We start from the raw sequence: 57445 nt of genomic DNA on the forward strand, positions 1-57445 counted from the left end.
AGCAAATCAATTAGATAAAAATAAGGAAGTAATCGTTATTTGTCAGAGCGGGATGAGAAGTAAGCAAGCAGCAAAGGTATTAAAGAAATTAGGATTTCAGCACGTTATCAATGTTTCAGGCGGTATGAATGGTTTGTGAGGAGGAACTTTAAAATGAAAGAAATGACAGTAAAAGAATTAGAAGAAAAATTGTTACGTAAAGAAGCAGTCAATATCGTAGACGTACGTGAAGTAGAAGAAGTTGCCGAGGGGAAAATCCCAGAAGCATGTAATATTCCACTAGGGCTATTAGAGTTTCGTATGCATGAGTTGGATAAAAAGAAAGAATATATTATCGTTTGTCGTTCTGGCGGAAGAAGTGCACGAGCAGTTCAGTTTTTAGAAGGTTACGGTTTTCGAGTGGTTAATATGGTAGGTGGTATGTTAGCTTGGGAAGGTAAAGTAGAATAGAGCGAACATAAACGATTTTTTGTAAATTTTAAAATACCCCTATAGGTAATTCGGAGGAGAAAAAACATGGAACAGAAGAAAACAACAATCGTTTTATTTAGCGGAGATTATGATAAAGCAATGGCTGCTTATATTATTGCAAATGGTGCAGCGGCGTATGATCAAGAGGTAACTATTTTTCATACTTTTTGGGGATTAAATGCTTTAAGGAAAGATGAGCATGTGAAGGTAAAGAAAACTTTCATCGAAAAAGTATTTGGAAAGATGATGCCACGCGGTGCGGATAAGATGGGATTATCAAAAATGAATTTTGCAGGTATGGGACCAAAGATGATTAAAGGTATTATGAAAAAACATAATGCGATGCCTTTACCAGATTTAATCGATTTGGCGAAAGAACAGGGGATTAAACTTGTCGCTTGTCAAATGACAGTAGATTTATTAGGGTTAAAAGAGGAAGAGATTATGGAAGGGGTAGAGTTTGCAGGAGTAGGAGCTTATTTAGCAGATGCTTCGGATGGAAATGTAAACTTATTCATTTAATTCATCTTCTTTCTAGAAGGGAGGGGATGTAAGATGAGCTTAGTCGTATTACTTTTTATAATTGGATTTATAGGATCGTTTATATCAGGAATGGTTGGAATTGGCGGTGCGATTATTAATTATCCGATGATCTTATACATTCCGGTATTGCTAGGATTTTCCGGCTATACATCACATGAAGTGAGCGGTATTACAGCGGTGCAAGTATTCTTTGCAACTTTTGCAGGGGCATGGGCCTATCGGAAAAGTAATGATATGGATAAAACGCTAGTTGTATATATGGGAGCTAGTATATTAATAGGAAGTTTCATAGGAAGTTTTGGTGCTAACGTATTAGCGGAACATACGGTCAATGTTGTTTATGCAGCTTTAGCCACAATTGCTGCTATTATGATGTTTGTACCGAAGAAAAATAATAGCGGAGCAGTTCATTATAATAAATGGTTAGCAAGTTTGTTAGCATTTATTGTAGGAGGTGTTTCCGGTATTATTGGGGCTGGCGGTGCATTTCTTTTAGTTCCTATTATGCTAGTTATTTTAAAATTGCCGTTACGTACAACAATAGCAACATCTATCGCTATTACGTTTATTTCCTCAATAGGGATTACGACTGGAAAAGTGATAACTGGGCAAGTAGTTGTAATTCCAGCTCTTATTATTGCGATTGCAAGTATCTTTGCTGCGCCGCTTGGAGCGCGAGTTGGGAAGAAAATCAATCAAAAAGCGCTGCAATATATGTTATCGATTTTGATTGTAGGTACAGCTATTAAGATGTGGATTGATATGATATCGAAGTAAAAGGATGGCGCTGCTTGCAGCCCATCCTTTTATTTACGCCCAAATCACTTTCATTAAGTTTTTATATTCGTCATTCGCTAATTTATATAGCATTCTCGTATGTTCAAAGACAAGTGCTGGATTAAAGTTTGGTTCTGAGAATGCAAGAGATGTTGAAATATCAATTGCATTTTGCTTATTTAATGTGAATTTTGCAAAGCGATAAGATGTATTTAATTCATTAATGAGATGTAAAATATCATTTGTTGATGTTGCATCAGGCACGTGAGCAACATTGAAGCAGTATATATCCACCGTAGGATGTTCGTTTTGGAAAGCAGCGATAAGTTGAATTTTTGCGCCAGCTTCTGTCTCTAATCCTACTGAAAAATGAACAGAGCCATCATTTTCATCTATATTTTCTTCCATGTATATATCGTTGGATTTTAAGTAGTCTTTAAAATCTGAGATGTTATGTTTTACTGCAGCTTTCATATGTATGAGCCCCCTGATAATTGGAATAGATTGCTACTATTTATTATAATTTAAAAATATTGAAAAAGATAGTTAGAAAGTTCTGATTTTTGATTCTGACGAAATAAAAAGAAGCAGTACTCTACCTCCATAGAGTACTGCTTCTTTACTATTCATTGTCGTTAGACGATGTTTCTGTATCTTCACTGCTATTTTTGTTCTTATTTTTCACTTCATTGTTACTTGATTCGCGCTCACTTGAATTTTCAGACTTAGATTCTTTTGTCTTTTTCGAATCAGAGTCTGAGCCAGACTTTGTATATGCAGGTAGCCCAAGATGAGTACGAAGTTCATTTGTAACATTAGCTAATTCTTTTTTATCTGGATTGTAGTAGTAAGTTCGACCACCACCAGCAGATTTGCTACAAGTATCGTCACCTTTTGCCATATAGCAATCATCACCTTGGATTTGTAATTTCTCAATTTCCGAATCCGATCCATATTTATAGAATGAAAGCATATCATCAAATGTTAAGTTTGTAACGAATTGTCCGTTAATATCATCAATGATGTTACCAACTTTTGTTACAGAACCAACACTTGTTAGTTTCTTTAAAATAGCCTCGATAACGAGTTGTTGACGTTGTCCACGCATGGCATCACTATCGATGTGTCTTGTTCTAGCAAGAGCAAGAGCTTCTTCGCCATTTAGCTTTTGAACACCTTTTTCTAGGTGAATAGCCTCAGCATTATCATTGCTATCTTGCTCAGTAAATTCAACTGGTACATCAACTTCAACACCGCCCAAGTCATCGACGATTTTTATAAATGATTTAAAGTTGAATTTTACAAAATAATCGACAGGAACATTCATTAATTTTTCAACTGCATCAATGCTTGCTTGTGGTCCACCATTTTTTCCGTTTTTAGCAGAACCGAATGCATGAGCGTGTGTAATTTTATCTTTTTTCTTTTCTATTGGAATATAAGTATATGTGTCACGTGGGATACTTAATAGTTTAACAGTTTTGCTATCTTTATTAAATGTTGCAAGCAAAAGGGCGTCTGTTCTTATAGCTTCACCATATTCTTTTCCTCGGACATCGCTTTCATCAACACCCATTATTAAAACAGAGACGTTATTTGTAATAGGTTTTACAGCTTTATCTCGTAAATCAGATTTATCACCGCGTGCTAAATCGTGTGCGGCATTGCGAACAGCAGAAGATGCTTTATTTACTAAAAACCAAGTATAACCGCCGCCTATTAATAAAACGAATAGTATAGCGCTTATAATAATTTTTATTTTTTTCTTATTTTTTTTCGGTTTATTGCGTGTATTTTCTTGCAAAGATGGGTTTTGCTCCATTTCCTGTACTCCTTCATTTGGATTGAAATACGACACTCATATCCACTTATTATAATGAAATTTAGCGAAAAAAAACATTACAAAACATTTACATTTCGTAAAAATTCAATATATTTATAAAAAGTCAGATTTTCTATATATTATTTTTCAGATGTAGAATAAGTATAAGGGCTTTTAGTAGAAATGAAAATATATATTATGAGAAAGTGATAGGGAAGTAAGATTTGTTGAAATATAGCCAAGAAGAAACGAGTAGGTTTACTAAGTTTTTTTATATAATAAAGAAGAACTTTACGGATAAAGGAGAGAGCATAATGAATCATACATCATTCCGAGCAATTGTTGTGAACGAAACAAAAAGTAAGCAGTTTGTAAGAAACGTTGTAGCGAGAGAAGTAAGTAGTTTACCTGAAGGAGACGTGTTAATACAGGTTCATTATTCTTCATTAAATTATAAAGATGCTCTTTCAGCTACTGGTAATAAAGGTGTTACGAGAACATATCCTCATACGCCAGGAATTGATGCTGCAGGAGAAGTTGTGAGTAGTGAAGATAACTCTTTTAAGGCAGGAGATCAAGTTATTGTAACGGGATATGACTTAGGTATGAATACCTCTGGTGGTTTCGGAGAATATATTCGCGTGCCATCATCTTGGGTCGTGCCTTTACCAGAAGGAATGTCATTAAAGGAAAGTATGATGTATGGGACAGCAGGTTTTACTGCGGCTTTGTCGGTATATAAGCTTATTGGAGCAGGAATCAAGCCTAATATGGGAGATGTTTTAGTAACGGGTGCTACAGGCGGCGTAGGGAGTGTAGCTGTTAGTATATTAAGTAAGTTAGGGTTTAACGTAGTAGGAGCGACAGGGAAAATGGAAGAGGAAGATATGCTACTACGTCTAGGAGCGAAAAAAGTGATTCATCGCGCGGAATTGAATGATGGATCAGGAAGACCGATGTTAAAAGGGATATACGCCGGAGTTATTGATACTGTAGGTGGACGTATGTTAGAAACAGCTTTAAAAACAGTAAAGTATGGTGGTTGTGTAACGACATGCGGTAATGTGGCAGGCCAGGAATTACAAACAACGGTATATCCGTTTATTTTACGAGGCATAAGCCTTTTAGGGATAGATTCTGTGCAATGTCCAGCAGATGTGAGAAGTGATGTGTGGACGCTCTTAGCAAATGAATGGAGTAATAAAGAGTTAAGATCTTATACAGGAGAATGTACATTAGAAGAATTAGAGGAGAAGTTTACACTTATATTGCAAGGAAAGTTAAAAGGAAGAACAGTTGTTAAAATATAATAAGAAAGAGACGCTTACGTTAGCGTCTCTTTCTTATTATAATGATTGTTTTAAATTGATTTTTCCTTGTTCACCTAAAACACCGTCAGCGATATTTACAGCGTGATCGCCAATGCGCTCTAAGTTACTTACCATATCGACGAAGATGATACTTGCATCACCTGAACAGCTGCGTTCGTTTAGACGTAATACGTGACGTTTACGAAGAACACGTTCCATTTGGTCGATTTTGCGTTCTTTAGCAATAACAGTTTGAGCTAGTTCAGTATCGAAGTTTGTTAAAGCTTCAACTGAGTCTTGTAGTGTTGAAATCGTTAATTCCAGCATTTCATTTAATTCAGCTAATGCTTCGTCTGATAGTGAAACACGGTTTGAAATTTGGAAATCTACAAGTTCTACAAGGTTTTCTACATGATCACCGACACGTTCAATATCTCCAACAACACCTGCTAAAACGGAATGTTTTTCAGAATCCGTAGGCGAAAGCGGCTTTTCTGATAGTAAAACTAAATACTCGGTAATTTTTTTATCTAAATTGTTAATAGCTCCTTCTAATTGAGTAGCCATGTCAGCGTGTTTTTTGTCTTGTGTATTTAAAAATTGGTTTGCTTCTTTTAATCCATGTAATGAAAACTCAGCCATACGGATAATTTCTTTTTGAGCTTCTGTTAAAGCGATAGCTGGAGATTGCTCAATAAAAATTGGGTTTAAATGCTGCGGTTTGAAATCAATAGCAGAATCTTCGCCGCGAATAAGTTTTGTTACAATCCATGCTAATACAGCGATGAATGGGAATTGAATAACTGCATTTGTTATGTTAAATGTTCCGTGTGCAAATGCAATTGTCATTTCTGGATTTAAGTTTAATGATTTTTGGAAATATTGAATTAAGCTTGTAAATGGTACTAATAAAATCGTAAATATAATTGTACCGACGATATTAAAGATAACGTGAACTAATGCTGCACGTCTTGCGGCAATAGAAGTACCGATTGCTGCTAATACAGCTGTAATTGTTGTACCGATGTTATCACCAAATAATACAGGAAGGGCAGCTTGTAAATCGATTGCACCTTGACCGAATAGTTCTTGTAAAATGCCGATAGTTGCACTTGAACTTTGTACAATTAAAGTAAAGACTGTACCGACAACAACTCCTAAAATTGGGTTATCACTCATACTAACCGTTAATTCTTGGAATGATTCTAAAGAGCGAAGAGGTTTCATACCTGTACTCATTAATTCCAAACCGAAGAATAACATACCAAAGCCGAATATAACTTGACCTAAAGAATGTACTTTTTTATTTTTAAAGAAGAATAATAAGATAGCTCCAACTGCCATAATTGGGAGAGCGTATTCTCCGATTTTAATTCCGATAATAAATGCAGTAACTGTCGTACCGATGTTTGCACCCATAATAACACCGATTGCTTGTCTTAATGTCATAAATCCTGCACTTACAAGTCCGACTGTTAAAGCGGTTGTTCCTGAACTGGATTGGATTAATACCGTAACTAACATACCTGCTAGTACACCCATGAGTGGGTTTGTTGTAAAACGATCTAGAATATCACGAAGACGATCTCCAGCTGCTTGTTGCAGTCCATCGCCCATGTATTTAATCCCGAATAAGAAAATACCTAATCCACCAATGAACTGGAAGATCATATCTTGAACATTATATTCCACGCATTCCACTCCTTAAATTTCATGTACGATGTAATTATTAACTGAACCTTGAGTCACTGTAAACGGTTTGCTAGTAAAATTTACACTAAATTTACAAAGGGTAGAAAAGTTTACAATACCTTAAAGAAACAGCTGTATTTTATTGGTTTTCATCTTGTATAAATCTTAATTTTGTAAATAAATCACACTCTTTAGAATAGTATTTTTCATTTGAATATCAAGGAAAGCGTCTGCGAGTTCATCGTATATTTTTTGATGAAAGTTAAAAAAATATGTAGGAAAATGCATGTAGTTTTATAACAGTAACATGAGGGGAAACAATTCTTTTAACACGATAAAAAAGCCACTGAATTATCCAGCAGCTTTTTCCTTGTTTTTACCGCTACGCTTTTGTTTTCTTATGCTTGTAATGTAAATGAAGAGAAAAGCAATAAGTAATAGAGAGGAGTAACGATATACAGTTGCATAGTTTGTAAAGTGAGCAATAAATCCAAAAATAATCGCTCCAGCGCCGATTCCAAGGTCAAATGCGGAGAAGAATGTAGCAGTTGCTACACCGCGTCGATGCGGTGCTACGCGGTCAATCATCCATGCTTGTAGTGCAGGTTGGATCGCTCCAAAACCACTTCCGTAACATGCTGCAGCAATAATTAAGCTCGGGATTGTCGTCGTATACGACAATAAAATAATGCCTGTAAACGTTATAATAACTCCCGGAATGATGACGAATGTATGGCCTTTCGCATCATATAGCTTTCCAGAGAATGGACGAGTCACAGCGATTGCTAATGCGTTACATAAAAAGAAGAGACTAATATCAGCTATGCCGACTTCTGTAGCAAATAGTGTGATAAAACTTCCGATTCCTCCGTACATTAATGTAATACATAATATTAATAATGAAGGAAGTAAAGCTTTACGCTCAATAAATCCATCGAGAAAAGTACTAGATGATTGTTGTGGAGGCTGTTTCGATTTTTGGATTTGAAGTAGTTTCGTTAATATTAATGAAACAATTGTGCACGATAATGCACATAAAAAAAGAATTGTGAAGTTATATGTTTGCATAAGCCATAGTCCGATAAGTGGTCCGAGGGCCATTGCAATTGTTCCAGAAAGGCCAAAATATCCCATGCCTTCTCCGCGGCGAGCTGAGGGAATTAAATCAGAAACGACAGTTCCATATGTAGTCGTTGTAATACCGAAACCAGCTCCGTGTAAAATACGAACAGCAAGCAAGAGAAAGATAGTTGAGGCGAAAAGGTAACTGCCCATAGCGAGTAAACAGATAGCAGTACCGATCATTAAAATGATTTTTTTATTGAATTTTTGCAAGGCGTTCCCAGTTAGCGGTCTAACAAAAAGTGCCGCAACGGTAAACATGCCGACAACAAATCCGATATTGGAACTTGTGCCACCAATTTCTTTCACATAAACAGGTAAGGTTGGAATTAACATTTGAAACCCTAAAAACATACATAAGTTTGCAAAAATTAAAGCAACAAACTCTTTTGTCCATAACGGTTCTCGTTTTACGAGTATTGCTTCTCCCATATATTCATCCCCTATATAAAGTTTTCTCTTTTCTTTCGAGTATATGTATTGGCCAATGCAACAGTCAAGGAAGGTGTCTTGAAAACGGATAACAATTTTTAAGATGAAAAACTGACAAATTTGTGTAAAAGCTACACAACTATGAAAAAAAGATGTAAAGTATAGATGTATAGACTTGTAGGTGTTAAGAATGATAGAAATTGTTTTTTCTTTAAAGAAAGCGGATTTAAAAGAGTAGTGAACAAGAAGGGGATATATACTTTTTCACTACATATATTTGAAAGGGTTTACAATATGATGAAGAAAGAGGCGTGTACATATGAGACGATTAGGTATTTCTATTTATCCAGAACATTCAACAGTAGAGAAAGATAAGGAGTATTTAACATTAGCAAGTAAATATGGATTTACACGTGTGTTCACATGTTTATTATCTGTGGATGGAGAAAAAGAGAAAATTATAGAAGAATTTAAAGAAACGATCTCTCATGCGAATGCATTAGGGTTCCAAGTATTAGTTGATATTAGTCCATCTGTTTTTGAACAATTAGGTATTTCGTATAATGATTTATCATTCTTCCATGAATTAGGTGCGTACGGTATTCGTTTAGATGTCGGCTTCTCAGGATTAGAAGAATCAATTATGACTTATAATCCGTATGGTTTGAAAATTGAGATTAATATGAGCAATGGTACGAAGTATGTAGATAACATTATGAGTCATAGACCAAATCGTGAAAATTTAATTGGTTGTCATAATTTTTATCCGCATCGTTATTCAGGGTTATCATACGATCATTTCATTAAATGCTCGAAACAATTTAAAGATTACGGTATGAGAACGGCAGCTTTTATTTCATCATTTGATGCAACATACGGACCTTGGCCAGTAACAGAAGGGTTATGTACATTAGAGCAGCATCGTGAATTACCGATGACAACACAGGCGAAGCATTTATTTGCGACTGAATTAATTGATGATGTTATTATTGCAAACGCATATGCGTCAGAAGAAGAATTACAAGCACTAGGTGCATTAAATAAAGAGAAGCAAACATTTGATATAGAACTATATGATACAACGACAAAACTAGAAAGAATTATCGTATTAGACGAACCACATTTTTATCGCGGAGATGTATCTGAATATATGATTCGTTCTACACAAAGTCGTGTGAAATATAAAAAAGAAGAATTTAAACCTCATAATACGCGCGAAATTAAGCGTGGAGATTTATTAATTGATAATGAACAATATGGCCAGTATAAAGGTGAATTACAAATTGCATTAAAAGATATGGTGAATACAGGAAAAACAAATGTAGTTGGTCGAATTGTAGAAGAAGAGATTTTCTTACTAGACTATTTACAAGCATGGGATAAATTCGGATTCACATTAAAGAAATAGAGAGAATATAAAGGGGAAAAACTACTGATTTCAGCAGCTTTTCCCCCTTTATATATAAAGAGCGAGAGGAAGAGCTATGACAAAGGTGCATCAGCGATTAATTTCTATTTTAGAGGAATTTTTAGAAGAGAAATCGATGTTAAATCGAGCTTTTTTAGCGGGTCGTTTACATGTATCAACGAAGACGATTCAAAAAGATATAAAATTATTAAATGATATATTGGAAGAAAACGGAGCGAAAATCGAATCGCAAAGAGGGAATGGGTACGAATTAGAAATTATACAAAAGAAGAGATTTGAAGACTTTTGTGTGAGTCTATTTCAAAAACAGATGGAAAAGATCCCAACTTCTTATGAAGAAAGAATAGCGTACATTCTGCAGCGTGTTTTAATGATAGAGGGATATGTGAAGCTTTCAGAATTAGCGGAAGAGATGTATGTGAGCAAATCAACGGTCAATTTAATTATGAAAGATGTTACAGATATATGTGGTTGCTATGAATTACAAATTGAGAAGAGACCGTATTATGGTATACGTATTGTTGGAGAGGAATTTAATATTCGTTCTTGTTTATCACAATATGGTTTACCGCGTTATGACCATACTCCGTTTCATGAGCAATTTGAGCAGACGGAGACATATTTATCGCTACCTCATATATCACTCATTCGTTCAATTATATTAAAGTATATTGAAGGCGGAACAATATATTTATCTGATATAGAAATTGATAATTTAGTCATTCATATTGCAATCGCATTAAAGCGTTGTCAAAGTCAACATTATATAAAAGGACTGCATGCGGAGCAATCAGAACTTATACTAAAGAAAGAATATACAATTGCGAAGCAGATTTTAGGAGATTTAGAGAAAGAGTTGAAATTTTCATTTCCAGAAGAAGAAGTATTATATGTGACGATGCATTTATTAAGTACTGCTGTTACAACGAGAGATCGCTATGAAAATGTAGAAGAGCTATTAGGGAAAGATATATATGCATTTATGCAACATATTCTTTTTAAAGTAGCGGAAGAACGGAATCTTATTTTTTATTATGATGAAGAATTATTATTTGGATTTGGTATTCATTTAAAAACGTTATTAAATCGTTTGAAGTATAAGCTAAATACGAGAAATCCTCTTTTGGCAGAAGTGAAAAAGAATTATCCGTATGCTTTTGAAATTGCTGTTCTCGTTGGAGATATCATTGGTGAATATACGGGTGAATCGATCCCTGAAAGTGAAATTGGTTATATTGCAATTCACTTCGGCGGAGCGATGAGCCGTTTGCAGGAGCAAAATCAAAAGAAAAGATGCTTATTAGTTTGTGCGACTGGTCAAGGAAGTGCACAACTATTAAAATATAAAATTTTATCACAGTTCCGAGATAAATTAGAGATTGTAGGTATTACAGGCTATTATCAATTGAAAGTAGAAGATCTTTATAAAGAAAAAATAGATTGTATTATTAGTACGATTCATATACCGAGTGGCTTGCCTGTTCCAGTTATAAAAGTGAATTCAATATTTGATGATAAAGAGATTAAATCGATTGGTCAGCGATTGTTTACGCATGTGAATACTAGTGTGCAGCCTTATATTAAGGAAGATTTAATCTTTTTAAATCATAATGCTTCTACGAAAGAGGATGTTATTCAGTTTTTATGTGAAAAAGCTGCTGAGAAACGCTATGTACCAAAAAACTTTTATGCTTCTGTTATGGAGAGAGAAAATACGTCTCCGACAGCGGTTGGGAATTCAGTTGCGATTCCGCATCCGATGCAGTTATTAAGTGAGGAAACTTTTTTGATGTTTTGCACACTTGAAAAGGCTGTTGATTGGGGAGATAAAAAAGTACAAGTAATTATTTTATTTAGTGTAAAGCGCAATAATAATGAAGATTTGCAAAGGCTTTATGATTTTTTATATGATATTATGTCTAGTCAAACTACGATAGAGAAACTTACTCAGACTGAGGTAATTGAAGATTTTCAAGAAATTTTATTATCATTTTGAAAAAGTATATAAAAACTTCCGTTACATAACGGAAGTTTTTTATGTTTAATTGTATGCGTTTTCATAATAAGATAAAAATATAGAAAACATATAGCTTGGGGGAATTTAAAATGGCTGATATGCAAACTCCATTTGCGTTAATTTTACATGGTGGTAATGCGAGAAGCGCGGCGCTTGAAGCAATTGCTTTTGCAAGACAAGGAGATTTCGGGAATGCCGGTGAAAAGATGAAACTTGCTAGTGAAGAGATTTCAGCAGCTCATCGCATTCAAACAGACTTAATTCAAGAAGAAGCAAGAGGAAATCATGCAGAAATCAGTTTACTGTTAGTGCATGCACAAGATCATTTAATGAATGCAATTACAGTGAAAGAACTTGCTGAAGAATTTATTACTCTTCATAAACGAGTAGAAGAGAAAGTGACAGTATAAGATGTACATTTTATTATGTTGTGCAGCAGGCATGTCAACGAGTATGGTTGTAAGAAAAATGCAAGAAGAGGCAAAGAAACAAGGGAAGGATTATAAAATTAAAGCGGTTGATTCAGAACTTGTGAAACTGGAAATAAAAAATGCTGATGTTGTTTTAATCGGACCACAAGTGAAGTATTTGTTTCCAGCGGTACAGTTTCTTGCGAAGTCATACGATATACCGGTTGCAATAATAGAACAAAGAGATTATGGCATGTGTGACGGTTTAAAAGTACTGAAACAAGCAGAACAATTAGTTTTAGCATAATTATATTTTTTTAAATATAAACATTATAATGTTATAACTTTTTATTCTTACGTAGTAAAGAGAAAGAGGAGGGGTATTGATGAATGGTTTTATGAGTTTTATGGAACAAAAGATTATGCCAACAACGCAAAAGATTGCAGGACAACGACATTTATTAGCAATTCGAAACGGAGTTATTTCTACATTGCCGTTAACGATTGTCGGATCATTTTTCGTTATCTTTTTAAATTTACCAATTGATGCATATATGGAATGGATTGCACCATTTCGCCATATTTTAGATATTCCATTCCGGTTTACAGTAGGTTTAATGGCGTTATACGCAGCATTTGGGGTAGGAGCTTCACTCGCAAACTTTTATCAGCTCAATCAGTTAAGTGCAGGGTTATTATCTGTACTCGCCTTTTTACTAGCATCAGTTGAACCAATTCAAATTACGAAAGCTGTACCAGGTGTTATTGATGCAGGTAGATATATTTCAGTAGGAACATTAAGTGCAACGTCTTTATTTGGCGCAATTGTTACAGCATTAATTGCAGTAGAAATTTATCATTTTATGATTAAGCATAATATCTCGATTAAATTACCAGATAGTGTACCACCAGCAGTTTCAAATTCGTTTGCAGCATTAATTCCAACATTAGCAGTTATTCTTTTATTCTGGGGCATTCGCTACGGTTTGAAATTTGATGTGAATACAACGATCACATATTTAATCGCACCATTAAAATCAGTATTAGTAGGAAATAATTTATTCGGTGGTTTATTAACAGTATTCTTAATCGTGTTTTTCTGGTCATTCGGTATACATGGACCAGCGATTTTAGGACCAATTATTCGTCCGATGTGGGATTCAGCAATTCTTGAAAATATGGAAGTATTCACGGCTACAGGAAATGCACATCAGTTACCAAACTTATTTACAGAGCAGTTCATTCAATGGTTCGTATGGATTGGTGGATCAGGATCAACGTTAGCTTTAGTTATTATGTTTATGTTCTCTAAATCTAAGTTCTTAAAAGAGTTAGGTAGATTATCATTCGTGCCAGGCTTATTCAATATTAACGAACCAATTATTTTCGGTGCACCAATTGTAATGAACCCAATCTTAATTATTCCATTCGTTATTACACCGTTAGTGACAACGACGGTATCATATTTCGCAGTTGTTTCAGGTATGATTCCACTTATGATGGCGAAACTGCCATTTACGATGTTAGCACCAATTGCAGCGGTGATTAGTACGGACTGGACAATTATGGCTGGTGTACTTGTACTTGTTAACTTTGTTATCTCGTTCGTTATTTACTATCCATTCTTCAAAATGTATGAGAAACAACAATTAGCAGGAGAGGAGAAAACAGAATGCTCGGAGCAATTATCATCTTAATTACATTCGTGGTCGGACAGTGTATTGCTCATTATTCGAAATGGGTACAAAGTAAATCTTTATTAGTGTTACTACTAGTATCAGTTTTATTTATCGGTTGTTCAATGGGTGCATATGTAATGTTAGGATTGCAATCACCGTACGTAATTATTGTACCGACAATTTTATGTGCAACGTGTTTATCTGCAAAATATAGATTTACGAGCATGGCATTAATACAACGTGTGAAGGAGATGCAAAAGCATGGAGCGTAAATTAGGAATTTCACTTTACCCAGAACATTCAACGAAAGAAAAAGATATGGCTTATATTTCCGCAGCGGCACGACACGGTTTTTCAAGAATATTTACTTGTTTGTTATCTGTGAATCGTCCGAAAGAAGAAATTGTAGCTGAATTTAAAGAGATTATCAATCACGCAAAAGATAACAATATGGAAGTTATTTTAGATGTAGCTCCGGCTGTGTTTGATCAGCTTGGTATTAGTTATAGCGATTTATCATTCTTCGCGGAGTTAGGCGCAGACGGTATTCGTTTAGATGTAGGCTTCGACGGGTTAACTGAAGCGAAAATGACGAATAATCCGTACGGTTTAAACATTGAGTTAAATGTAAGTAACGATATTGCGTACTTAGAAAATATTCTTTCGCATCAAGCGAATAAATCAGCTTTAATTGGTTGCCATAATTTTTATCCGCAAAAATTCACTGGTCTTCCGTACGATTATTTCATTCGCTGCAGTGAACGCTTTAAAAAGCATGGTATTCGCAGTGCAGCTTTTATTACATCACATGCTGCAAACATCGGTCCATGGGATATTAACGACGGATTATGTACGTTAGAAGAGCATCGTAATTTACCAATTGAAGTACAAGCGAAGCATTTATGGGCAACAGGGCTAATCGATGATGTCATTATCGGAAATGCTTATGCGAGTGAGGAAGAGTTAGAAAAACTAGGAAACTTAAATCGCTACATGTTACAGCTAAAAGTGCACTTTGTAGACGAAGCGACTGAAGTAGAGAAGAGAGCTACGCTGCAAGAATTACACGTAAGGCGCGGCGACATAACAGAGTATATGGTACGTTCTACAGAAGTACGTAAAAAGTACAAAGATTATGACTTCCCAGTGCGTGAAAGTGTGCTGCAGGAAAGAGGGCAAGTTGTAATTGGAAACAATTCATTTGGTAAGTATAAAGGTGAACTGCAAATCATTCTGAAAGAAATGCCGATAGATGAACGGAAAAATATTGTCGGTACAATTGCGGAAGAGGAGTTATTCTTACTAGATTATGTAGGAGCTTGGACGCAGTTTACTTGTGTAGAATAGAGAAGAGAAGGAGAGGATGCTGTGGCATCCTCTTTTTTCTGTTGAAATGAAAGTCTATCATATATAGAATGCAAAGAGATAGATTTAATTTGGACGGGAGAGAAGGAGATGGAAGGGTATATAGATAGTTTATTAAGGCGGATGGCTGATGAGGATACAGAGGTTAGACATCGTGCTTATGATGAAGCAAAAGAGCTAGATGACCTATTAACGTTTCCTTATTTACAGCAGAAGGTAACCAAAGCAAAAAAAATATCTATGAAGAAAGATATGTATTATGTAATGACGAAACTTGCTATTAATACGAAAGAGATCAGTATTGCTGATTATCTTATAGATTGTTTGGAATGTGAACAAAACCCGACTTTGTTAAGTGAACTGCTTAGTAATATTTATACATTGCCAGAAGTAAGTGATACAAATAAAATTATTCCGTATATTTACCATAAAAACGATAGTGTTCGTTATTGGGCTATTTCTTCCTTAAAGTTATGTAAATCATTAGAAGCGGAGAGTGCTTTACTAAAGTTGCTGGATACTCAAGAAAATAAAGATGAGATTACACATATTTGTTATACATTGTTTGAGATTGGAACGAAGCAATCGATTCTGCCGTTAACAAAGCTTTTATATAGTAATAGTGCCTATGTTCGTTCAACTGTTATTGAGGTGTTAGCAAAAATAGGGGGATCGGACTTACAAATAGTTTATATTGAAGCTTTACAGGATAGAAATGTGATGGTGAAAAATGAAGCTGTTCGAGCTATTTATACGTATGGCGACGAAATGGCAATGAGACCAATTTGCGAACGTGTGAATAAAATTGTTGCTAGAAGACGGAAAAATGAAGCAGAGCCTACGGATGAAGCAGAGATTATCATTGCTCTTCGTTTCTTACATAAGTTTGCTAATCATGAAGAAGTTTTAAAGATATTTGATAAAGTGTATAAAAAACGTGGAAACTTGTTTATGTCGGAGAGGAAGTGGCTTCGAGACAATATTACTTACTTTCAAGAGAAAGAAAGAATGTAAGAATCATAAAAAAAGAGCCAGCCTCAACGATGAGACTGACTCTTTTTTACTAACTAGTTTAATACTTTAACTGTAACTGTTTTACGTCCCCAGCTACTTGATGTACCTTTATCTGGCATTAAAACGTCGATTTTATTACCTTTAATAGCTCCACCAGTATCACCAGCGATTGCTACTCCGTAACCTTCAACCCATACTTTTGAACCTAATGGAATTACACTTGGATCAACTGCAATAAGTTTCATGTTTGGATTAGCTGTTAAGTTATGACCTAAAGCTGATTTTACTTGGTCGCCTGCTTTATAACCATTTTCAAGTGGATCTGCTGTGTAAGCTGTTGCTACAACACGTAACTCACGAGAAGATGATGGTGCACTTGTTTCAGTTTCTTTTGCAACAGGTTGTTGTGTAGCTGGTTTTTGAGCTTTAGCAGCTTCACGAGCTTTAGCTGCTTCTTGAGCTTTAGCCGCTTCACGAGCTTCAGCTGCTTCTTGAGCCTTAGCTTCTTGAGCTTTAGCCGCTTCACGAGCTTCAGCTGCTTCTTGAGCCTTAGCTTCTTGAGCTTTAGCCGCTTCACGAGCTTTGGCTGCTTCTTGAGCCTTAGCCGCTGCTTGAGCTTCAGCATCTGCTTGAGCTGAAGCAGCTTCACGAGCTTTAGCCGCCTCTTGAGCTTTAACTTCTGCTTGAGCTTCAGCATCTGCCTGAGCTTTAGCTGCTTCTTGAGCCTTAGCCGCTTCACGAGCTTTAGCCGCTTCTTGAGCTTTAACTTCTGCTTGAGCTTCAGCTGCTTCGCGAGCTTTAGTTGCTTCTTGAGCTTTAGCTTTTGCTTGAGTTTCAGCTACTTCCTGAGCTTTAGCCGCTTCACGAACTTTAGCTGTATCTTGAACTGTAGTCGTTTTTTCAACTTTAGCTACTGGTTGAACTTTAACTGGTGCTTTACCCGTTAAGTAAGGAACATGAACATAAGCTGTTTTTCCGTTATATTCAAATTGAATCCAATCATTCTGTACTTGGTGTGTTGTTTCAATTACATCATCTTTTTTCAACTTACCAAGAATCTCTGAGTCTGTGTTTGCTCCAGCACGTACGTTTAATACGTTTGCTGTTACGTAGTAAGTGTCTTTTGTATAGTCAGCGCTTATGAAAGCTTCTTTACCGCTATTCAATTGAACTTTTGACCAACCATTTTCTGTATGTAAAACATTTACTTTATATCCATCTAATAATTTTCCTACAACTTTTGATTCAGTAGTTGGGTTTTCTCGTACGTTTAGTACGTCAGTCGTTACGATTGTTTCTGCTTTAGCAGATGTTGTGAAAATCCCAAGACCAAAAACCGCTGCTGTTGCTATACCCATAAATTTTTTCATAATAGCCTCCATTGCATTTGTTTTCGTTGACCTCATTATAGCAACCATTATTTTCTTATTTGCGAAAAACATAAAATTACAAAGCTTTCGTAACGGGGCATTAATATTCTGTAACAATTCCATAAATATCCTGATAGCGCTTCCTTGTTGTTTTTTGGCGTATCAGGGCATATGAAACACAAAATGAGTAGTATTTCAATTACTGCAACGTTAATAATGTTACAGTAATATTTCTAGGTGATATCTATAGTGTTACGAAAGTAGCGTATTTTACTGTTTGAATGGAAATTTAGTTATAAAACGATAATCTTTTTAGGCGTGAAAATATATAAATGAGGTGAAATTTAATAAAATATCGATATAATTGTTACAAAGTCAGTCGAAGTATGGAAAAAATTACGCCTTGATTTTCGTCTGTTACATAGTATTTTTGCAATAATAGAATTAGATAATAGCCTTAGTACCTATAAATAATGAAGAGTATGAGAATGATAGTTGTAACGTGAAACATATATAATAGAAGAAACTCAATTTAGTAGATAAATAAAAAACGCAGGAGTGTAAACTCCTACGTTTTTGTTTATTCATATCGTAAACATTCAATTGGATCCAGTTTGGCAGCTTTGTTAGCTGGTAGTAGTCCGAATGCAATACCGATTAGCATTGAAATACCTACTGCAAGAAGTCCAAGTTCTTTTGAGACAACGAGTGGCCATCCAGCAAAGATTGAGACGATCCAAGCGAAGAAAATACCGAGCATGAATCCGATGAAACCACCAAGTCCTGTTAAAATACAAGATTCGATTAAGAATTGTGTTAATACTTTACCACGTGTTGCACCAAGTGCTTTACGAATACCAATCTCACGTGTACGTTCTGTTACAGATACGAGCATGATGTTCATTACACCGATACCACCAACAAGTAAGGAGATAGCAGCAATACCACCAAATACCATTTTCATCATACCAATTGATTCGTCTAGTTGTTTCGTAAATTCACCTAAGTCTTGTGCTTCGAATTTGTGCTCAAATTTAGGAGCTTTCATTTCGTTTAAGACAGAAACGGCTTGTTTTTCTACACTTTTACGTTCTGTCGGAGAGGTCATTGTTAATCTTACAGAGTCATACTCATTTACTCCTGAAATGACAGGCGCATTTTCAAGTGATGTATAACCTTCAGGCATAGGCATTCCAAAGTCGTTTTTCGTTTCGTATACACCAACTATTTTATACGGCTTTCCTTTTATATCTGTGTATTGATTTGATTCCCAACCACTACTAAATAATTTGTTGAAAGCTTCTTCATTTAATATAACAGCAGGGATTGCTTGGTTTAGTTCACTGTCATTTAATTCACGACCGTGAACTAATTTTATTTTCGAATCTGTCATAAAGGCGCCTGTTCCACCTTTTAAATCAAGATTTACATCTTTTGAACCAGCAGATGCTTTTACTTTCATACTTACGTCTGGATACACATCTTTAACGCCAGGAACAGTTTGAAGACGGTTTAGCATATCAGGTGTGATTTTGGCACTATCTGTTCCGTAATCAGGATTGTTGTAGTAAATCGTTACTTCGTTATCTTTTCCTTGGCCTAATTCTTTTTTAAACTTTGCGTTTGTACCATCACCCATTGAAATGATAGTAATAATGGCACTAATACCGATAATAATACCTAACATCGTTAAAATAGAACGCATTTTATGAGCAAAGATAGAGGAAAGGGCCATGCGTATATTTTCACTCGTATTCAAAATTAACCTCTCCAATCTTGGACGATATTTCCGTCACGAATTACAATTTGACGTGCTGCAGCTTCCCCGATTTCACGGTCATGGGTAATCATAATAATTGTTGAGCCTTGTTTATTTAATTCGTAAAAGAGGTCCATAATTTGTGTGCTCGTTTTCGTATCAAGTGCCCCCGTCGGTTCATCGGCTAAAATGAACTTTGGGTTATTTACGATTGCACGTGCAACAGCGACACGCTGCTTTTGTCCACCTGATAATTCGTTCGGTAAGTGAGTAGCGCGATCAGCTAAACCGACTTTTGTTAAAGCAGCTAATGAGCGCTCGCGTCTTTCTTTTTTATCGACTCCAGCGTAAATAAGAGGTAGTTCTACATTTTGAAGCGCTGTAAGTCTCGGTAATAACATGAAGTTTTGGAATACGAATCCGATCTCTTTATTACGTACGTGTGCAAGTTCTGTTTCAGTCATGTTTGAAATATTTTGACCGGCTAGTTCGTACGTACCTGTCGTCGGTTTATCTAAGCAACCGATAATGTTCATTAATGTTGATTTACCAGAACCAGAAGGTCCCATAATAGAAGTGAATTCTCCTTGGTTCAGTGTTACGTCAATTCCGTGTAATATTTGAACGGATTCTGCACCATTTTGGAAGGATTTCGTGATGCCTTTTAAGTTAATCACTGGGCGACAACCTCCATACCATCTTTTAAGTCTTTTTCAGGTTTAGAGATAATTTCCTCTCCTTTTTTCACTCCAGAAACTTTTGCTTCGCTATCAGTCTCGAATTCAACAGTAACTGCTTGTTCTTTCGCCTTACCGTCTTTTACAACGAAGACAACATTTTTATCACCTTTTTTCACGATACTGCTTTTCGGAACAATTGTACCAGTTGCTTCGCCAGATTTACTTGTTACGTAAACGTGGAAGCCGTTTTGTAATTCGTCACTATTATCTAATGTGACAGTGAATTGATAGTTAGAAACAGTTTTATTTTCATCCATGCTCTTTAATGGTGTAGAACCGATTTCTGTTACTTTTCCTGTCCAAGTCTTACCAGCGACAGTTTTTGATGAAACAGTTACTTCTTGCCCAACTTTCATACTAGCAAGCTCATATTCAGAAAGTTGACCTTTTACTTTAAATTGACCAGCGTGACGAAGAGTAATTCCGCTCATACCTGTTTTTTCGTCAGCCGTTTTTACGATATCATCAATTACGCCATCAGCAGGACTTGTTACAGAAAGAGTGTTTACTTTCTCTTTTGCTGCTTTAATCATTTCATCAGCTTTTTCAACTTCAAACTTTTTCATTTCAAGTTGTGATTCTAATTGCCCAACTTCAACTTCTGATGCTTTTAATGCTTCAGCAGGAAGGCCTGCATTTTTATCTTTTTGTAATTTTTGTTTCGCCGCATCAATTTGTTTTTGGAACAACGTTACTTCTTTTTGTGCGATTTTCTTTTGCATTTCTGCTTCTGTTACACCTTGTTTCGCAGTCGGATCATTGTACTTAAATAGAAGCTGACCCTTTTTCACTTCATCGCCTTTTTTAACAGCTAATTCATATGTTCCTTTTGTTGGATCGAATGAAATAGTTTCAATTCCATTTGGAATAACTTCGCCACCAAATTTTTGCGCGTTTTGGATTTGTTTTTCAGTTACTTTATATCCGCTATATGCCATTGCTACTTCTGAACCGCCACCAGCAAATGCAAAGTATGATCCAGCGGCAATTCCGATTGCTACTACACTAGTAATTAACACTTTATTTTTCTTCTTCATCTATTTATCACCTTTTCGTTCGTTTTAGTATCTACATTAAGTATAGAAGAGGTGAAGAATCTGACAAATCGTTTTAGCTTACAATAACCTTACAGTTTTGTAAGGTATGAATATGCAAATGTAAGGTAGAGGTTGTCCTAGTGTAAGCAAATGAATTGACTCGTCGTTTCTTTCTTACAATAATATTGTATGGAGGAAAGGAGGAAGGAAGATGGAAGCTTATTTTAGCGCGCACCCATTAAAACCATTTATTCCATACTCAAGGCAACACGCCCTTATATTATTTATTATGTTGGTGGGGATATTTTTTCTGTATCAATACCAAGATTTATTACGTCAAAGTGAGTGGAATATAACAGTTCGATATGCGATTGCATTTTTATTTATAGGGAGTGAAATTGGGCTTCATATGTGGGAATGGAAAGCAGGGATTTTTGAGTTAGCTACTTCATTACCGTTTGAATTATGTACGATTAGTTTATTATTAGCGTCGATTATGATCGTAACGAAAAGTTATCGTATATATGAGATTGTATTTTTTACGGGAATTATTGGTGCATCACAAGCCATTTTAACACCAAATTTGCAATATGCTTTTCCGCATTTTCGTTTCATTGAATATTTTAGCGCGCATGTATTGCTCATTTGGGCACCACTCTTCATGACTTGGGTGGAAGGCTATAGACCGACCTTGCAATCTATTAAGCGTACGATGATATTTTTAAACATATTGATTCCGCTTGTTTCGTTTGTGAATTACAAAACAGGTGGTAATTATATGTTTTTAGCTCATAAGCCAGAAACTGCTTCATTACTCGATATGTTAGGGCCGCATCCTTACTATATTATTTCATTAGAAATAGCTGCGCTTATTGGATGTTTTATTTTATATATGCCATTTGCGAAAAGAGAAGGGCATGCGCATAAAGAATCACTAGGATCATGACCTAGTGATTTTTTATATGAATATTTACAATTCAGAAAATTAAGAATAAAATTAGAGGATAAATTATATATATAGAGAGAAGGGAAAACGTGGTCAAAAAAGTTTTTCTAAATGGAATGGAAGTGACGATTCAATTTCTTATTTCGATTTTGGGGATTATTATTTTAGGGGCTTTGCCGAAATTATTTTATGGATTTAAGGTGGATGTATCAAAGTACATACAGAGTTTAAAAGAAGTGTTTGTGAACTTAATGGATATTTCCAATTTGCAATATGTGAAAGGTAAATTTTTATTTCCACAGTTGTTCGTCCATTATAAAGAAACGATTATTATTTTTTTGGCTGCTTTTTTCATTTCATTATTTATAGCATTTTGCATTGTTTATGTCATTATGAGTAGTTCAACGCGTATACAACATCGAATTAAATCATTTCTTATCTTCCTAGAATCCATTCCAGATATTCTTCTTATTTTAGTATCACAAATTTTAGTTGTATGGTTTTTTAAACAAACAGGTTTTTTACCTTTTCAAATTGCGTCAATTGGAGGCGAGTCGATTAGAGGGTTGCCAATATTGTGTTTGAGCATCCCGACTACGATTATGTTTGTAAAAATAGTAGTGCCTCGTTTTGAAAATGAACTAGAAAAAGATTATGTACTATTTGCTAAGGCGAAGGGTTTAGGGCGTTTTCATATTTTAAATCGTCATATTTTACGAAATGTGTTGCTTAGTACACTATTCTTTGCGAAAACGAATATCTTTTTTATGTTATCTAATTTATATATTATAGAATGGATTTTTAATACGGGTGGTATTTTTATGTTTTTGAAATCGTATGAGGGTATTAGAGTTGAGGTTTTCATCGTTAGTATGCTGCTTATATATATCCCGATATTTATTTTATTTAAGCTGTTTCATTATTTCATTCCAGCTGCGATGAAGGAGAGATTATAATATGTGGATGTATATAAAACGCGATAAAAGATTTTGGATAAGCATTGGATTTCTTCTCATATTAGTTCTTTTGAGTATCGGAAATACGTTATGGAATGATGGACACATTAGACAAGTTACATTGCAATATGATGCGGATGAAAATCCACAAGTGCCACCGTTTTCACCTTCATTCCAATTTTTACTCGGGACAGATCGGAAAGGATACGACCTTTTACATTTAGTTATTGAAGGCGCGAAGTGGACGATTGGTATATCTATTTTAATTGCGGCACTTAGAATGGTAATAGGTGTGTTCTTTGGTGTTGTACTTGGAACATATGTAAGAAGAGGTTTTTCAAAGATTGAGGCTTTTTTTGATAGTTTCACAGTTATTCCGACAGTTATGATTGCGTATTTTTTTCTTCAATTTGCAAATCTATTTGGAAGCGGAGAGGAAACAACAAGCTTTTTTGAAAGGGCTTCGTTTCAAGTTGTATTACTTGTAATGCTTGTAATGCCAGTTATTGCACTGTATGTTGCGAAGGAAGTTCGTAAATTACAAACAGAAGAATTTGTTGATGCCGCGCGCATATTAGGCGGCTCGAGAAGACGTATTGTTATAAAACATCTTTTTCCGCATCTCTATATGACTTTTATACTCGTATTTCTTCAACAGTTTACGCAGACTCTTACTATTTTACTGCACTTAGGGTTACTGGAAGTATTCTTTGGTGGAACAGTTAGTTTTTTGGGGCCAGTGGAAGAAGTGGAATCTTATACGCATGAATGGTCAGGTTTAATTGGGGTATACTTTAGGTCATTAACGGTGCATCCATGGATTCCTCTCGTACCAATTACATTTTTCGGCCTAACTATTTTTTCAGGAAATATGATTGTGAAAAGTATAGAAGAGGCGATGATGAAAGTCAGGTTAGGAGGAGAGAGAAAGAGAAAAGATGTAGAAGAGGAACAATCTGCTTTGCAGTCAAAAGAAGAGTTATTTACTTTTAAGCATACGATGTGAAGAGAAAGAAGAAGCAAGCATGGATTTCATGCTTGCTTCTTTTCTTTATTTTGTAGAAACTTCACCTGCAGCTTCTGTTTGCGGAATAAAGTATCCAATTATACCACCGATTATTGCTGGAATGATCCAGCCAATTCCTAAGTTATAAAAAGGAATGGTGTGTACGATATTAGCGATAAAATCTGGTATCATTTCCACATTATCAAGTGCGTGAATACAGCTAATAATAAATGCTGCGATCATCGCTCCGATGTAGACAGAAGGTTTACGTTTCGTATATTTATCGATAAATGATACGAAAATTAAAATGATTGTAATTGGGTACAAAATAATTAATACAGGTAGTGTGATTTTAATTAATAAGCTTAATCCTAAGTTTGAAATAACGAAACTAAAGATACAAACGTATAGCACAAGCTTTTTGTATGAAACATTTGTTAGCACTGTTGTGAAGTAATTTGCAAATGCACTTACAACGCCAATTGCCGTTGTTAAACAAGCGAAGATAATGGCGATACTTAATAAAATATTACCGCTTGTCCCAAAGAATTGATACATAACAGCAGCTAATAGTTGACCACCGTTTTCGAATTGCCCTAAGTTTCCGTTTGAAGCTCCGATATAACCGAGTAAGAAGTAAACAATTGTTAAGAATAGAGCAGCGATACTTCCGCAAATGATTGTATATTTCGCGATAGATTTCTTCTCTTGTATACCGTTTTGACGAATTGCATTTACAACAATTGTTGATAGTACGAGAGCGCCAATTGCATCTAACGTTAAAAATCCTTCAAGAAATCCTTTGAAAAACGGGATGTCTTTATAGTCACCGATAGGCTCTGCAAACGTTCCTGGTGAAAGAATCGCTTTTGTTGCCATAATTGCAATAATTACAAGTAAAATTGGCGTTAATATTTTACCGATATGATCTACTAGCTTGGATGGATTTAATGATAAGAAGTAAACGACTGTAAAGAAAATCGCACTAAAAACTAACATAGAATACCATTGATCTGGGAAAAGTGGTGCAATCCCGATTTCATAAGATACAGATCCAGTTCGTGGAATAACAAATAGTGGGCCGATTGAAAGATAAATAATGATAGCGAATACTGCTGCGAATTTTGGATGAACACGGCTCGCTAAAGTGTTAAAACTACCACCAGCAAGGGCAACAGCAACGATAGCAAGTAAAGATAAACCGACGTCTGTAATAATAAACCCTGTAATGGAAACCCACATATTTTCTCCGGAAGAAAGACCGAGAAGGGGCGGGAAAATCATATTACCAGCACCGAAGAAAACTGCGAATAGTAATAAACTAATCGAAAGTATTTGCGCTGGTTTTAAAGTTGTATGCATATAAAGAAAATCCTCCTAATGAGTGTTTTTGTCGAAAATTCAAATAATTTGTCGAGTAACTGTTATTATTTTAAAGGTCTGATGACTAGAAAGCAATAGGGAATTTTGAAAATATTAAAAAATAATGCATTAAATCGAATAAATATACTATTTATATGTTTAATAGGAAGGATTTAACTTTTAACATAAAAAAACACATATCGCTAGGATACGTGTTTTAAAAAAATATTTTTTTATCGCGTTCTTCTTTTAAAATTTCAACTGCTTCTCGGAAACGTTGTGAATGGACAATTTCTCGTTCACGTAAGAAGCGTAGGCTGTCATTTATATCTGGATCATCTGATAAGTTAATGAGCCATTGATATGTTGCGCGTGCTTTTTCTTCAGCTGCAATATCCTCGTATAGATCGGCAATTGGATCACCTTTAGCCTGTATATAGGTTGCAGTAAATGGAACACCAGCAGCGTTATGGTAATGAAGAGCACTGTCATGATCAGCGTAATGAGGGTCAAGACCAGCAGCTTTCATTTGTTCAGGGGTCGCATCTTTCGTCAGCTTATAAACCATCGTAGCAATCATTTCAAGGTGAGCAAATTCTTCTGTACCAATATCAGTAAGTAGGCCAATGACTTTATCAGGAATTGTATAACGTTGATTTAAGTAACGTAGTGCAGCAGCTAATTCTCCATCTGCACCACCGTATTGCTCGATTAATAATTTTGCAAGTGCGGGATTGCAAGTTCCCACTTTAACTGGGTATTGTAATTTCTTTTCATAAATCCACATAGTTTCTCTCCTTTATATTTGCCATGGCCAAGGACCTTTGCTCCATTCCCAAGGGGCATTAGAATAGCTGTTTCCAAACTGTTGGAGTGGTCCGTATTTTTCTTCCATCTTTTGTTTTAATACTCTCCGTTTATAGGAAAAGTCATTAAATTGATTAATCGCAGCGGTGTCATCTGGATGTGTATCTAAATAAAGAGTGAGTTCAACTAGTACAAAGTCTAATTCTTGAAGCTCCAGTAAAAGCTGATAGTATTCTTCTGGTAGCGATTGATTCACGTCAGTAGTCACCGCCCTTTTTTATAAGGATTTTCATAATAGTCATAAAAAACAGGCCATAAAGTCCCTTTTTGTAGTGCTTCTTTTGGTGTGAATTGCGGCAAGTTTGGCGGTTGAAAGCCTAAAAATAAATTAGGAGGAGTAGAATAATATTTTTTTCCGATAGGAGGACAAGGATCGAGAGGGCTATGATAGGGCACGAATGATCTCATATATTTATTCACGAATAAACCTCCTTACATGTTCATTACTACGTATTGTATTCAGACATAATGAGCATTTATGACACATATAAAAAAGTAATAGGTGCGGGGGGAATGAATGTGGAGACTGTGAAACAATTCATTGTATTGGAAGTAAAGAACTTAAAGGAAACTCTGTATTTTTATGAAGGGATTTTAGGGATAACACCTAGTTCAGAAAGGCCGCAATTAGATGTTACAGGGGTTTGGTATGATACTGATTCAACGAGAATTAGTTTTGTGATGAATCGCAGTTTGGGCGGGCGTGAGAAGAGTGTTACGGACTCAGTTGATGTTCTAACGTTTTCAATTTCTAACATAGAGAATGTAAAGAAGAGGTTAGTATTTTATAAAATCGCATATACAGAAAACAAAAGTGAGAAGAGTATTGTGGTACAAGACCCGGATGGATATAAACTTCAAGTGATAGAGAAGGATGAATAGACGGAGGGGATTTAGTGGAGAGAAATTATGAAGAAAGTGCGTTGTTTGAGCATCAATTTTGGTTAAAGGTACTTACTGATCATGCACAATTTTTACTGGATGCATTAGCCCCGAAGGAAAAAGAGGATATAAAAAAAGCTACTTACTTTGTTGAAACATTTACGAATTTGTTAAATAAAGTTCGGAATGTGAATCTGATGGCATTTTCAAAAGAGGCAGAACAAGCCGCTAAGGAGATTCGGGCGTTTAAATTAAATATTATACAGAAACAGCTGGAAGGGAAAATTACTATTCATTTTACGCCAACTTTTATTAATCATATGGTAAACGAAGTGGAAGAGTATATAACAGTTTTAGAGTTTTTGAAGAAAGGGGAAGTTCCGCCTGTTTTTCATGAATTACATTATCATCTCGTTTGGTTAACGGATGCGGCTGGTCATGCAGGCTCTATTTCTGGTGGATTAGATCTTGTTGAAAAAAGATTAAAAGAGAAAAGCGAAGAATTTACGAAGCATTTTGAACAATTTTACTTAAAGGCAGTTGAAATGACAGGGTATTTACGGACAGAGCTGCATCATTTTCCTGCATTAAAGAAGTTTACGAAAGATGTTTCACTTGAATTGAAATTATTTTCGCATTTTTTACATGAAGTGGAAGAGCTCGAGTTATCTCATGAAGTATTAAGTGCACTATCAGCTAGAATGGCAGATCATATGGCAAGAGAAGAATGTTATTACTTATTAAAACTAGCTCAATCGTCTGGACTTGAAATGCCGAAATGTAATCCGCTTTAAAGAAAAAGAGGTCAATTTTATTTGGCCTCTTTTTCTGTTTTATTTTCTCTTTTTATTTTTGCTTGTTCAATGCTTGCTTGTAATGTCTCCATAATATTAATGATGTTCGGAGCTGGAGAGATTGTTTCGGTTTTTTCCTGTTGTTCAATTTTGTTTTCGATTAGTTCGGTAAGGGCTTCTTTATACTCATCTGTATACATCTCTTGTTCAAAAGGATTTGTAAGATGGTGGATTAAATTGATTGCTGCTGTGAGTTCTTGTTTTTGAATCGGATAATTTTCGTTACTTGGTAAGTTAGGTGTATTTGTTATAGCGCGAATTTCATTAGGGTAGTGAATAGTTTGCAACATAAGACCATCTTCAAAGTTGCGGATAATAGCTAAATGTTGTTTTTTTCTAATGGAAATATGGATAAGACCAAGTTTATTCGTACGTTCAAGAGCTTCTTTTAATAATAAATATGATTTTTCATGTCCTGGGGTAGGTCCTATAAAATAAGAGCGATCATAGAGAACAGAATCAATTTCGTTATTTTGGACAAAAGATATAATACGAATGGATCGTGGTTCATGAGCTTGTTGTAATTCAGCTAATTCTTTTTCATCCATAATAATATATTTATGAGGTGCGTATTCATAGGCTTTTACAATATCGTTATCATCAATTTCTTCATCCGTACAATCGGGAGCGAACTTTTTATATTTAATAGGTGTTAAGCATTCTTTATGGAGACTTAAAAATTTTATGTCGTTTTCTTCTACGGCACTATATAGTTTGATGCCTATATTTAATAGTCCAAGTGAAAGTGCACCTTTCCATACAGTATGCAAATGAAACATCTCCTTTCGTTCAAAAATGATTATGTATATTATGAGATAGTAAGAAATTTCCTATACGTTTTTTGTTTTTTACGAAAGGGATTGGGATATAAAATATATTGACAAGCCCTCTGAAATATTTTAATGTGAGTGTATAAAATTGTGTATAAAGGGGAGTAACTTATTACAGTAAAGTCGTCATTACAGGGAGAAACCCTCGGCTTTATTGGCAACGTTTCGTTGTTAGTGAGACCTTTACCAGCAATGGTAAAGGCCCCTTTCTGTCTTTTTGAGGACCCTTACCATATTTGGTAGGGTCCTTTTCGTATACAAAGAGAGGAGATATAAAAATGAAAAAACTTATTAGTAGATTAAGAGTTGTATTTCATGTTCGCCGATTTGTTCCATTCCTATTTGACTTTTTTACTTCAAAAGAGGTTTCAATAAAGAAGAAAATTTTATCTGTTGCTTTTTTAGTTGGTTATGTTGCGATGCCGCTTGATTTAATTCCAGACTTCCTACCGTTTATCGGTATTTTAGATGATATTGGAATTGTGTTATTCATTTTGAACCGAATTGTAAAAATGGCGCCAGTTCAATTACAAGAAAAGCATAACGTAAACGTAGGATAGGAGTTAAAATATGGAGCAAATGATTTTAGATATAATCGAGTTTTTAAAGCAGTTTTCTTATTTTGGAGTTGTATTGGCTTTAACTTTCGAATTTATTCCGGCAGAAGTCGTTTTGCCTATGGTTGGGTATTGGGTATACGAGGGAGATATGAATTTTTGGCTAGCTGTATTAGCTGGAACACTTGGCGGAACGACAGGACCGTTAACGTTATACGCACTTGGTTATTATGGTGGTCGTCCGCTATTAATAAAATACGGAAAATACTTCTTTATTAAAGAAGAACAAATTCAAAAAGCAGATGACTTCTTTGAGAAATATGGACCAGTTGTAGCATTTGTGGGACGCTTTGTACCAGGAGTTCGAACACTTATCTCTGTTCCATGTGGCATGGCAAAAATGAACATATGGAAGTTTAGCATATATACATTTGTAGCAATGTTCCCGTTAACGACTTTATATGTCTATTTTGGAATGAAATTAGGTCCGCATTGGGCAAAAGCGGCGGATGTTGTTGGACAATATATGCTACCGATATTACTAGTCGTAGTTATTATTGTAGGTGGTATATTAATCTATAAATTTATGAAAAAAAGAAACAGAACGGAATCTATCTAGTCATTTGAATATTTTTTGAAAATAGATGAATCGTACAGGCAAAAGACTCTGAAGGACATACACATATAGGGAATAAAAAAAGAGAGAGGGGAAAACAACTATGTCTTGTGAGTGCTCAGGGGCTGCATTAACTTGTTGTCCAGATAAAAATTATGTACAAGATAAAGTGTGTAGTCCGTGGTCTGCTACTGTAGTTGCGACAGCAATCGATAATGTTCTTTATACAAATAATATTAACCAAAACGTAGTTGGTACTGGTTTTGTTAAATATGATGTTGGACCAGGCCCAATTACTGTAGAGGTGCTTGATTCAGCTGGTACTGTAATAGATACACAAACATTAAATCCAGGAACGAGTATCGGGTTTACGTATCGTCGTTTCGATATTATACAAGTCGTGTTACCTGCAACACCTGCTGGAACGTATCAGGGAGAATTTTGTATTACAACACGTTATCCACTTTCATAGCAGAATAGGAGAGGGTCGAAATGGGAATGAGAAGTTCCAGTTTGTCTTGTTGTTCTAATAAAACACTTGTGCAAGATCAAGTATGTACAGACTGGTCTATTACAGGTGCTGGTACTCAAATTGTATATACGAATAATATTACACAAGAAGTATATGGTTCAGGTTACGTGAAATATGATGTAGGGGCGGCTCCAATTACAGTTGATTTTTTAGTAGGCGCTACAGTAGTTGATACTGTTACTGTTCAACCGCAAAGTAGTGGTACTTTCACTGTACGATATTTTACGACTGTTCGAATTACTACGACAGGCACAACTGTTAATCAAGGAGAGTTTTGTATTACTGTACGTTATCCGATTTCATAAAAAAAGCATACCATTTCTGGTATGCTTTTTTTATGAAATTGGTATTTTAGAAGCGACGTGTAAATTCGCAACAGTACTTACCTTCTAAATATAATGAAGGACTACTTTCTATATTAATAATACTGACAGATTGTAAGTCTTTTCCTGTGTAAGATATTGTATTACCAGGAAAAACAGTGAAAATATTAGTTACTGTTCCAACGATTTGAATTGTAACCGCTTCTGTGCTGCTAGTACTATTATAAACCGAGACGGTACCTGATATAAGTAGTATTGCATCACTTTGCCACAGTATTATTGGCTGTGATTTATGTTTGGCAGAGGAAATAATGTTATTCGTTATAAGGAAATTTCCAGCAAATTCATTTGTTACTAGTTCGTAATTTGGATTTGGAGGAGAGGGCGGTGGACAGGGATTTGGGCAAATAATAGATAAAGGAGCGAAACAGCCAATATTTTTTTGTTTCTTCAATACAACCCCTCCTTTTAAGTTGTCTTTTACTATTATTAAATGTAGAAGCATGGCCGATGTGTTAAAAAAAGAAGGAAATGTTAAAAATTAAGATTGTCTAATAGGCTTAAACCTTAACTTATCATTAGTGTTATAGAAAAGATTATATGTAAATGGTCATAGGAAAAGAATGATTAGACTCTTTTAGACAAAAGGTGGTTGTATACAATAGTACGAGGAATGTTGGAGTTAATTTCTAATTAACTGTATATTTACAAAAATCTAATAAAGTTCATTTGTTATTTAAACGACATTAACATATATTAGATAAAATAGCCCTTGTAATGAATCAATTATTATGAGGAGGATTCACGTGGACAGAAATGCTTTAAGAAAAGTAAAAGGCCTTATTGGATTATTAATGGTTTTTGTATTAGCATTCGTATCATTTCCGTGGAGTACATCAGTCAAGGCGGAAGAGAAAAAGCAAGAAAAGGCATCAAGTGAGAAGAAGATAGTTTTTCCAGTTGTAAGTGATGTGCATATTAAAAATAGTGGAACGGATGATACGTTTCGCTGGAAAAGAGCGATTGAACAGTTTAATACATTAGCACCGAAACAAGATGCGTTTGTTATTGTAGGCGATTTCACAGATACAGGATCAGTGCAGCAATATGATCGTTTCATGCAAGTGTATAATGAAAATGCAAATAAAGATGCCGTGCGAATGAATTCTCTCGGTAACCATGATTATTGGAACGGTTTATCCGTAGAGGGTGCACAGAAGCGTTTCTTAGAAAAAACAGGTATGGAATCAATTTATTATCATAAAGTGGTAAAAGGTTATCACTTCCTTGTTATGTCTCCAGAGAATGGAACAACACATGGTTATTATTCGGACAAGCAAATTAATTGGTTAAAAGAAGAAATGGCAAAAGCACAAAAAGATGATCCAGAAAAACCGATTTTTGTATTTTTACATCAACATATTAAAGATACAGTGTACGGTAGTCAGGAATGGGGAACACAAGATAGCGTAAAAATTAATGCAGTGTTAAAAGAATATCCACAAGTTATTACGTTTTCAGGTCATTCACATTATCCGTTAGATGATCCGAGATCGATACATCAAAAAGACTTTACATCAGTTGGTACATCTTCAGTAAGTTATATGGAAGTTGAAGGTGGTAAAGTACAAGGGAATATCCCGCCAGGAGCTAGTACGTTAAGCCAAGGTTTATTAGTAGAAGTAGATGAAGAAGAAGTGACGATTAATCGCCGTGATTTCCATACGAATTCTTGGACAGGCGAGCCTTGGAAAATTAAATTACCAGCAAAGAAAGAAACATTTACACATGTAGAAGATCGTGATAAAGAAAAGCCTTACTTTGCTAAAGATGCAAAGCTTGCTGTATCAAATGTAACAGAAAATGCGGCAACAGTAACATTCCCGCAAGCATTGGACAACCTTCTTGTTCATTCGTATCGCGTACAAGCGAAGGATAAACAAACGGGAGAGATTAAAAACAAGTTATTAGCATTCTCAGAATTTTATCGTGATCCAGTGCCAAAAGATCTTACGTTAACGCTTGCTGGGTTAGATGGTGGGAAAACATATACACTTGAAATAGTGGCCATTGATTCATTCGGCAATGAAACCGCTCAGCCGTTAACAGCAGAAATTACTACAAAAAAAGATAATATTGACCCGAATGTGAAAGTACCGAAAGCGGATGTTTTTGATGTAAACTTTGGAGATGGTACATTTAAAGACAATTCACCATTTGGTACAAAAGGTGATGTGAAGGGCAATGTGGTTATTGAATATGATAAAGCATTGAAGAAGAATGCTATGAAGTTAAACGGAAAAGCAAATACATTTGGATACCTTCCATTTTCAGCAGCACAAAAAGAGAAAATAGCAAATACGTTTACGTTAGAAACTGTATTTTCAATGAATGAAATTCGCGGACAAGGTATTTTGCAAAATACAGAGAGCGGCGGAATTGGTTTTGAGTCTACAGGAAGTGGATATGTTGAATTATGGGCTCACATTGGCGGTAGCTACAAACGTGTTGGCGTTCAATTAGAAGCGAACAAAACGTATCATTTAACAGGGACATATAACGGAAGCGAAGTGGCAATTTACGTAGATGGTAAAAAAGTAAACAGTCAGTCAGCTCAAGGAAAAGTTTATAACCCGAACGTACCATTTGCATTTGGAGCGGATCCTGATAGTAACGGAAATGGTGGTATTCCGTTAAATGGACAAATCGCGTTAGCAAAATTATATAGTAAAGCTTTAAGTTCTTCAGAAGTATTAGCATCATACAATGAGTTTTCTAACCGTACGAAGTTAGAGCAAGTAAATGCGTTATTTGAAGAGCTTGGAAAAGTAAAAGAAGTGTTAGTTAGTACGTATGAATTTGGTGATAAGCCAGGTCAATATTCAAAGGAAGCCTTTCAAGAATTAGAGAAAAGCTATAACATTGCAAAGCAAGCATTTGAAAATGTAGGAAGTACTGGGGAACAAATTATTCAAACATATAACGAATTAAAATCAGCTAATGTAACATTTGTACAATCAAAAGTGGCAGAAGAACAACCAAAAACAACGAAAGAAAAATTACAGATCAATATTGAATCTGCAAAAGCAGTAGTGAAGAAAGCGCAAGCTGTAAATGTAACAGATGGTTCAGTGAAATCATTGCAACAAAAAATTACAGTTGCAGAAGCTGTATTACAAGATATGCAAGTAAAAGATGCACAGGTAGAAACGATGAATCGTACATTAGAGTATGCGATTTCACTTGTTGAAAAAAGTATGAACAAATAAGAGAGAAGAAAAGAAGCTTATCATGATAGGCTTCTTTTTTGTTATACTAAAAGTAGCATAGAAAGAAGGAGCGAATAATTTGGAACAGAAAAAGCTAAAAAGAATTCTTGAATATGTATGGATCGCGGTTGTGCTCCTTGTAGGATATTATTTATTAAAAGATAAAAGTATTTGGGTTTTATTCTTAATGACGTTTTTATTAGCAGGATTAGGAACGTTATTTATTAACTTCTTCTTTGATAGTTTGAATGCCTGGAAGAAGAAAAAGAAGGGGACGAAGTAAAGGAGGGAATATATGCAAAAGTGGAAGCTCATATATCAGGTGATTATTTTCTTAGTGCTTGTGGGTATTGGAATGGTCAAATACTCGACACCAATAGGAAATTGGGCATGGTTTACAGCTTGCATCGGCATATTTTTCATTTTACAATCGTTAACGAAAAAATATAATAGTACAGAAAGATAGCTCGCCGTTTTATCGGTGAGCTATTTTGTTATGCTTTTTTCTGTTCATCATCTGTTTTTTCGGTAGCTAAATGACTATGTTTCCTAGAGTAGAAGAAATAGAAGCATAAGCCGACTATAAGCCAAACTGCAAAGCTAATCCATGTTGTTTTAGACAAATTGATCATTAAATATAAGCAGCAAAGAATCGCGACAACTGGTAATACAGGTACGAAAGGTGTACGGAATCCACGTTTTAAGTCAGGGTGTGTTTTTCGTAAAATAAGTACTGCGCAGCAAACGAATGTAAAGGCTGTTAATGTGCCGATGTTTACTAAATTCGCTAGCAAATGTAAGTCTAAAAGGCCTGCTAATAAAGCGGCAACGACGCCAGTAATCCATGTATTTAATAAAGGAATTTTTACTCTTTTATTTACACGTGCTAACGCTTTTGGAAGTAGACCGTCACGGCTCATCGCATACGAAACGCGAACTTGTCCATACATCACGACTAGGAGGACGGTCGTCATTCCAGTCATCGCTCCAACAGCGAGTAGTCCTGCAATTGCATCTTCACCAACGAAGTGCAATGCAAATGCAACTGGATCAGAAACGTCTAATTGTGTATAAGGAACCATACCTGTTAAAACGAAAGATACAATCATATATAAAATAGTACAAATAAGAAGGGAACCAATAATACCAATTGGTAAATCACGCTGTGGTTTTTTCGTTTCTTCCGCAGCGGTTGCGATTGCATCAAAACCTAAAAAGGCGAAAAACACAGTGGCAGCACCAGTAATAATACCGTCGTATCCGAATGGAATGAACGGTGTCCAGTTTTCAGGTTTTACATATTTTACGCCTGCTACGATAAAAGCGATAATAACTGCTAGCTTGATAAGAACCATAATATTATTAATGCGAGCGCTTTCGCGTATACCGAAGCTTAAAAGACAGGTAATGATTAGTAAAATACAAACAGCGGGTAAATCGATGAGGCCACCTTTTCCTACGCCAGGGGCCGAGGCGATTATGGCGGGCAGGTGTATATTGAAACCTTGTAGTAATGATTGTAAATAACCAGACCAACCGACAGCTACTGCTGCAACGGCAAGTAAATATTCGAGCATTAAACACCATCCGACGATGAAGGCGACGACTTCTCCGACTGTCATGTATGCGTAAGTATACACACTTCCTGAGACAGGAATAGAAGAAGCAAATTCAGCATAACAAAAGGCTACACAAGCACAAGTAAATGCAGCAATAAGGAATGATAGCATAATACCAGGACCAGAATGTTTTGCTGCAACAATACCTGTTAATACAAAGATCCCTGTCCCAATTACGGCGCCGATTCCTAAAAACGTTAAATCGAGTGCAGTTAATGTTCTATCTAGTTGCTTTGGTGACTCAGTACTAAGCGCTTTTTTTCGTAATAATGACTTCACTTTGGACTCTCTCCCCCCGTTTTTTCATTTCCATAACTGCGACTATAGTATGAGCCCATTAAAAAAGAGTAAGTAAGTGGAGGTGCAGTTATGGTATGTAGTTTTTTAAAATTGCTGGATTAATTTTAATATAATTCAGAATATTTTGTCAAATAAAAATATGACAAATAAAATGCGGATCAATAGGGGAAACTACTTGCAGAAATGGACGGGGTTAACGCCCCACTGATTAAAGTTAAAGTAGGAGCAGATGCTATGTTATTTTATTTTGAACTTGTCGTCATTTTACTTTGTACGAAATTAGCTGGTGATATTAGTGTGAGACTTGGTCAGCCTTCTGTACTTGGTAAGTTAATTGTTGGTATTATTATTGGTCCGGCTGTACTCGGTATTATTAATAGTTCTGAACTGATTGATGAACTGAGTGAGATTGGTGTTTTGTTACTTATGTTTATGGCGGGACTTGAAACGGATTTAGAAGAGTTAAATCGGAATTTGAAATCTTCATTTGCAGTAGCGGCTGGTGGAATTATTTTTCCTTTCATCGGTGGTTATGTAACAGGGTTGCTGTTTGGATTAATACAGTCCCATGCCATTTTTTTAGGGTTATTACTTTGCGCAACATCGGTTAGTATTACGGTGCAGACGCTACGTGATCTAGGAAAAATGAATACGAGAGAAAGTACAACAATTTTAGGTGCTGCCGTATTTGATGATGTCATTGTCGTTATTTTATTGGCATTTGTAATGAGTTTTTTAGGAACACAAGATGTGAATATAACACTTGTCATTGTAAAGAAAATTATTTTCTTTGTAAGTATTGTTTTTATTGCTTGGAAAGTCGTTCCTTGGATTATGAAAATGCTTGTACCGCTTCGTGTAACAGAAGCGTTAATTAGCGCGGCTCTTATTATTTGCTTTTCTTTTTCTTATTACAGTGAAATGATGGGAATTGCAGGTATTATTGGAGCGTTTGCGGCAGGAATTGCTATTTCTCAAACAGAGTATAAGCATGAGGTGGAACATAAAATTGAACCGATTGCTTATGCAATATTTGTTCCAGTATTCTTCGTAAGTATCGGAATGGAAATTACATTTCAAGGCATTGGAAGCCAGCTTTGGTTCATTATTATTATGACTCTCATTGCAATTTTCACAAAGTTAATCGGATCAGGTTTAGGAGCGAGACTGACAGGATTTAATCTCCAATCTTCTATTAGTATTGGTGCGGGGATGGTATCACGTGGTGAAGTAGCGCTTATCATCGCAGCAAATGGACTTACGGCGAATTTATTAGCGAAAGAAAATTTCACAGCGATTGTTATTGTTGTTATATTGACGACGATTATTACACCGCCACTTTTGAAGAAATATTTTGTATAGAGAGGAAGGGCTTATCTGATGTAGGTAAGCTCTTTTTTTATTCCTAAAAGCAACGATCATATAGCATGAAGGGTTTGTAATTATGGTAAAATCTATGTATGTGATATGACAAGGAGAGGGAAGTGTGAAGATTACGAAGGAGAAGGTTATCGGTGTAATCGTACTTATTGCAGTATGTATACCATTTACTGCATGGAAAGAATCAAAAGTGAACGATTTTCCGGTTTCTATTTTTTCGGAAGAAGCAGATGGTGAGTACGATCAGAAGTTGAAATATACTGCTTTTTTACCTGATGTTGCGATTTGGATGAACGGTTGGGAAAAGAAGTGGACAGAAGGGGAAAGAACTGTTTATCAAAAAGGGAATCGCATTGTAAATGTGTTTCATCCTCCTGGCGATGATGGTTTTTACCTTATTGAAGCAAGAGAAAATAAGTGAACGCAACCGTAAGAAGTGGAGGTTAAATAGTGAAAGCTTCAACATTACTATTTAAAATTGAAAGTAATATGGATCAATTTTCACCAGCTGAAAAGAAGGTTGCCATGTACATAATGGAGAATGCAGAGATTGTACCGAATTTAACGACGAAAGAAGTGTCAACGAATGCAGGCGCAAGTGAAGCGAGTGTCGTTCGCTTTTGTAAATCGATTGGAATCGGAAGTTTTAAAGCATTTAAGATAGCACTCGTTCGTGAATTAACGATTGCTGATTATAATATTAACGATTTTTCAGTGATGAATACAGAAGATGGACCGTATGATTTATTTAATAAAGTTACTTATGTGAATAAAGCTGCAATTGAGGCGAGCGTGACGGCGATAGATAAAAAAGAACTTGAAAAAGCTGCAGATCGTATTGTAAATGCCGATAAAATTATCTTTTATGGAGTAGGCGGATCAGCTACTCCGGCGATGGACGGAGCTTATAAATTTACAAGGCTTGGATTTACAGCGATGATGCTATCTGATTTTCATATGATGTTGCCGCTTGTGACGAATTTAAAAGAAGGCGATATATTTGTTGCGATTTCAACATCTGGTCGAACGAAAGATGTGCTTGAAATGGCGCAGTATGCAAAGAGACAAGGTGCAACTGTTATTGGAATTACGAAACTAGATCAATCATCACCGTTATATAAAGAAGCGGATATTCGCCTTTGTATGCCAGATGTAGAACAAGATCATCGTATTGCGAGTATTGCTTCGAGAATGACGCAATTGAATATGATCGATGCTTTATATGTGATTACTTTCAATCGAATTGGTAATAAAGTATTGAATCAATTTATGGAGACGCGAGAAGAAGCGTTGCGGTTACGGAAGTTAAAGTAGAAGAAAAGATGAGGAGACTCATCTTTTTTTATCCCGCTATTTGCCGTGCAGTAAGACCCTCACTTCAAAATTCAGCGGAAGCAAAGAAAGTTAGGTGGGGAGCAACTGCCCGTTAATGCTCGATTGGTGCGGGCTAATAATCAGTGGGGATGAACAAAACCCCCACTGATTAAAGTTTCACTTTATGATCTTTGACAAAAATATGTCATGTCGTGAAATTTTATTTCATAAAATAAGAAAGAGTCATTGATTTTTAGTTTCTTAAAGTTATAATAAAAGTGTGAAATATAATTTCAAAGAGGGTGGCAATATGTTAGAAAATTTATCGACAGAACATCGTAATGAGAAAACAATGAATTTGGATGAGATGAGCATAAAAGAAGTGTTGCAAAGTATGAATGAAGAAGATCGAACTGTTGCGTTAGCAGTTGAAAAAGAGATAGAACAAATTGAAAAGGTTGTACAGACTGTTATTAAATCTTTTGAAGAAGAGGGACGTTTAATTTACATTGGTGCTGGTACGAGTGGTCGTTTAGGTATTCTAGATGCAGTGGAATGTCCGCCGACATTTGGCACGGATGATAAAATGGTGCAAGGATTTATAGCAGGTGGATTGAAAGCGTTTACTAAAGCAGTGGAAGGTGCTGAAGATCGCGAAGAGTTAGCAAAAGAAGATTTAAAAAGTATTGGATTAAATGAGAAAGATACAGTGATTGGAATTGCTGCAAGTGGCAGAACTCCTTACGTAATTGGCGGCTTGAAATACGCACAGAGCGTGGGAGCGAGTACAGCGAGTATTTCTTGTAATAAAAATGCTGAAATAAGTAAATATGCAAAGTTAAATGTGGAAGTAGAGACAGGTGCAGAAATATTAACAGGATCAACGCGTTTAAAAGCTGGTACAGCACAAAAATTAGTGTTGAATATGATTTCAACAGCTTCGATGATTGGTGTAGGAAAAGTATATAAAAACTTAATGGTAGATGTTCAATCCACAAATGAAAAGTTAGTAGAACGATCAAAACGAATTATTGTGGAAGCAACAGGCGCTAGTTATGAAGTAGCGGCAGAGTATTATGAAAAGGCAGAACGTAACGTAAAAGCTGCCATTGTTATGGTGTTGTTGCAGTGCGAATATGGGGAAGCACTGGAGAAACTAAAATGCGCAAAAGGGTTTGTGAAGAAAGCACTATAAAATAATAGGGAGGGGGATTCTATTATGAAGAAAGAAGAGAGAATGGCCAAGGAAATTTCGGAGCAACTTGGAGGAATAAAAAATATTCGTAGTATTGCTCATTGTATGACGAGACTACGATTAACGCTTCATGATGAAAGTAAAGTAAATATGGACCTTTTAAAAAAAGTTGAAGGCGTTATGGGTGTTATAGAAGATGAGACGCTTCAAGTTGTCGTTGGTCCAGGAACAGTAAATAAAGTAGCAGCTGAAATGGAAGGTTTGACAGGACTACGAATTGGTGAGGTAGCAGATCATCACCTTGAAGATATTGGGCAAGAGATGAAATCAGAGATTAAGAAGAAAAATAATACACCGGTGAAAAACTTTTTACGAAAAATAGGAAGTATTTTCATCCCATTAATTCCGGGGCTTGTTGCGTCAGGAATTATAAACGGGGTTGCTAACTTTGCGAAAAACGCTGGTGCTGATCCAAATGCAACGTGGTTACAAATGTTACTACTCATTGGCGGCGGTATCTTTACATTCTTAGGAATTTTAGTTGGTTGGAATACAGCGAAAGAGTTCGGCGGGACACCAGTTCTTGGGGCAATTGCTGGTATTTTAATTTTCAATCCGGCGATGGCAAACGTAAAATTGTTTGGTGAAGCATTAGTGCCCGGACGGGGCGGATTGTTCGCAGTTATTTTTGCAGCATGGCTTATGGTTGTAGTGGAAAGACAAGTTCGAAAAGCAGTGCCGAATGCAGTTGATATAATCGTGACACCACTCATTACTGTATTAGTTGTAAGTATCGTAACGATGTTAGCAATTCAGCCATTAGCAGGTTTCTTATCAGATGGTATTACGAGCGGAATTAATGCTATTTTAAATATTGGCGGAGCATTTGCTGGCGCAGTACTTGCGGGAACATTTTTACCTCTCGTTATGGTCGGATTGCATCACGGTTTAACACCAATTCATATGGAATTTATTAATCAAACACACGTAACACCTTTATTACCAGTACTAGCAATGGCTGGTGCTGGCCAAGTGGGCGCAGCAATTGCGATTTATGTGAAAACAAAAAACAAACGACTTCGAAATGTAATTAAAGGTGGATTGCCAGTTGGCTTTTTAGGAATTGGTGAGCCGTTATTATACGGGGTTACATTACCACTTGGGAAACCGTTTATTACTGCTTGTTTAGGAGCGGCTGTCGGTGGTGCATTCCAAGCAGTTATGCAAACGGCTTCACTTGGAATTGGCGTATCAGGGCTATCTTTAATTCCGTTAATTGCTGACAATAAATATTTACTATATTTCTTAGGTTTAGTAATTGCATATGCTTTCGGATTTATCTTTACGTACTTCTTCGGATTTAAAGAAGAAATGGCAGAAAACATATAGAGAAAGGGATTCCTTTCTCTTTTTCTATTAATAGAAAGGGAGATTTATATGATCGGAGTTTCCATTTATCTTTCAAAAGAACGAGTAGAGAAACAAGAAGAGTGGTTAAAAGTAGCGAAGGAAAATGGGTTTACATCTATTTTTACATCACTGCACATTCCAGAAGATGATCCAAATACGTATAAAGAGTTAATTCAAATATTAGGGAAACAAGCTCTTGCACATGAAATGGAGCTAATGGTTGATGTTTCTCCAAAATCGTTACACCATTTAGGGCTAACATATGAAAATGTGGAAGAGTTATTGAACTGGGGCATTACCGGTTTAAGAATGGATTACGGCATTGCGCCAAAAGAAATTGCAAGCGTATCTCATAAGATGAAAGTAGCTTTAAATGCGAGTACGATTACAAAATCATTTTGGAAAGAATTACTTGCAGAACATATAAGAGTAGAGAATGTAGAAGCATGGCATAATTTTTACCCGCGCCCAGAGACAGGACTAGCAAAGTCCTTCTTGCAAAAACAAAATCAATATTTACAGAAGTGCGGAATAAAGACGATGGCATTTATTCCAGGAGATGTGGAAAAACGTGGTCCGTTATATGAGGGGTTACCAACGTTAGAAAAACATCGCAATATGCGCCCACTTGAAGCGTACTTAGAACTTGTTCAAGATTGTGGTGTTGATAAAGTATTGATTGGAGATATAAGCGCAAGTTTAAAAAGTATGCAAGAAGTAGCTAGTGCAAGTAGAGGGATTATTCCATTGCGTTACAAATCATTTATAACTGATAAAGAAGTATTAAAAGTGGTAGAGCAAGTGCATACAAATAGACTAGATCCGGCTCGTGATGTTATTCGATCTGTAGAATCAAGAGAAGGAAATAGAGTGGTGATAAAGCCGATGCATACAATTGTAAGAAAGAAAGGGAGTATTACAATTGATAATGAATTGTATGGTAGATATGCAGGGGAGATGCAAGTTGCCATAAATGATTTATCTGTAGATGAGAAAGTGAATGTTGTTGGAATGGTTGTGGAAGAGGACGTTTCTTTGCTACCTTATATTGGCGCTGGAAAAATGTTTCAACTTTTTCTATCCGATAGAATAAAAGCTTGAATTAGCGCTATTTTGTAAGAAAACATTATCCGTAAAACGGATAATGTTTTTTGTTTTCTTTAAAAAAGTATTTGACGAATGAAATAAAATACCGTATTGTTTTGACTTGTAAATAAAAGTTCACCATAACAAAACAAAAAGGAGAGTTCAAAATGAATCAATATATTGGGAATTTAATTATTCGTATCGTGTTAGGAGTTACGTTCTTTGCACATGGTTTAGCAAAGTTTCAATCAGGTATCGATAATGTAGCAGGATGGTTTACAAGCATCGGTTTACCAGGTGGCCTTGCATACGGCGTAGCAACAGTTGAATTAGTTGGTGGTATATTATTAATTATCGGTTTAGGTGTACGATATGTAGGATTGTTATTCGCTCTTATTTTAGCTGGGGCTATCGTAAAGGTAAATGGAGCAGCAGGTTTATTAGGAGATGGAAAGAATCCAGGATATGAATTAGATCTTGCATTATTATCAATGGGTGCGTATTTATTCGTAGTAAAAGCAGAAGGATATGTAGATCGTTTCTTAAAAGAGAAAGTAATGAAAACGAAGTAAATTTTATTTATAAATGTTGACTTGAAGAAATATTGTAACTATAATGATTACAACTAATGGATTAAGAGTAAAACAATTTAAATATTTTTTTACACAAGATGTAACTATAAAAGTTACATCTTGTGTAAAAATAAATAAACGGGAGGAAGTAATATGCCTAAATCAAATTTAGAAATTATTAAAAGCACGTATGAAGGATCAGCTTCTTCAAATGCAAAGCATTTAGCAGAAGCCCTCTCTGAAAAAGTGGAATGGACAGAGGCAGAAGGTTTTCCGTACGGCGGAACATATAAAGGCGTAGAAGCTATAATGGAAAATGTATTTAGCCGTTTAGGATCAGAATGGGATGATTATAAAGCAAGTGTAAATACATATCATGAAGTAAGCGGAAAAGATGTAATTATTGCTGAAGGTATGTATTCAGGAGTTTATAAAGAAACGGGAAAATCATTTGAAGCAGAATTTGTCCATGTATGGCAACTGGAGAACGGAAAAATCGTGAAGTTTAAGCAGTATGTAGATAGTTATATTGTTAAGGAAGCAATGAAGAGCTAATGCTTTTTAAATGGATCGTAGGTATATGCATTACAATTATAGTAATTTTCTCGTCTATAGTTGGCGGAATGAAATTGCTTGCATATGTAGAAAAAGAAAATAAAAATATTCAAACCGAGCGAGCGACAAACGAAAAAGAGAAAAAAGCTGCAGAAGAAGCTCCGCAAATTAGTGAAGGTGAAATTATTTCTACTATGCATAAAATGGTGCACCAAAAGGTAAAATCCTCTGAAAAATGGGGATTTGTAGAGATGACAAAAAAGGAAATTTCTAATGTAAAAAGAGATATTGAAAATGGTACAGGTTTTCAATATAAAATGAAGTTATTTTCTATTATAAATAGATGGGAAAAAGGAGATTTTTCTCAAACTGTTGAGGAGCATAACTTTTTATGGAGCCTTCAAGGTGGAGATACTGGCAAGGCGACGGAACGTTTATCGCCAGAAGAGGAAAAGCAGTATATAAAAGAAATGAAGAGAAAATAAAAACATCGCCAACCCAGATGACGATGTTTTTTCATTAAGAATGTTTTCGCATTAAAGGTCTAGTTGGCTGAACGGCAACAGTTTTGAAATGAGAAAATAAATAACATCCTGTTACAACGACAATTGTCCCTAAAATTTGTATCCACGTTAATTCTTCTCCGAGGAATATGAATGCTAAAATGGCTGTGAAAATTGGATTGAAGTTTAGAAAAATACCTGATGTAGTTGCGCCTAATTTTTGTACGCCAATATTCCAAAATACCATACAAAGAACTGTCGAAATAAGCCCAGTATATAAAAGTGATGTGATGAAAGAAGTATTTATATTTGAAACAGTGAAGCTACCTATGTTAAACGGTAGTAATAAAATAACGCCGAAAATACCAGAGTACAACGTTGCCATAAGTGGTGTAGTTGTTTTTGTTGCCCATTTACTACAAACAGAATAGATTCCCCAAATACAAACTGCTGCAATCATCCATAAATCACCGCTATTAAAATATAGTGAAAATAAAAGCGAGAAATCACCTTTTAATAGGACGAGGATGACCCCGAAGAATGAAAGAATCATGGATAGGATTTGAAGTGTATTTACTTTTTCTTTTAGAAATAATACTGAAAATAATGCGATTGAAATTGCATTCAATGTAGAGATAAGACCTACATTCGTAGCGGATGTTTTTTCTAATGCTAAAAATTGAAAGATGTTAAAAAGAGCGACTCCTGAAATTCCCATCAATATTAACGGAAGTATTGCGGTACGTGGTGGAAGGATTTTCTTTTCTTTAAACCATACCATTGGTAATAAACAAACAATCGCAATCAGCCACCTTAAACTTGTCAGTGTCATCGGTGATGCATGATCGACGAGTGATTTTCCAACGACGAAATTTCCTCCCCATAATAAGCTCGTTAGTAATAGTAAAAAGACGTAAAAATAAGGCATGATAAAATCCCCTTTTTTGTAATCAATACTAATTGTAAATAATTTTAGCATTTTTCTTTATTATGTAATATATTCTTTTGTATAATGGTGAAAACTCGATAAAATATTTAGTTTAAAATGATATTTACAGAAAAATATTCAGTTTTATATAAATTATAAGTTGTTTTTTCGAATAATCATCGGTAAGAAAAAAGGAGGAATTGTAATGGAGTCGTCTGTTATTAAAGTGTTGGATGATTTGGATGTACAAATTTTAGATATATTGCAGAAGGATTCACAAGTAAGTAATGCAGAGCTGGCACGTCGCGTTAATTTATCACCGGCTGCGATGCATGCAAGAATAAAAAGGTTAGATGGGGAAGGTTTCATCGATAAGCAAGTTGCGATTTTAAATCAAGAAAAGCTTGGGTTTGATTTATTATGCTTTATTTTTATGAGTACGAATATTCATCAATTTGACAAGTTAGAAGTGTTGGAGAAAGAATTAGAATCGATGCCGGAAGTGTTAGAATGTCACTGTTTAACAGGAGAGTACGATTATTTATTAAAGGTTGCAAATCGTGATCGTAAAGAACTAGAGCAGTTTATTAGAAAGCTGAATAAGCTTGGTATTACACGTATACAGACGAGTTTGGCACTTCGTGAAATTAAATATTCAACAGTATTGCCGATACGAGATGAGGAACCGAGCATCGATTAGATTGCTTGGTTTTTTGGTTGTATAAAGTGATTGACGAGGAGAAAAGAGAGCTGTATTATTATATAAAATTATGAATTAAAATTCATTTAAAGTTATAAATATTAATATCGAGGGCAAGGGGATGTAATATGAAAATCTGTAATGCGGTGACGAGTGATGTGAAAGAAATTTATAGTCTTATTGAGGTTTATGCAAAAGAGGGAGTTGTTTTACCACGTTCTCTTTTGTCTCTTTATCAATATTTGCAATGTTTATATGTTATGAAAGAAGACGAGAGAATTGTTGGAGTTGCTGGATTGCATGTATTAGGAGAAGATCTTGCAGAAATACGATCGTTAGTAGTTTCGCATACATATGCAGGGAAAGGGATAGGGCGTATGCTCGTAAATCATGTAATGGAGGAAGCTACGAAAATAAATGTAAGAAGAGTAATTTCCTTAACATATGAAACAGTATTTTTTCAAAAGTGTGGATTTGATTTTATAAATAAAGAAGCGTTGCCAGAGAAAGTATGGATTGATTGTAGACATTGTCCAAAGGTGGATTATTGTGATGAAGTGGCGATGGTGCGGTATGTTGGATGAAAAATTTATAGGGAAAAAGTTCCCACTATTATTTACATATATAGTGGGAATATATATTTCCATAAGAAATGGACAGGTTATTAAGAATTTGAATTCTTTTGTCTCACGGCAAAATTATAAAGTGGATCTTTAAGTTCATAGTTATACGTTAAACCGTCGACAATTCCTACAACTTTATCATTATCATAAAGGTCGAGCATAAATTGTGCCATTTGTTTTGCAGTGTGGAATTTTGGTACAACATTATCGTATTGGAATTCATCAATATCAAATGAACGCTTCGCAAATTCTGTTTCAGTTGCAGCAGGAGCTAAAACTTTTGCTTGCAGTTTTGCGCCTTGTTCTTTCAGTTCGTGAGACAGCCCTTCTGTAAAGGCACTTACATAGAATTTCGTAGCGCAATACGTAACAGCATCAGCAACAATCGTGTATCCGCCGCCCGATGAAACGTTAATAAGCTGTGTTCCATCAACCATTGAATAATCTCGAACGAAAAGAGAAGAGAGTATTGTTAGTGCTTCTATATTGACATGCAACATCGTCTCGATTTTATTTAAATTTTGTTCGGCAATTGAGGCGAAATTACCAAAACCTGCGTTATTAATCCACGTTTCAATTTGAAAAGCTTGTAGGCTTTCATAAAGTTTATAAACATCTTCAGTAACAGATAAATCAGTTCGTCGAATGACAACATCCAACTCCGGATGCATTTCGTTAATTTTCAATTTTAATCCATCTAATTCTTCTTGTCTTCGAGCTACAAGTACTAAATTTTTCCCGCGAGATGCAAATGCTAAAGCTGCTTCATAACCAATTCCGGAACTTGCACCAGTAATAACCGTATATTTCATATAAAATCCCCCTAAATTCAAATTCATTTATGGTTAGATTGTATTTGTTAGAGTATACTCTAAGTCAAATGTTTTTTATAAATTTGATACGGTCATAAAATATATGAGGGTAAGCATGTGGAGGGAGTTTTAGTATGTACACAATTAGTGAGGTGGCAAAATTATTAGGAGTGAGCACACATACACTACGTTATTATGAAAAGGAAAATATATTAATTGCAAATCGTGATACAAATGGAAATCGACTTTACGAAGAGTCACATATAAAGTGGTTGCAGTTTGTAATGAAATTAAAACAAACGCAAATGCCAATAGCGAAGATAAGAGAATACGCTAGATTATATACAGAAGGGGAGCATACAACAGGAGCTCGTTTACAGCTCCTAGAAGATCATAGGAAATCTATTCAGATTCAAAGAGAAAACTTAGAGGTTACAGAGAAGATGCTTGAGAATAAAATTATTGCATACAAGGCCTCTTTGGAAAATAAATAGAAAACAAAATCCGCTCCTTAGTTATAGGATAAATATGGATTTGATCTCATAGTGTGTTGGCAAATAAAAAAGAGCAGCTAGCAAAAGCTAACTGCTCCATTCAAGGGATCTCTCCAAGGGGGAGTGGAGAAAATATTATGTTACTAGCATTATTGACAGATTATTAGGAAATATACAAATCGGATGAAAGAAATTTTAAATAAACTTTCGGCATTGACAATTTTTAAAATGTTCATGTACAATACATATGAATGACATTCAGTCATTTTTTATGTGGCAGGATGCATTTAGCTTAGAAATGGAACAAATACAATGGTAAATGAGGATGATAGTTGTTTTTATATAGTATTGATGAAAGAGTATATTTTTTTAAAACAAAAAATGACTGATAGTCAGTCATAAGAGGTGAGAGGTATGAAAAATAGAGCTTGGTTATATGTCATATTAACATGTATCTTTGAAATTTTTTGGGTGTTTGGTTTTAATACGGCTAATACTTGGTGGCATTGGATTATTATTTTAGGAGTTATCGCTGTTGATTTTCACTTCCTTTCTAAAGCGTGTGAACATCTTGCAACAGGAACAGTATATGCTATTTTCGCTGGAGCTGGTACGGTAGGTACTTTCTTAATGGATGTATTTCTTTTCGGTGGAAGTTTCAGCGCAGGCAAACTATTCTTCATTCTTATGGTAGTAACCGGCGTTATCGGTTTAAAGTTAGCTGACAATAAAGAAGAAACTGTGGAAGGAGTTGCTTAAAAATGGGTTGGTTTTTCGTATTTTGTGCTGCAATTAGTGAAATAGTCGGTGTGATAGGACTTAAAATGTATAGTAAAGATAAGACATTAGCCAATGGTGCGATTTATATAGGTGGGTTTGCTACATCCTTCGCATTTTTGTATACTTCCTTCTTATTTTTACAAGTAAGTGTCGCGTATGCGGTTTGGATTGGTATCGGAACAGCAGGTGCAGTTTTGTTAAACATGTTCTTGTTTGGTGAGTCGAAAAGTAAAGCGCGTATCATTAGTGTGTTTCTTATTGTATGTGGAGTGACAGGATTAAAGGCACTTTCTTAAAGATATATTGTATTTTTATCTCCTAATTGTTTATTAGGAGATTTTATTATAAAAAAATGATTTCCTCTTAGAGTTCACTATCATTGACAGTACAATCGATTATCTTATAAAATGAGTGACAGTCATTCAATATGCGTGTGAAAGGGTTTAGATGATGAATAAAAAAGAGAAAATTGTCTATGCAGCTATTGAAGTGTTTCAGGAAAAGGGCGTCGAAAAAACGAAGATTTCTGATATCGTGAAATTAGCTGGCATTGCGCAAGGAACTTTCTATTTATATTTTCCTTCTAAGTTATCTGTTATGCCTGCAATAGCAGAAGTGATGGTTGAAAAGATGATACTTGCAGTGAAAGAAAAAGTGCAAAACGATGCGCCTTTCTCAAGTAAAGTGACGCAAGTAATAGATGCGGTGTTTCACTTTATAGCTGAATATCGTGAAATACAAGCTTTAATGTATGCTGGTCTTGCATCTACAGAACATATAAAAGAATGGGAAGCTGTGTATGAGCCTCTTTATATGTGGCTAAGTGAATTTTTAAATGAGGCAAAAGAAGCCGGTGAAATTCGTGATTCGGTTCACGCAGAGCGAACAGCGAAGTTATTTATCGCTCTAGTTGAATCAGCAGCGGAACAAGTGTATTTATATGATCATAAAGATGATGAGCAAGTGGATTTGCAAAAGGCAGAAGTACTAGATTTTTTAACACATGCACTACATATAAAGAAATAGTGAGATGAACCTGTCTGAAAAGGTAGGTTCATTTTTGAGGAAAACTGAATGATAGTCATTCACCTGATATTTATGTATGTGTGGAAGGATAGAGTGAAATTCTAATGAGTGGAGGCATCTTCACTCATTACTAGCCCACAAATAGCAGGATAAAGAAAAAGCTTCTTGGGCATTATTTTTGGGGAGGAGCTTACGGGAAGAGGTGTTAAAAGTGAAGAAACCGATAAAAGAACAAAAGATGGTATTGGTCATTCTTTTGAGTAATATATTTATCGCTTTTTTAGGGATTGGATTAATCATTCCGGTTATGCCGTCCTTTATGAATGACATGCATTTAACAGGGAAGACGATGGGATATCTCGTTGCAGTGTTTGCAATGGCTCAGCTCATTACTTCACCTATTACAGGCCGATGGGTTGATCTTTACGGTAGAAAGAAAATGATCATCATTGGATTATTTATTTTTGGTGTTTCAGAACTTCTTTTTGGATTAGGAAAAGATGTATGGATGCTTTATGTAGCAAGGGTGTTAGGCGGAATTAGTGCTGCTTTTATTATGCCTGGTGTTACGGCATATGTTGCGGATATTACATCTATTCAGGAACGTCCAAAGGCGATGGGATACTTATCTGCGGCTATTAGTACTGGATTCATTATAGGTCCTGGAATCGGCGGATTTATTGCAGAATACGGTATACGTGTGCCGTTTTTCGTTGCAGCAGCAATTGCCTTTATAGCATGTGTGATTTCAATCTTTATTTTAAAAGAACCGTTAACAAAAGAAGAACTTGCAGAGATTTCTTCTAATACGAAAGAATCAAGTTTTATTGGGGATTTAAAGAAATCATTACATCCAATGTATGCAATTGCATTTATTATCGTATTTGTACTCGCATTTGGATTATCAGCGTATGAAACGGTGTTTAGCTTATTCTCTGATCATAAATTTGGTTTCTCGCCGAAAGATATTGCAGCAATTATTACAATTAGTTCAATCTTTGGGGTAGTTGTACAAGTATTTATGTTTGGCAAATTGGTAGACATGTTCGGTGAGAAAGTATTAATCCAAATATGTTTAATTGTAGGTGCAGTATTAGCATTCGTCTCAACTGTAGTCTTTAATTATTGGATTGTACTTCTCGTTACTTGCTTCATTTTCTTAGCATTTGATTTACTTCGTCCAGCTTTAACAACGTTTTTATCAAAAGCAGCTGGAAAAGAGCAGGGATTCGTTGCTGGTATGAACTCGACTTATACGAGTTTAGGAAATATCGCAGGGCCAGCGATGGGCGGAATATTATTTGATATGAATATTCATTATCCATATGCATTTTCAGGAGTTGTTTTAATAGTTGGTCTCGCTATTACATTTATGTGGAGAGAGAAACAGTTGGCTGAGAGTTTTGCGAAGTAATAAAACCCCTTACGACGGTAAGGGGTTTTTGTTTTATCCTGTAAAATCCCAATTAAAGTTTCATTTTATAGACTTAATCCAAACCGTTTTAATTCAATAAAAATCCCCTCTAATTGCTTTCCTTTATCCGTTAATGTGTACTCTACACGAGGCGGAACTTCTGGATATACTTTTCTCGTTATAATGCCTTGAGACTCTAATTCTTTTAGTCGAAGTGATAATGTTTTTGGACTAATACCATCCATTGATTTTTGTAAATCACTAAAGCGTAATGTTCCTTCGATAAGAAGATCACGAATGATTAAAAACGTCCATTTTGTACTAATTACATCAAGCGTTTTAGCGATAGGACAAGGTATGCCAGGTAAACCTTTCGTTAATTCAACTGGATCTATATTGCTCATGGAACTAGCCTCCATAAAATTTTTTTAGATGAATTTGCTTTATAGTATCACAAAACTATACTTTTGGTAACTATATGAAAAAAATATCACTACTTCCATAAAGGAAGTTAGTGCATATACAATAGCAATACGAAACAAAAAGGATTTATATAAGGAGGTGGTGATTTCCATGGGGTTAAAAAAGTTACTTGGATTTCTTAGTTTGTTTGTTATTTGTATTGTGCTTGTAGCATGTGGTGTGGAACAAAAAACTGAAGTTCAGTTATTAAAAGAAATGCCAAAGCCAAAAGCAATGACAATTGATCCCTCACTAAGTAAAAAAGAAGCGACAGAAAGGGTTCATGCGGCGCAGCGTTTTTATGCATTTTGGGATACAGGTAAGAAGGAACTTATTCCGCAGACTGTTACTAAAGATTTCTTCGATAATACATTGCCGAAAGGGCGACCACAAGGCATTGAAGGATTAAAGTTTGCAGCGCAAAATTTTCGTAAAGTTGTGCCTGATATACATTGCGAGATTGAAGACTTATTAGTTGTTGGTGATAAAGTAACAGCCCGTCTTTCTTTTACAGGAACGCATAATGGTAAGAAAATTAATTTTTTTGCAATTGATATTTTACATGTGAAAGACGGAAAGATAACGGAAGATTGGCATTTAGAAGATAATCTTACACTACAGCAGCAACTCGGTTTAATAGCTGAAGAGTAGATCATATAGGGGAGAGAAAAGCGATGAAAAATATATTTATTATAAATGGACATGAAAAATACGGTACAAAGGAAGGACGATTAAATAAAACGTTAGTAGATTATATGGTAACGGTATTAAGTGAGAAGCATCATGTGAAAACAACAACGATTCAAGATGGTTATAGTATTAAAGAAGAACAAGAGAAGTTTTTATGGGCCGATGTTGTGATTTATCAAACGCCAATTTACTGGTTTAGTGTACCAGGCTTATTTAAAACGTATATGGATGAAGTATATGAATACGGTTTGTTCTTTAAAGGTGCTGATGAATATGGAACAGGTGGTTTATTAAAAGAGAAAGAGTATATGTTCTCTACAACTTGGAATGCACCTGAAAAAGCATTTGGAGATAAGACGAAGTTCTTTGAAGGAGAAAGTTTAGAATCAGCGCTTAGTCATTTACATCGCGTGCAGAAGTTTCTCGGTATGAGTCCGTTAAAGAGTTTTGCTTGTTATGATGTGGTGAAGAATCCGGATATAGAGAAGTATTTATTGAACTTGAAAGATCACTTAGATGGAGTAATTAAATAATAGTATGTGAAGAAGGTACTACTAAGGATGTAGTACCTTCTCCTTTTATAATGACTCATATTTTAAGACATGGATGGCTGTATCCATAACTTCGCAAAATTTGCCCAACCGAATGAATCAATTGTTACGTTTTTTAAAGAAGAAGGGTATGTTTTTCTTTTTAAAACGTGATAGTTAAATAAAATGATGTGTTCTGCTTGTAAAAACTCTTCAATCTCATACATGAGTTCATAGCGCTTTTCTTTATTTTCTTCTAGTAAAAATATATCTAGTAAACAGTTAATTTGTTTTTCGTAGTGCGGGTCCATGAACCGATTTACGAAGCAACTTTTATTTTTAAATACATTTAAGAATGCAATTTCATGATTGGCAGCAAAGACTTCTCCCATGAAAATAATATCAGCATGTTTATCAATAGAGCGATTCATATAATCTGAAACGGGAAATGGGTGAAGCTCTACTTGTATACCTAAACTTTCACATCGTTCTTTTAAGAAATATGCATCATTTGCACTATCTTTAAATGCGAAGAAGTAAATATGTATCGTTTCTCCATTATATGTACTCTTTTTCAAATACTCTTTTGCCTTTTCTAAAGAGTAGGATCTTCTTGTTGCAAGGCGGCTTCTATCAGGGAAAAAGCTTGATGCAGCAATTGTCCGTCTACCCTCTATGTTACGAAGTATCATTTCAACATCATATAGTTCTCTCCAAGCTTTTCGAAAGTAAATGTCGTGATGAGGACCAGGTTTTGTAAAGTTGAAGCTAGCATAAATACAACCTATTTCTTCTATTTGTATATCATGCCTTTCATTTTCCTCTTCGTTTGGTAGTTCATAATCAGCATCTATTTGCACATGGTCAGGAATACCCCAAAATTCAATACGGTCTAATAACGCACGCTCTTTAAAATAATGGGTGAACGCTTCGAGTACGATATTATCTTCAGAGTAATGAGCAAGTTTGAAAGGTCCAGTACCTATATAATGATGATTTTGAATACTCGTATCACGCGGTAAAATTGCGAGCTGCATTGAACTTACATAGTGTAAGAAAAATAAATTTGGTTTTGCTAAATGGAATCGAATTTGCAGTGGTGATGGTGTTTCAATTTGAACAATTTCTTCTGTTAACCATTCGAAAGGGGATTGAACTTGCTTTAGTCTTTCAAATGAAAACTGTACATCTTTAGAAGTTAAAATTGATTCATTGTGAAAATATATATCTTTTCGTAAATAAAAGGTCCACGTAAGTCCATCTTCACTTAATTCCCATGTATGCGCAATGTGAGGCTCCATTTTTTCAGTAACATCGTTATAGACGACTAACGTATCAAAAATTTGACTCGTAAGATGACTCTCTGTAGTTACAGCCACAAAAGCCGGATCTAATGGGAATATCTTTCTCGATATAGGAATCTTTAATACGTCGTACATATCATTTGAAGGTTCGTATCCAAAATGATGATGTAGTTTATTTTCTATCTTTTTTTGAAGTGCAAGGGGTAGGGGTTCTTTTAAAAGAAGAAAGATATCTTTTAATTTTTCTTGTGCTAACAGTTCATCTGTATAGGACTCAATCGCTTCTACGAAATTATGTATAAATAGAATTTCCGTTTTATGTCCGCGGCCTCGCCCTGGAGTCCAGCTAATTAATTGCTCCTCGCTCATTTTCTTTAATAAAATCTTTACGTTTTTCGTACTGCAATATAAAACATCCGCTAATTCTTGTAAGCTATTTCGCATATGTTGTTGATCTTGTGCATGTAGTCTTAGTCTAATGTAATAGTCCATAATTTTCATATATACACTTCCTTCTATCATAAAAGGGGAAACTCTTTAGAATATTCTAACCTTTTTCTTCCTTTTTTTCAAAGTAAAATAAGTAAGCATAAGGAGGGGAAACAATGGGATTTTGGAGTATGCATCGAAATATAAAAATTAGAATTATAACATCGTTTTTAACACGTACTGTGTCTACGATGATTTTTCCATTTATGGCGATTTATTTTTCCATAAAGTTAGGTAGTGCGATTGCTGGTGCGTTACTACTTATTAATGTCATAGCTTCATTAGTAATTGGTTTATACGGTGGATATGTTGGAGACCGGCTTGGGCGTAAAAAGGTTATGATTATCGGTCAAAGTATACAAGTCATTTCCATTGCTTGTATGGGAGTTGCGAATTCGGATTACGTTGACTCACCGTGGTTAACATTTGTGTTTATGTTAGTGAATAGTTTAGGATCGGGACTTATGAATCCTGCGACAGAAGCGATGTTAATTGATGTGAGTACACCTGAAAATCGAAAAGTGATGTACAGCATTAATTACTGGGCTATTAATTTATCGATTGCGATTGGAGCGATATTTGGAGGATTACTATTTGAAAACTATAGACTACAATTGTTTATCGTATTAACGCTTGTTGCCATTATGACTTTATATGTGATGGCTGTGTATATGGAAGAAGTGTATGTAGCACGAAAAACGATGGAGAAGAAAAATGTATTAAAAGATATGGCAGATAGTTATAAAGTCGTGATGAAAGATAAAGCATTTTTAATTTTTTGTGCAGCGAGTATATGTACATTATCGTTAGAGTTTCAAATTAATAATTATTTAGGGGTACGTTTGCAGAAGGAATTTGAAACGGTGCACTTTTTATTCGGGAATGGTTTTACGTTTGATTTAACAGGTATTCGCATGCTGAGCTGGATTTCTGCAGAGAATACAATTTTAGTTGTGTTATGTTCAGCACTTCTTATTAAAATGCTGAAAAGCTTCAACGATTTGAAAATCTTATATGTAGGCTTATTTATTTACACGATTGGATTTACAATACTCGGAACGAGCAATAGCTTATGGATTTTATTAATTGCAGGGCTTTTCCAAACAGTAGGCGAGATGATGTATGTGCCAGTGCGTCAATCTATTATGGCAGATATGGTGCCAAATGAGGCAAGAGGTTCTTATATGGCGATTAACGGAATGGTCTTTCAAGTGGCAAAAATGAACGGGGCATTAGGTGTTATGCTAGGTTCATTTATTGCATCTTGGGGTATGAGTGCTCTGTACTTTATCGTTGGTATGAGCAGTATTTTATTATTTATGAAGGCGATAGGGAAAGAGCAGTATGAGGATGAGAGAAATGTTTCTCAAATTGGATGAAACTATATAAAAGCGAACCAGTTATACTGGGACTCGCTTTTTATATAATTTTTAGAACGGATCAACTTCAGCTAAATTTGGAGTAGTACTAGGCTGTAGTAAAAGATTTTTTAATGTGCCTACTTCAGAAAGCGCTACTAATATGTAGCCACTAATCAGTACAATAAGCCCAATGATGCGTAACGTTTGTAAGCTCACTTCATTATTATTCGTTTCCGTTGGATTTGGGGGCGTTGAAGGTGGATTGTTATTCATAAATAAGGCTCCCATCTTTTTTTATTTATATATGTGTAAAATCATTATTTAACTTATGGATAGGAATCGTATAGTCATTTTCACTATATGAGAAATGCCTATGAAAAGTGATTAGAAATTTGGGGGCAAGAAAAGAGGGGGTCTCAAAAGATTATTGAAAATGAGATTCTTTTTGTTTTTTATACAAATCAAAAGGTTAACCAAAGTAGCTAAACAGCTATTTTGGCTAACCTATAATAACTATCCCAATATACGCAACGATTCTTCAATAAACGCTGGGATGTCCTCTGGCTGTCTACTTGTTACTAGCTGATTTTGACATACGACAACCTCTTTGTCATGAAAGTTCCCGCCGGCATTTTTTAAATCGACTTCAATAGATTTATATCCAGTTACATCGCGTCCTTCAAGTGTTTGTGCAGTGATGAGTAGCTGAGGTCCGTGACAAATAGCGAAAACAGGTTTTTCCGCATCCATAAATGCTTTACTAAAGCGAACAAAACGTTCATCGGCACGAAGTATATCTGGAGAAAATCCACCCGGTATGAAGAGGGCATCAAAGTTCTCTGGAGAAACATCATCAATACTTTTATCAATCACGACTTCACTTTTTCCTTGCTTACCGTGTACCGTTTTCCCTTTTTCCATTTCAATAGTTGTGAATTCATATCCCTTTTGTTTAAAAGCTTCTACTGGCTCTGTGTATTCTGTATCCTCGAAATAATCCGTTATTAAAATAGCAATTTTTTTACTCATCCTAATCCGCTCCTTATATTATATTATCGGCTCCAGAATCTTCCTTGGGCAATGCCTTCTATAAATGATTCAATTGAAGTATTTGTTAAGTTGTAAACTCCTGCTCCATCCAGTTTAATCTTACTATGGTCCAAAGCATGAGGATTACTAAGGACATGAGCTATCGGTTTAAAATGTTTAAAAGTAGTTTCTGCAAATTCTAAAACAGGGGGTTGAATGACAGACTCACTACTAAACACTAATACTGCATCAAAAAGGGAGGAGTCTGTTGTTGTATAAGTATCAGTTACTTTAATGGAATCATTGAACTGATAAATTTTATTATCTATGATGCTATAGTTAATTCGGTGTTGTACAAAAGCTTGAATCCATTCGGACAGAAGTGAGACGCTTGGGTCACCATTTAATAGAATTGCAACATTTTTGGAATCAGATTTAAAAATAGTATTGGACATACTTAGTGCAGGTGATTTTGCATCTGAATTTACTTCGTGATTTTCCTTAGGTAAAGGAGCTCCAATAATGTTAGCGACTTCTTGTGCTAATTGACGATCGACGTGGTTTAGAAGAGCAATTACATTTGCCTTCACCATGTCTGATTTACACTTCCCAACTTCAAAGCAAAAAGCTTCTTTTATGTGCTGCTTTTCAATAGGGCTCATACTATTGTAGAAAAGTTTAGCCTGAGAATAGAAGTTAAGAAAGCTTTTACTGCGACCTCTAATTTTATGCCCATCAATCTTTTCTTGATAATGTTCATATCCTCCTTGTTCGGCTTGGACGGTTGCAGGTTGATTGTTATTTAATCCATTAGGATGATAGCTTGTTTGACCGCGATGAATCTGCATTTGATGCATACCATCACGTTGATTATTATGAA

66 protein-coding genes (2 of these 66 cut by a window edge) are annotated in these 57445 nt (G+C 35.4%); 44 read left to right on the forward strand and 22 right to left on the reverse strand.

All coding sequences use genetic code 11. The features are described from left to right. The 4 genes from MKY21_RS04030 to MKY21_RS04045 all read left to right on the forward strand — a co-directional run. A protein-coding gene (locus MKY21_RS04030; protein ID WP_000382694.1) for a rhodanese-like domain-containing protein crosses the window boundary here: on the forward strand, positions 1-139 show its 3' portion. The gene continues 227 nt to the left of window position 1, outside the view; only the last 139 of its 366 coding nucleotides appear in the window; its start codon lies off the left edge, out of view; its stop codon occupies positions 137-139. A 14-nt stretch (positions 140-153) separates the two neighbouring features. Continuing rightward, positions 154-450, forward strand: coding sequence for a rhodanese-like domain-containing protein (locus MKY21_RS04035; RefSeq protein WP_044796323.1), 297 nt, complete (start codon positions 154-156; stop codon positions 448-450). Between the two features lie 66 nt (positions 451-516). Next, entirely contained in the window at positions 517-993 is a 477-nt protein-coding gene (locus MKY21_RS04040) for a DsrE/DsrF/DrsH-like family protein (protein ID WP_000435815.1), read from the forward strand. 33 nt (positions 994-1026) lie between these two features. Next, entirely contained in the window at positions 1027-1791 is a 765-nt protein-coding gene (locus MKY21_RS04045; RefSeq protein WP_000060713.1) for a sulfite exporter TauE/SafE family protein, read from the forward strand. 33 nt (positions 1792-1824) lie between these two features. On the opposite strand, the gene MKY21_RS04050 is transcribed toward MKY21_RS04045, so the two are convergent. Both MKY21_RS04050 and MKY21_RS04055 read right to left on the reverse strand, forming a co-directional pair. Beyond that, positions 1825-2265 carry a YbjN domain-containing protein gene (locus tag MKY21_RS04050; RefSeq protein ID WP_000642360.1) on the reverse strand — a complete coding sequence of 147 codons (441 nt, stop codon included), beginning with the start codon at positions 2263-2265 and terminating at the stop codon, positions 1825-1827. A gap of 148 nt (positions 2266-2413) precedes the next feature. After that, positions 2414-3613: an LCP family protein gene (locus tag MKY21_RS04055; RefSeq protein ID WP_000437393.1), complete on the reverse strand. Its 1200-nt coding sequence runs from the start codon at positions 3611-3613 to the stop codon at positions 2414-2416. A gap of 314 nt (positions 3614-3927) precedes the next feature. On the opposite strand from MKY21_RS04055, the gene MKY21_RS04060 reads away from it, so the two are divergent. Next, complete coding sequence (locus tag MKY21_RS04060; protein WP_086391551.1) at positions 3928-4923, forward strand: YhdH/YhfP family quinone oxidoreductase; 996 nt, start codon at positions 3928-3930, stop codon at positions 4921-4923. Positions 4924-4959: 36 nt separating this feature from the next. On the opposite strand, the gene MKY21_RS04065 is transcribed toward MKY21_RS04060, so the two are convergent. Both MKY21_RS04065 and MKY21_RS04070 read right to left on the reverse strand, forming a co-directional pair. Then, positions 4960-6615 carry a Na/Pi cotransporter family protein gene (locus tag MKY21_RS04065; RefSeq protein WP_109140906.1) on the reverse strand — a complete coding sequence of 552 codons (1656 nt, stop codon included), beginning with the start codon at positions 6613-6615 and terminating at the stop codon, positions 4960-4962. Between the two features lie 351 nt (positions 6616-6966). Next, positions 6967-8169: an MFS transporter gene (locus MKY21_RS04070; RefSeq protein WP_206904199.1), complete on the reverse strand. Its 1203-nt coding sequence runs from the start codon at positions 8167-8169 to the stop codon at positions 6967-6969. Positions 8170-8488: 319 nt separating this feature from the next. On the opposite strand from MKY21_RS04070, the gene MKY21_RS04075 reads away from it, so the two are divergent. The 8 genes from MKY21_RS04075 to MKY21_RS04110 all read left to right on the forward strand — a co-directional run bounded on the left by MKY21_RS04075 (position 8489) and on the right by MKY21_RS04110 (position 16083). Further along, the gene (locus tag MKY21_RS04075) at positions 8489-9577 is read left to right on the forward strand and encodes a DUF871 domain-containing protein (RefSeq protein ID WP_016117200.1); all 1089 of its coding nucleotides are present in this window, start codon (positions 8489-8491) and stop codon (positions 9575-9577) included. Positions 9578-9653: 76 nt separating this feature from the next. After that, positions 9654-11594: a BglG family transcription antiterminator gene (locus tag MKY21_RS04080; protein WP_061664792.1), complete on the forward strand. Its 1941-nt coding sequence runs from the start codon at positions 9654-9656 to the stop codon at positions 11592-11594. 110 nt (positions 11595-11704) lie between these two features. Further along, positions 11705-12025, forward strand: a complete 321-nt coding sequence (locus MKY21_RS04085) for a PTS lactose/cellobiose transporter subunit IIA (RefSeq protein WP_048564417.1) — start codon at positions 11705-11707, stop codon at positions 12023-12025. Position 12026: 1 nt separating this feature from the next. Further along, positions 12027-12332, forward strand: a complete 306-nt coding sequence (locus tag MKY21_RS04090) for a PTS sugar transporter subunit IIB (protein ID WP_000275638.1) — start codon at positions 12027-12029, stop codon at positions 12330-12332. 79 nt (positions 12333-12411) lie between these two features. Next, on the forward strand, positions 12412-13722 hold the full coding sequence (locus MKY21_RS04095) for a PTS sugar transporter subunit IIC (RefSeq protein ID WP_001013053.1): 1311 nt from the start codon (positions 12412-12414) through the stop codon (positions 13720-13722). Beyond that, positions 13698-13976 (forward strand): hypothetical protein, encoded by a 279-nt coding sequence (locus MKY21_RS04100; RefSeq protein ID WP_000900048.1) that lies wholly within the window; start codon positions 13698-13700, stop codon positions 13974-13976. Before MKY21_RS04095 ends, MKY21_RS04100 begins: the two co-directional genes overlap by 25 nt. Further along, positions 13966-15051 carry a DUF871 domain-containing protein gene (locus tag MKY21_RS04105; RefSeq protein ID WP_000440061.1) on the forward strand — a complete coding sequence of 362 codons (1086 nt, stop codon included), beginning with the start codon at positions 13966-13968 and terminating at the stop codon, positions 15049-15051. The genes MKY21_RS04100 and MKY21_RS04105 overlap by 11 nt, the downstream gene beginning before the upstream one ends. 108 nt (positions 15052-15159) lie before the next feature. After that, positions 15160-16083: a HEAT repeat domain-containing protein gene (locus MKY21_RS04110; RefSeq protein ID WP_000399416.1), complete on the forward strand. Its 924-nt coding sequence runs from the start codon at positions 15160-15162 to the stop codon at positions 16081-16083. A gap of 53 nt (positions 16084-16136) precedes the next feature. Here the strand turns inward: MKY21_RS04110 and entC are convergent, their stop codons facing one another. The 4 genes from entC to MKY21_RS04130 form a co-directional block, all read right to left on the reverse strand. Next, on the reverse strand, positions 16137-17576 hold the full coding sequence (entC, locus tag MKY21_RS04115) for a cell wall-binding protein EntC (protein WP_341075498.1): 1440 nt from the start codon (positions 17574-17576) through the stop codon (positions 16137-16139). A gap of 457 nt (positions 17577-18033) precedes the next feature. Next, the gene (locus tag MKY21_RS04120; protein ID WP_406741370.1) at positions 18034-19188 is read right to left on the reverse strand and encodes an ABC transporter permease; all 1155 of its coding nucleotides are present in this window, start codon (positions 19186-19188) and stop codon (positions 18034-18036) included. Between the two features lie 26 nt (positions 19189-19214). Further along, positions 19215-19889, reverse strand: a complete 675-nt coding sequence (locus MKY21_RS04125) for an ABC transporter ATP-binding protein (protein ID WP_000609104.1) — start codon at positions 19887-19889, stop codon at positions 19215-19217. Continuing rightward, the gene (locus MKY21_RS04130) at positions 19886-20989 is read right to left on the reverse strand and encodes an efflux RND transporter periplasmic adaptor subunit (RefSeq protein WP_016117202.1); all 1104 of its coding nucleotides are present in this window, start codon (positions 20987-20989) and stop codon (positions 19886-19888) included. The genes MKY21_RS04125 and MKY21_RS04130 overlap by 4 nt, the downstream gene beginning before the upstream one ends. Before the next feature lie 211 nt (positions 20990-21200). Here MKY21_RS04130 and MKY21_RS04135 point away from each other — a divergent pair, with 211 nt between their 5' ends. The 3 genes from MKY21_RS04135 (at position 21201) to MKY21_RS04145 (ending at position 23897) form a co-directional block, all read left to right on the forward strand. Continuing rightward, positions 21201-21935, forward strand: coding sequence for a YwaF family protein (locus MKY21_RS04135; RefSeq protein WP_000388696.1), 735 nt, complete (start codon positions 21201-21203; stop codon positions 21933-21935). An 89-nt stretch (positions 21936-22024) separates the two neighbouring features. After that, positions 22025-22891 (forward strand): ABC transporter permease subunit, encoded by an 867-nt coding sequence (locus MKY21_RS04140; RefSeq protein WP_341075502.1) that lies wholly within the window; start codon positions 22025-22027, stop codon positions 22889-22891. Position 22892: 1 nt separating this feature from the next. After that, positions 22893-23897 carry an ABC transporter permease gene (locus MKY21_RS04145; protein WP_098616977.1) on the forward strand — a complete coding sequence of 335 codons (1005 nt, stop codon included), beginning with the start codon at positions 22893-22895 and terminating at the stop codon, positions 23895-23897. Positions 23898-23942: 45 nt separating this feature from the next. Here the strand turns inward: MKY21_RS04145 and brnQ2 are convergent, their stop codons facing one another. From brnQ2 to MKY21_RS04165, 4 genes are all read right to left on the reverse strand, one after another. Next, positions 23943-25259, reverse strand: coding sequence for a branched-chain amino acid transport system II carrier protein BrnQ2 (brnQ2, locus tag MKY21_RS04150; RefSeq protein ID WP_086391556.1), 1317 nt, complete (start codon positions 25257-25259; stop codon positions 23943-23945). Between the two features lie 217 nt (positions 25260-25476). After that, positions 25477-26046 (reverse strand): spore coat protein CotJC, encoded by a 570-nt coding sequence (cotJC, locus tag MKY21_RS04155; protein ID WP_000265273.1) that lies wholly within the window; start codon positions 26044-26046, stop codon positions 25477-25479. A gap of 12 nt (positions 26047-26058) precedes the next feature. Further along, positions 26059-26322 carry a spore coat protein CotJB gene (locus tag MKY21_RS04160; RefSeq protein WP_001076510.1) on the reverse strand — a complete coding sequence of 88 codons (264 nt, stop codon included), beginning with the start codon at positions 26320-26322 and terminating at the stop codon, positions 26059-26061. 8 nt (positions 26323-26330) lie between these two features. After that, complete coding sequence (locus MKY21_RS04165) at positions 26331-26546, reverse strand: spore coat associated protein CotJA (protein WP_001046257.1); 216 nt, start codon at positions 26544-26546, stop codon at positions 26331-26333. A 48-nt stretch (positions 26547-26594) separates the two neighbouring features. Between MKY21_RS04165 and MKY21_RS04170 the strand changes: the two genes are divergently transcribed. Together MKY21_RS04170 and MKY21_RS04175 are read left to right on the forward strand one after the other, a co-directional pair. Beyond that, positions 26595-27008 (forward strand): VOC family protein, encoded by a 414-nt coding sequence (locus MKY21_RS04170; RefSeq protein WP_341075505.1) that lies wholly within the window; start codon positions 26595-26597, stop codon positions 27006-27008. 14 nt (positions 27009-27022) lie between these two features. Continuing rightward, positions 27023-27802, forward strand: a complete 780-nt coding sequence (locus tag MKY21_RS04175) for a DUF2935 domain-containing protein (RefSeq protein WP_000440975.1) — start codon at positions 27023-27025, stop codon at positions 27800-27802. A gap of 17 nt (positions 27803-27819) precedes the next feature. On the opposite strand, the gene ku is transcribed toward MKY21_RS04175, so the two are convergent. Next, complete coding sequence (ku, locus tag MKY21_RS04180; RefSeq protein WP_016117205.1) at positions 27820-28632, reverse strand: non-homologous end joining protein Ku; 813 nt, start codon at positions 28630-28632, stop codon at positions 27820-27822. Between the two features lie 338 nt (positions 28633-28970). On the opposite strand from ku, the gene MKY21_RS04185 reads away from it, so the two are divergent. The 4 genes from MKY21_RS04185 to MKY21_RS04200 all read left to right on the forward strand — a co-directional run bounded on the left by MKY21_RS04185 (position 28971) and on the right by MKY21_RS04200 (position 30702). Next, positions 28971-29252 (forward strand): YkvA family protein, encoded by a 282-nt coding sequence (locus tag MKY21_RS04185; RefSeq protein ID WP_000733852.1) that lies wholly within the window; start codon positions 28971-28973, stop codon positions 29250-29252. A 10-nt stretch (positions 29253-29262) separates the two neighbouring features. Next, positions 29263-29868, forward strand: coding sequence for a DedA family protein (locus tag MKY21_RS04190; RefSeq protein WP_016117207.1), 606 nt, complete (start codon positions 29263-29265; stop codon positions 29866-29868). Positions 29869-29968: 100 nt separating this feature from the next. Next, positions 29969-30337: a DUF3992 domain-containing protein gene (locus MKY21_RS04195; RefSeq protein WP_016117208.1), complete on the forward strand. Its 369-nt coding sequence runs from the start codon at positions 29969-29971 to the stop codon at positions 30335-30337. Positions 30338-30357: 20 nt separating this feature from the next. Next, entirely contained in the window at positions 30358-30702 is a 345-nt protein-coding gene (locus MKY21_RS04200; RefSeq protein WP_000525813.1) for a DUF3992 domain-containing protein, read from the forward strand. Between the two features lie 46 nt (positions 30703-30748). On the opposite strand, the gene MKY21_RS04205 is transcribed toward MKY21_RS04200, so the two are convergent. Beyond that, positions 30749-31174 (reverse strand): S-Ena type endospore appendage, encoded by a 426-nt coding sequence (locus MKY21_RS04205; protein WP_016117209.1) that lies wholly within the window; start codon positions 31172-31174, stop codon positions 30749-30751. Positions 31175-31526: 352 nt separating this feature from the next. Between MKY21_RS04205 and MKY21_RS04210 the strand changes: the two genes are divergently transcribed. The 3 genes from MKY21_RS04210 (at position 31527) to MKY21_RS04220 (ending at position 34455) form a co-directional block, all read left to right on the forward strand. After that, on the forward strand, positions 31527-33989 hold the full coding sequence (locus tag MKY21_RS04210) for a LamG-like jellyroll fold domain-containing protein (RefSeq protein ID WP_137074716.1): 2463 nt from the start codon (positions 31527-31529) through the stop codon (positions 33987-33989). 79 nt (positions 33990-34068) lie between these two features. Continuing rightward, on the forward strand, positions 34069-34272 hold the full coding sequence (locus tag MKY21_RS04215) for a hypothetical protein (protein ID WP_000435800.1): 204 nt from the start codon (positions 34069-34071) through the stop codon (positions 34270-34272). 12 nt (positions 34273-34284) lie between these two features. Next, a complete protein-coding gene (locus MKY21_RS04220; RefSeq protein ID WP_001174854.1) occupies positions 34285-34455 on the forward strand; it encodes a hypothetical protein in 171 nt (56 codons plus the stop codon). 28 nt (positions 34456-34483) lie between these two features. On the opposite strand, the gene MKY21_RS04225 is transcribed toward MKY21_RS04220, so the two are convergent. Further along, a complete protein-coding gene (locus MKY21_RS04225) occupies positions 34484-35887 on the reverse strand; it encodes an amino acid permease (RefSeq protein ID WP_341075510.1) in 1404 nt (467 codons plus the stop codon). A 204-nt stretch (positions 35888-36091) separates the two neighbouring features. On the opposite strand from MKY21_RS04225, the gene MKY21_RS04230 reads away from it, so the two are divergent. The 9 genes from MKY21_RS04230 to MKY21_RS04270 all read left to right on the forward strand — a co-directional run bounded on the left by MKY21_RS04230 (position 36092) and on the right by MKY21_RS04270 (position 43905). Then, on the forward strand, positions 36092-37270 hold the full coding sequence (locus tag MKY21_RS04230) for a cation:proton antiporter (RefSeq protein ID WP_000349228.1): 1179 nt from the start codon (positions 36092-36094) through the stop codon (positions 37268-37270). Positions 37271-37394: 124 nt separating this feature from the next. Then, positions 37395-37709: an outer surface protein gene (locus MKY21_RS04235; RefSeq protein WP_088351128.1), complete on the forward strand. Its 315-nt coding sequence runs from the start codon at positions 37395-37397 to the stop codon at positions 37707-37709. A gap of 29 nt (positions 37710-37738) precedes the next feature. Further along, positions 37739-38602, forward strand: coding sequence for a MurR/RpiR family transcriptional regulator (locus MKY21_RS04240; RefSeq protein WP_000648164.1), 864 nt, complete (start codon positions 37739-37741; stop codon positions 38600-38602). Positions 38603-38912: 310 nt separating this feature from the next. Next, a complete protein-coding gene (gene murQ, locus MKY21_RS04245) occupies positions 38913-39797 on the forward strand; it encodes an N-acetylmuramic acid 6-phosphate etherase (RefSeq protein ID WP_341075516.1) in 885 nt (294 codons plus the stop codon). Between the two features lie 24 nt (positions 39798-39821). Further along, positions 39822-41186 carry a PTS transporter subunit EIIC gene (locus MKY21_RS04250; protein ID WP_000711293.1) on the forward strand — a complete coding sequence of 455 codons (1365 nt, stop codon included), beginning with the start codon at positions 39822-39824 and terminating at the stop codon, positions 41184-41186. A 48-nt stretch (positions 41187-41234) separates the two neighbouring features. Further along, positions 41235-42308 (forward strand): DUF871 domain-containing protein, encoded by a 1074-nt coding sequence (locus tag MKY21_RS04255; protein ID WP_341075520.1) that lies wholly within the window; start codon positions 41235-41237, stop codon positions 42306-42308. Between the two features lie 152 nt (positions 42309-42460). Then, entirely contained in the window at positions 42461-42865 is a 405-nt protein-coding gene (locus MKY21_RS04260) for a DoxX family protein (RefSeq protein ID WP_001077751.1), read from the forward strand. 153 nt (positions 42866-43018) lie between these two features. After that, positions 43019-43420, forward strand: coding sequence for a nuclear transport factor 2 family protein (locus MKY21_RS04265; RefSeq protein WP_086424000.1), 402 nt, complete (start codon positions 43019-43021; stop codon positions 43418-43420). After that, positions 43420-43905, forward strand: a complete 486-nt coding sequence (locus tag MKY21_RS04270; protein WP_000897984.1) for a PRK06770 family protein — start codon at positions 43420-43422, stop codon at positions 43903-43905. Before MKY21_RS04265 ends, MKY21_RS04270 begins: the two co-directional genes overlap by 1 nt. 34 nt (positions 43906-43939) lie before the next feature. Here MKY21_RS04270 and MKY21_RS04275 read toward each other — a convergent pair whose 3' ends face one another. Beyond that, complete coding sequence (locus MKY21_RS04275) at positions 43940-44851, reverse strand: DMT family transporter (RefSeq protein ID WP_001146266.1); 912 nt, start codon at positions 44849-44851, stop codon at positions 43940-43942. Positions 44852-45056: 205 nt separating this feature from the next. Between MKY21_RS04275 and MKY21_RS04280 the strand changes: the two genes are divergently transcribed. Together MKY21_RS04280 and MKY21_RS04285 are read left to right on the forward strand one after the other, a co-directional pair. Then, positions 45057-45551, forward strand: coding sequence for an Lrp/AsnC family transcriptional regulator (locus MKY21_RS04280; protein ID WP_000446088.1), 495 nt, complete (start codon positions 45057-45059; stop codon positions 45549-45551). Positions 45552-45679: 128 nt separating this feature from the next. Further along, positions 45680-46135 (forward strand): N-acetyltransferase, encoded by a 456-nt coding sequence (locus tag MKY21_RS04285; protein ID WP_000686663.1) that lies wholly within the window; start codon positions 45680-45682, stop codon positions 46133-46135. Between the two features lie 80 nt (positions 46136-46215). On the opposite strand, the gene MKY21_RS04290 is transcribed toward MKY21_RS04285, so the two are convergent. Further along, positions 46216-46986 (reverse strand): SDR family NAD(P)-dependent oxidoreductase, encoded by a 771-nt coding sequence (locus MKY21_RS04290; RefSeq protein WP_044796343.1) that lies wholly within the window; start codon positions 46984-46986, stop codon positions 46216-46218. Positions 46987-47120: 134 nt separating this feature from the next. On the opposite strand from MKY21_RS04290, the gene MKY21_RS04295 reads away from it, so the two are divergent. From MKY21_RS04295 to MKY21_RS04315, 5 genes are all read left to right on the forward strand, one after another. Next, positions 47121-47480 carry a MerR family transcriptional regulator gene (locus MKY21_RS04295; protein ID WP_044796344.1) on the forward strand — a complete coding sequence of 120 codons (360 nt, stop codon included), beginning with the start codon at positions 47121-47123 and terminating at the stop codon, positions 47478-47480. A gap of 414 nt (positions 47481-47894) precedes the next feature. Then, positions 47895-48239: a DMT family transporter gene (locus MKY21_RS04300; RefSeq protein ID WP_109140915.1), complete on the forward strand. Its 345-nt coding sequence runs from the start codon at positions 47895-47897 to the stop codon at positions 48237-48239. A 2-nt stretch (positions 48240-48241) separates the two neighbouring features. Then, the gene (locus tag MKY21_RS04305) at positions 48242-48556 is read left to right on the forward strand and encodes a DMT family transporter (protein ID WP_000539671.1); all 315 of its coding nucleotides are present in this window, start codon (positions 48242-48244) and stop codon (positions 48554-48556) included. A gap of 151 nt (positions 48557-48707) precedes the next feature. After that, complete coding sequence (locus MKY21_RS04310) at positions 48708-49286, forward strand: TetR family transcriptional regulator (protein WP_001999151.1); 579 nt, start codon at positions 48708-48710, stop codon at positions 49284-49286. Between the two features lie 211 nt (positions 49287-49497). Further along, positions 49498-50700 carry an MFS transporter gene (locus MKY21_RS04315; protein ID WP_000742952.1) on the forward strand — a complete coding sequence of 401 codons (1203 nt, stop codon included), beginning with the start codon at positions 49498-49500 and terminating at the stop codon, positions 50698-50700. Between the two features lie 65 nt (positions 50701-50765). On the opposite strand, the gene MKY21_RS04320 is transcribed toward MKY21_RS04315, so the two are convergent. Next, the gene (locus tag MKY21_RS04320) at positions 50766-51104 is read right to left on the reverse strand and encodes a winged helix-turn-helix transcriptional regulator (RefSeq protein WP_000065115.1); all 339 of its coding nucleotides are present in this window, start codon (positions 51102-51104) and stop codon (positions 50766-50768) included. A gap of 169 nt (positions 51105-51273) precedes the next feature. On the opposite strand from MKY21_RS04320, the gene MKY21_RS04325 reads away from it, so the two are divergent. Further along, positions 51274-51813: an ester cyclase gene (locus tag MKY21_RS04325; protein WP_144575814.1), complete on the forward strand. Its 540-nt coding sequence runs from the start codon at positions 51274-51276 to the stop codon at positions 51811-51813. Positions 51814-51836: 23 nt separating this feature from the next. After that, positions 51837-52385, forward strand: a complete 549-nt coding sequence (locus MKY21_RS04330; RefSeq protein ID WP_000789187.1) for an NAD(P)H-dependent oxidoreductase — start codon at positions 51837-51839, stop codon at positions 52383-52385. A gap of 62 nt (positions 52386-52447) precedes the next feature. Here MKY21_RS04330 and MKY21_RS04335 read toward each other — a convergent pair whose 3' ends face one another. Beyond that, entirely contained in the window at positions 52448-54208 is a 1761-nt protein-coding gene (locus MKY21_RS04335) for an SgrR family transcriptional regulator (protein WP_341075523.1), read from the reverse strand. An 83-nt stretch (positions 54209-54291) separates the two neighbouring features. On the opposite strand from MKY21_RS04335, the gene MKY21_RS04340 reads away from it, so the two are divergent. Then, on the forward strand, positions 54292-55554 hold the full coding sequence (locus MKY21_RS04340; RefSeq protein WP_000508215.1) for an MDR family MFS transporter: 1263 nt from the start codon (positions 54292-54294) through the stop codon (positions 55552-55554). A 51-nt stretch (positions 55555-55605) separates the two neighbouring features. Here the strand turns inward: MKY21_RS04340 and MKY21_RS04345 are convergent, their stop codons facing one another. The 3 genes from MKY21_RS04345 to MKY21_RS04355 form a co-directional block, all read right to left on the reverse strand. Continuing rightward, positions 55606-55809 carry a hypothetical protein gene (locus tag MKY21_RS04345; RefSeq protein WP_001063862.1) on the reverse strand — a complete coding sequence of 68 codons (204 nt, stop codon included), beginning with the start codon at positions 55807-55809 and terminating at the stop codon, positions 55606-55608. A 240-nt stretch (positions 55810-56049) separates the two neighbouring features. Continuing rightward, positions 56050-56565 carry a type 1 glutamine amidotransferase domain-containing protein gene (locus MKY21_RS04350; RefSeq protein ID WP_000037532.1) on the reverse strand — a complete coding sequence of 172 codons (516 nt, stop codon included), beginning with the start codon at positions 56563-56565 and terminating at the stop codon, positions 56050-56052. 23 nt (positions 56566-56588) lie between these two features. Further along, on the reverse strand, positions 56589-57445 hold the 3' end of the coding sequence (locus tag MKY21_RS04355) for a catalase (RefSeq protein WP_001036536.1). 1141 nt of this gene lie beyond the right edge of the window; 857 of the gene's 1998 nt are visible here — the last part of the coding sequence; its start codon lies off the right edge, out of view; the stop codon is at positions 56589-56591.

It is taken from the genome of Bacillus sp. FSL R9-9497 (assembly GCF_038005805.1).
Classification (GTDB): Bacteria; Bacillota; Bacilli; order Bacillales; family Bacillaceae_G; genus Bacillus_A; species Bacillus_A cereus.

Bases quoted from the DNA above. Each gene is read 5' to 3' on its own strand.
- MKY21_RS04035 (WP_044796323.1), top strand. From the start codon at position 154: ATGAAAGAAATGACAGTAAAAGAATTAGAAGAAAAATTGTTACGTAAA.
- MKY21_RS04040 (WP_000435815.1), top strand. From the start codon at position 517: ATGGAACAGAAGAAAACAACAATCGTTTTATTTAGCGGAGATTATGAT.
- MKY21_RS04045 (WP_000060713.1), top strand. From the start codon at position 1,027: ATGAGCTTAGTCGTATTACTTTTTATAATTGGATTTATAGGATCGTTT.
- MKY21_RS04050 (WP_000642360.1), bottom strand. From the start codon at position 2,265: ATGAAAGCTGCAGTAAAACATAACATCTCAGATTTTAAAGACTACTTA.
- MKY21_RS04055 (WP_000437393.1), bottom strand. From the start codon at position 3,613: ATGGAGCAAAACCCATCTTTGCAAGAAAATACACGCAATAAACCGAAA.
- MKY21_RS04060 (WP_086391551.1), top strand. From the start codon at position 3,928: ATGAATCATACATCATTCCGAGCAATTGTTGTGAACGAAACAAAAAGT.
- MKY21_RS04070 (WP_206904199.1), bottom strand. From the start codon at position 8,169: ATGGGAGAAGCAATACTCGTAAAACGAGAACCGTTATGGACAAAAGAG.
- MKY21_RS04075 (WP_016117200.1), top strand. From the start codon at position 8,489: ATGAGACGATTAGGTATTTCTATTTATCCAGAACATTCAACAGTAGAG.
- MKY21_RS04080 (WP_061664792.1), top strand. From the start codon at position 9,654: ATGACAAAGGTGCATCAGCGATTAATTTCTATTTTAGAGGAATTTTTA.
- MKY21_RS04085 (WP_048564417.1), top strand. From the start codon at position 11,705: ATGGCTGATATGCAAACTCCATTTGCGTTAATTTTACATGGTGGTAAT.
- MKY21_RS04090 (WP_000275638.1), top strand. From the start codon at position 12,027: ATGTACATTTTATTATGTTGTGCAGCAGGCATGTCAACGAGTATGGTT.
- MKY21_RS04095 (WP_001013053.1), top strand. From the start codon at position 12,412: ATGAATGGTTTTATGAGTTTTATGGAACAAAAGATTATGCCAACAACG.
- MKY21_RS04100 (WP_000900048.1), top strand. From the start codon at position 13,698: ATGCTCGGAGCAATTATCATCTTAATTACATTCGTGGTCGGACAGTGT.
- MKY21_RS04105 (WP_000440061.1), top strand. From the start codon at position 13,966: ATGGAGCGTAAATTAGGAATTTCACTTTACCCAGAACATTCAACGAAA.
- MKY21_RS04110 (WP_000399416.1), top strand. From the start codon at position 15,160: ATGGAAGGGTATATAGATAGTTTATTAAGGCGGATGGCTGATGAGGAT.
- entC (WP_341075498.1), bottom strand. From the start codon at position 17,576: ATGGAATTGTTACAGAATATTAATGCCCCGTTACGAAAGCTTTGTAAT.
- MKY21_RS04120 (WP_406741370.1), bottom strand. From the start codon at position 19,188: ATGGCCCTTTCCTCTATCTTTGCTCATAAAATGCGTTCTATTTTAACG.
- MKY21_RS04130 (WP_016117202.1), bottom strand. From the start codon at position 20,989: ATGAAGAAGAAAAATAAAGTGTTAATTACTAGTGTAGTAGCAATCGGA.
- MKY21_RS04135 (WP_000388696.1), top strand. From the start codon at position 21,201: ATGGAAGCTTATTTTAGCGCGCACCCATTAAAACCATTTATTCCATAC.
- MKY21_RS04145 (WP_098616977.1), top strand. From the start codon at position 22,893: ATGTGGATGTATATAAAACGCGATAAAAGATTTTGGATAAGCATTGGA.
- brnQ2 (WP_086391556.1), bottom strand. From the start codon at position 25,259: ATGCATACAACTTTAAAACCAGCGCAAATACTTTCGATTAGTTTATTA.
- cotJC (WP_000265273.1), bottom strand. From the start codon at position 26,046: ATGTGGATTTATGAAAAGAAATTACAATACCCAGTTAAAGTGGGAACT.
- MKY21_RS04170 (WP_341075505.1), top strand. From the start codon at position 26,595: ATGAGCATTTATGACACATATAAAAAAGTAATAGGTGCGGGGGGAATG.
- MKY21_RS04185 (WP_000733852.1), top strand. From the start codon at position 28,971: ATGAAAAAACTTATTAGTAGATTAAGAGTTGTATTTCATGTTCGCCGA.
- MKY21_RS04190 (WP_016117207.1), top strand. From the start codon at position 29,263: ATGGAGCAAATGATTTTAGATATAATCGAGTTTTTAAAGCAGTTTTCT.
- MKY21_RS04195 (WP_016117208.1), top strand. From the start codon at position 29,969: ATGTCTTGTGAGTGCTCAGGGGCTGCATTAACTTGTTGTCCAGATAAA.
- MKY21_RS04200 (WP_000525813.1), top strand. From the start codon at position 30,358: ATGGGAATGAGAAGTTCCAGTTTGTCTTGTTGTTCTAATAAAACACTT.
- MKY21_RS04220 (WP_001174854.1), top strand. From the start codon at position 34,285: ATGCAAAAGTGGAAGCTCATATATCAGGTGATTATTTTCTTAGTGCTT.
- MKY21_RS04230 (WP_000349228.1), top strand. From the start codon at position 36,092: ATGGACGGGGTTAACGCCCCACTGATTAAAGTTAAAGTAGGAGCAGAT.
- murQ (WP_341075516.1), top strand. From the start codon at position 38,913: ATGTTAGAAAATTTATCGACAGAACATCGTAATGAGAAAACAATGAAT.
- MKY21_RS04250 (WP_000711293.1), top strand. From the start codon at position 39,822: ATGAAGAAAGAAGAGAGAATGGCCAAGGAAATTTCGGAGCAACTTGGA.
- MKY21_RS04255 (WP_341075520.1), top strand. From the start codon at position 41,235: ATGATCGGAGTTTCCATTTATCTTTCAAAAGAACGAGTAGAGAAACAA.
- MKY21_RS04260 (WP_001077751.1), top strand. From the start codon at position 42,461: ATGAATCAATATATTGGGAATTTAATTATTCGTATCGTGTTAGGAGTT.
- MKY21_RS04265 (WP_086424000.1), top strand. From the start codon at position 43,019: ATGCCTAAATCAAATTTAGAAATTATTAAAAGCACGTATGAAGGATCA.
- MKY21_RS04270 (WP_000897984.1), top strand. From the start codon at position 43,420: ATGCTTTTTAAATGGATCGTAGGTATATGCATTACAATTATAGTAATT.
- MKY21_RS04275 (WP_001146266.1), bottom strand. From the start codon at position 44,851: ATGCCTTATTTTTACGTCTTTTTACTATTACTAACGAGCTTATTATGG.
- MKY21_RS04280 (WP_000446088.1), top strand. From the start codon at position 45,057: ATGGAGTCGTCTGTTATTAAAGTGTTGGATGATTTGGATGTACAAATT.
- MKY21_RS04285 (WP_000686663.1), top strand. From the start codon at position 45,680: ATGAAAATCTGTAATGCGGTGACGAGTGATGTGAAAGAAATTTATAGT.
- MKY21_RS04290 (WP_044796343.1), bottom strand. From the start codon at position 46,986: ATGAAATATACGGTTATTACTGGTGCAAGTTCCGGAATTGGTTATGAA.
- MKY21_RS04295 (WP_044796344.1), top strand. From the start codon at position 47,121: ATGTACACAATTAGTGAGGTGGCAAAATTATTAGGAGTGAGCACACAT.
- MKY21_RS04300 (WP_109140915.1), top strand. From the start codon at position 47,895: ATGAAAAATAGAGCTTGGTTATATGTCATATTAACATGTATCTTTGAA.
- MKY21_RS04305 (WP_000539671.1), top strand. From the start codon at position 48,242: ATGGGTTGGTTTTTCGTATTTTGTGCTGCAATTAGTGAAATAGTCGGT.
- MKY21_RS04310 (WP_001999151.1), top strand. From the start codon at position 48,708: ATGATGAATAAAAAAGAGAAAATTGTCTATGCAGCTATTGAAGTGTTT.
- MKY21_RS04320 (WP_000065115.1), bottom strand. From the start codon at position 51,104: ATGAGCAATATAGATCCAGTTGAATTAACGAAAGGTTTACCTGGCATA.
- MKY21_RS04325 (WP_144575814.1), top strand. From the start codon at position 51,274: ATGGGGTTAAAAAAGTTACTTGGATTTCTTAGTTTGTTTGTTATTTGT.
- MKY21_RS04330 (WP_000789187.1), top strand. From the start codon at position 51,837: ATGAAAAATATATTTATTATAAATGGACATGAAAAATACGGTACAAAG.
- MKY21_RS04335 (WP_341075523.1), bottom strand. From the start codon at position 54,208: ATGATAGAAGGAAGTGTATATATGAAAATTATGGACTATTACATTAGA.
- MKY21_RS04340 (WP_000508215.1), top strand. From the start codon at position 54,292: ATGGGATTTTGGAGTATGCATCGAAATATAAAAATTAGAATTATAACA.
- MKY21_RS04345 (WP_001063862.1), bottom strand. From the start codon at position 55,809: ATGAATAACAATCCACCTTCAACGCCCCCAAATCCAACGGAAACGAAT.
- MKY21_RS04350 (WP_000037532.1), bottom strand. From the start codon at position 56,565: ATGAGTAAAAAAATTGCTATTTTAATAACGGATTATTTCGAGGATACA.